This window comes from Actinokineospora diospyrosa (assembly GCF_024171925.1).
Taxonomy (GTDB): Bacteria; Actinomycetota; Actinomycetes; order Mycobacteriales; family Pseudonocardiaceae; genus Actinokineospora; species Actinokineospora diospyrosa.
This window is the reverse complement of record NZ_JAMTCO010000012.1, coordinates 170652-228322: the sequence shown is the minus strand read 5'-3', so window position 1 is coordinate 228322 and position 57671 is coordinate 170652. Positions and strand designations below refer to the sequence as shown.

50 protein-coding genes (2 of these 50 cut by a window edge) are annotated in these 57671 nt (G+C 69.6%); 26 read left to right on the top strand and 24 right to left on the bottom strand.

Features of this window, described 5'->3' with window-relative positions:
- Nucleotides 1–442, bottom strand: partial view of a helix-turn-helix domain-containing protein gene (locus LV75_RS24720; protein WP_253889375.1) — the 5' portion only. It extends 395 nt beyond the left edge of the window; the window shows 442 of its 837 coding nt (coding positions 1–442); its start codon is at nt 440–442; its stop codon lies off the left edge, out of view.
- Between the two features lie 222 nt (nt 443–664).
- Between LV75_RS24720 and LV75_RS24715 the strand changes: the two genes are divergently transcribed.
- From LV75_RS24715 to LV75_RS24700, 4 genes are all read left to right on the top strand, one after another.
- Complete coding sequence (locus tag LV75_RS24715; RefSeq protein ID WP_253889374.1) at nt 665–1648, top strand: malate dehydrogenase; 984 nt, start codon at nt 665–667, stop codon at nt 1646–1648.
- A 64-nt stretch (nt 1649–1712) separates the two neighbouring features.
- A complete protein-coding gene (locus LV75_RS24710) occupies nt 1713–2528 on the top strand; it encodes an inositol monophosphatase family protein (protein WP_253889373.1) in 816 nt (271 codons plus the stop codon).
- A gap of 220 nt (nt 2529–2748) precedes the next feature.
- Nucleotides 2749–3012, top strand: a complete 264-nt coding sequence (locus LV75_RS24705; protein ID WP_253889372.1) for a hypothetical protein — start codon at nt 2749–2751, stop codon at nt 3010–3012.
- A 413-nt stretch (nt 3013–3425) separates the two neighbouring features.
- Entirely contained in the window at nt 3426–3830 is a 405-nt protein-coding gene (locus tag LV75_RS24700; RefSeq protein WP_253889371.1) for an SsgA family sporulation/cell division regulator, read from the top strand.
- 119 nt (nt 3831–3949) lie between these two features.
- Here LV75_RS24700 and LV75_RS24695 read toward each other — a convergent pair whose 3' ends face one another.
- Nucleotides 3950–4318 (bottom strand): bacteriophage spanin2 family protein, encoded by a 369-nt coding sequence (locus LV75_RS24695; protein ID WP_253889370.1) that lies wholly within the window; start codon nt 4316–4318, stop codon nt 3950–3952.
- A 51-nt stretch (nt 4319–4369) separates the two neighbouring features.
- Entirely contained in the window at nt 4370–5770 is a 1401-nt protein-coding gene (locus LV75_RS24690; RefSeq protein WP_253889369.1) for a serine/threonine-protein kinase, read from the bottom strand.
- A 17-nt stretch (nt 5771–5787) separates the two neighbouring features.
- Between LV75_RS24690 and LV75_RS24685 the strand changes: the two genes are divergently transcribed.
- Nucleotides 5788–6471, top strand: coding sequence for a spermidine synthase family protein (locus LV75_RS24685; RefSeq protein ID WP_253889368.1), 684 nt, complete (start codon nt 5788–5790; stop codon nt 6469–6471).
- Here the strand turns inward: LV75_RS24685 and LV75_RS24680 are convergent.
- Nucleotides 6401–6976 (bottom strand): HhH-GPD-type base excision DNA repair protein, encoded by a 576-nt coding sequence (locus LV75_RS24680; RefSeq protein WP_253889367.1) that lies wholly within the window; start codon nt 6974–6976, stop codon nt 6401–6403. The two genes, LV75_RS24685 and LV75_RS24680, sit on opposite strands and share 71 nt — an antisense overlap.
- Nucleotides 6977–7119: 143 nt before the next feature.
- On the opposite strand from LV75_RS24680, the gene LV75_RS24675 reads away from it, so the two are divergent.
- Both LV75_RS24675 and LV75_RS24670 read left to right on the top strand, forming a co-directional pair.
- Nucleotides 7120–7368, top strand: coding sequence for a hypothetical protein (locus LV75_RS24675; RefSeq protein ID WP_253889366.1), 249 nt, complete (start codon nt 7120–7122; stop codon nt 7366–7368).
- A complete protein-coding gene (locus tag LV75_RS24670) occupies nt 7368–8129 on the top strand; it encodes a hypothetical protein (RefSeq protein WP_253889365.1) in 762 nt (253 codons plus the stop codon). The genes LV75_RS24675 and LV75_RS24670 overlap by 1 nt, the downstream gene beginning before the upstream one ends.
- Before the next feature lie 307 nt (nt 8130–8436).
- On the opposite strand, the gene LV75_RS24660 is transcribed toward LV75_RS24670, so the two are convergent.
- Nucleotides 8437–9342 (bottom strand): LysR family transcriptional regulator, encoded by a 906-nt coding sequence (locus LV75_RS24660; protein ID WP_253889364.1) that lies wholly within the window; start codon nt 9340–9342, stop codon nt 8437–8439.
- Between the two features lie 133 nt (nt 9343–9475).
- On the opposite strand from LV75_RS24660, the gene LV75_RS24655 reads away from it, so the two are divergent.
- Nucleotides 9476–10375: a DMT family transporter gene (locus LV75_RS24655; protein ID WP_253889363.1), complete on the top strand. Its 900-nt coding sequence runs from the start codon at nt 9476–9478 to the stop codon at nt 10373–10375.
- A 4-nt stretch (nt 10376–10379) separates the two neighbouring features.
- Here LV75_RS24655 and LV75_RS24650 read toward each other — a convergent pair whose 3' ends face one another.
- Together LV75_RS24650 and LV75_RS24645 are read right to left on the bottom strand one after the other, a co-directional pair.
- Nucleotides 10380–11042: a response regulator gene (locus tag LV75_RS24650; protein ID WP_301319701.1), complete on the bottom strand. Its 663-nt coding sequence runs from the start codon at nt 11040–11042 to the stop codon at nt 10380–10382.
- Nucleotides 11039–12325: a PspC domain-containing protein gene (locus tag LV75_RS24645; protein WP_372504226.1), complete on the bottom strand. Its 1287-nt coding sequence runs from the start codon at nt 12323–12325 to the stop codon at nt 11039–11041. The genes LV75_RS24650 and LV75_RS24645 overlap by 4 nt, the downstream gene beginning before the upstream one ends.
- Nucleotides 12326–12438: 113 nt before the next feature.
- Here LV75_RS24645 and LV75_RS24640 point away from each other — a divergent pair, with 113 nt between their 5' ends.
- Entirely contained in the window at nt 12439–13743 is a 1305-nt protein-coding gene (locus LV75_RS24640) for a PspC domain-containing protein (RefSeq protein ID WP_253889362.1), read from the top strand.
- Entirely contained in the window at nt 13736–13939 is a 204-nt protein-coding gene (locus tag LV75_RS24635) for a hypothetical protein (RefSeq protein WP_253889361.1), read from the top strand. The genes LV75_RS24640 and LV75_RS24635 overlap by 8 nt, the downstream gene beginning before the upstream one ends.
- 601 nt (nt 13940–14540) lie before the next feature.
- Here the strand turns inward: LV75_RS24635 and guaA are convergent.
- Entirely contained in the window at nt 14541–16100 is a 1560-nt protein-coding gene (gene guaA, locus LV75_RS24630) for a glutamine-hydrolyzing GMP synthase (protein ID WP_253889360.1), read from the bottom strand.
- 283 nt (nt 16101–16383) lie between these two features.
- Between guaA and LV75_RS24625 the strand changes: the two genes are divergently transcribed.
- The 3 genes from LV75_RS24625 to LV75_RS24615 all read left to right on the top strand — a co-directional run bounded on the left by LV75_RS24625 (nt 16384) and on the right by LV75_RS24615 (nt 19364).
- A complete protein-coding gene (locus LV75_RS24625) occupies nt 16384–17841 on the top strand; it encodes an aldehyde dehydrogenase family protein (RefSeq protein WP_253889359.1) in 1458 nt (485 codons plus the stop codon).
- 51 nt (nt 17842–17892) lie between these two features.
- On the top strand, nt 17893–18318 hold the full coding sequence (locus LV75_RS24620; protein ID WP_253889358.1) for a protein-tyrosine phosphatase family protein: 426 nt from the start codon (nt 17893–17895) through the stop codon (nt 18316–18318).
- 65 nt (nt 18319–18383) lie between these two features.
- A complete protein-coding gene (locus LV75_RS24615) occupies nt 18384–19364 on the top strand; it encodes a hypothetical protein (RefSeq protein WP_253889357.1) in 981 nt (326 codons plus the stop codon).
- A 12-nt stretch (nt 19365–19376) separates the two neighbouring features.
- Here the strand turns inward: LV75_RS24615 and LV75_RS24610 are convergent, their stop codons facing one another.
- The 3 genes from LV75_RS24610 to imuA' all read right to left on the bottom strand — a co-directional run bounded on the left by LV75_RS24610 (nt 19377) and on the right by imuA' (nt 26015).
- Nucleotides 19377–22670 (bottom strand): error-prone DNA polymerase, encoded by a 3294-nt coding sequence (locus LV75_RS24610; RefSeq protein WP_253889356.1) that lies wholly within the window; start codon nt 22668–22670, stop codon nt 19377–19379.
- A 1141-nt stretch (nt 22671–23811) separates the two neighbouring features.
- Nucleotides 23812–25344, bottom strand: a complete 1533-nt coding sequence (locus LV75_RS24605; protein ID WP_253889445.1) for a DNA polymerase Y family protein — start codon at nt 25342–25344, stop codon at nt 23812–23814.
- 5 nt (nt 25345–25349) lie between these two features.
- The gene (imuA', locus tag LV75_RS35620) at nt 25350–26015 is read right to left on the bottom strand and encodes a DnaE2-dependent mutagenesis accessory factor ImuA' (RefSeq protein ID WP_504923553.1); all 666 of its coding nucleotides are present in this window, start codon (nt 26013–26015) and stop codon (nt 25350–25352) included.
- Between the two features lie 435 nt (nt 26016–26450).
- Here imuA' and LV75_RS24595 point away from each other — a divergent pair, with 435 nt between their 5' ends.
- Nucleotides 26451–27230, top strand: a complete 780-nt coding sequence (locus LV75_RS24595) for an acyl-CoA thioesterase (RefSeq protein WP_253889355.1) — start codon at nt 26451–26453, stop codon at nt 27228–27230.
- A 202-nt stretch (nt 27231–27432) separates the two neighbouring features.
- On the opposite strand, the gene purH is transcribed toward LV75_RS24595, so the two are convergent.
- From purH to LV75_RS24555, 8 genes are all read right to left on the bottom strand, one after another.
- Entirely contained in the window at nt 27433–29010 is a 1578-nt protein-coding gene (gene purH, locus LV75_RS24590) for a bifunctional phosphoribosylaminoimidazolecarboxamide formyltransferase/IMP cyclohydrolase (protein WP_253889354.1), read from the bottom strand.
- A complete protein-coding gene (purN, locus tag LV75_RS24585; RefSeq protein ID WP_301319759.1) occupies nt 29007–29636 on the bottom strand; it encodes a phosphoribosylglycinamide formyltransferase in 630 nt (209 codons plus the stop codon). Before purN ends, purH begins: the two co-directional genes overlap by 4 nt.
- A gap of 120 nt (nt 29637–29756) precedes the next feature.
- Complete coding sequence (locus LV75_RS24580) at nt 29757–31184, bottom strand: cell division protein PerM (protein ID WP_253889352.1); 1428 nt, start codon at nt 31182–31184, stop codon at nt 29757–29759.
- 127 nt (nt 31185–31311) lie between these two features.
- Nucleotides 31312–31986 (bottom strand): DUF5336 domain-containing protein, encoded by a 675-nt coding sequence (locus tag LV75_RS24575; RefSeq protein WP_253889351.1) that lies wholly within the window; start codon nt 31984–31986, stop codon nt 31312–31314.
- Nucleotides 31987–32149: 163 nt separating this feature from the next.
- Nucleotides 32150–33040, bottom strand: coding sequence for a succinate--CoA ligase subunit alpha (sucD, locus tag LV75_RS24570; RefSeq protein ID WP_121389669.1), 891 nt, complete (start codon nt 33038–33040; stop codon nt 32150–32152).
- A 5-nt stretch (nt 33041–33045) separates the two neighbouring features.
- On the bottom strand, nt 33046–34215 hold the full coding sequence (gene sucC, locus LV75_RS24565; protein WP_253889350.1) for an ADP-forming succinate--CoA ligase subunit beta: 1170 nt from the start codon (nt 34213–34215) through the stop codon (nt 33046–33048).
- 160 nt (nt 34216–34375) lie between these two features.
- Nucleotides 34376–34630, bottom strand: coding sequence for a hypothetical protein (locus LV75_RS24560; protein ID WP_253889349.1), 255 nt, complete (start codon nt 34628–34630; stop codon nt 34376–34378).
- Nucleotides 34627–36309: a hypothetical protein gene (locus LV75_RS24555; protein ID WP_253889348.1), complete on the bottom strand. Its 1683-nt coding sequence runs from the start codon at nt 36307–36309 to the stop codon at nt 34627–34629. Before LV75_RS24555 ends, LV75_RS24560 begins: the two co-directional genes overlap by 4 nt.
- A gap of 897 nt (nt 36310–37206) precedes the next feature.
- On the opposite strand from LV75_RS24555, the gene LV75_RS24550 reads away from it, so the two are divergent.
- Both LV75_RS24550 and LV75_RS24545 read left to right on the top strand, forming a co-directional pair.
- A complete protein-coding gene (locus LV75_RS24550; protein ID WP_253889347.1) occupies nt 37207–38025 on the top strand; it encodes a M23 family metallopeptidase in 819 nt (272 codons plus the stop codon).
- 274 nt (nt 38026–38299) lie between these two features.
- Nucleotides 38300–39454, top strand: a complete 1155-nt coding sequence (locus LV75_RS24545; RefSeq protein WP_253889346.1) for a serine hydrolase domain-containing protein — start codon at nt 38300–38302, stop codon at nt 39452–39454.
- A gap of 154 nt (nt 39455–39608) precedes the next feature.
- Here the strand turns inward: LV75_RS24545 and pcrA are convergent, their stop codons facing one another.
- Complete coding sequence (gene pcrA, locus LV75_RS24540; RefSeq protein ID WP_253889345.1) at nt 39609–41984, bottom strand: DNA helicase PcrA; 2376 nt, start codon at nt 41982–41984, stop codon at nt 39609–39611.
- Nucleotides 41985–42276: 292 nt separating this feature from the next.
- On the opposite strand from pcrA, the gene LV75_RS24535 reads away from it, so the two are divergent.
- From LV75_RS24535 to LV75_RS24505, 7 genes are all read left to right on the top strand, one after another.
- The gene (locus LV75_RS24535; RefSeq protein ID WP_253889344.1) at nt 42277–42579 is read left to right on the top strand and encodes a chorismate mutase; all 303 of its coding nucleotides are present in this window, start codon (nt 42277–42279) and stop codon (nt 42577–42579) included.
- A 77-nt stretch (nt 42580–42656) separates the two neighbouring features.
- A complete protein-coding gene (locus LV75_RS24530) occupies nt 42657–42965 on the top strand; it encodes a hypothetical protein (protein WP_253889343.1) in 309 nt (102 codons plus the stop codon).
- 105 nt (nt 42966–43070) lie between these two features.
- Complete coding sequence (locus LV75_RS24525) at nt 43071–43802, top strand: PIG-L deacetylase family protein (protein ID WP_253889342.1); 732 nt, start codon at nt 43071–43073, stop codon at nt 43800–43802.
- A gap of 24 nt (nt 43803–43826) precedes the next feature.
- Nucleotides 43827–44915 carry a hypothetical protein gene (locus tag LV75_RS24520; protein WP_253889341.1) on the top strand — a complete coding sequence of 363 codons (1089 nt, stop codon included), beginning with the start codon at nt 43827–43829 and terminating at the stop codon, nt 44913–44915.
- A 277-nt stretch (nt 44916–45192) separates the two neighbouring features.
- A complete protein-coding gene (locus tag LV75_RS24515; protein WP_253889340.1) occupies nt 45193–46041 on the top strand; it encodes a hypothetical protein in 849 nt (282 codons plus the stop codon).
- Between the two features lie 243 nt (nt 46042–46284).
- On the top strand, nt 46285–47607 hold the full coding sequence (locus LV75_RS24510) for a serine/threonine-protein kinase (protein ID WP_253889339.1): 1323 nt from the start codon (nt 46285–46287) through the stop codon (nt 47605–47607).
- 17 nt (nt 47608–47624) lie between these two features.
- Nucleotides 47625–49229: a serine/threonine-protein kinase gene (locus LV75_RS24505; RefSeq protein WP_253889338.1), complete on the top strand. Its 1605-nt coding sequence runs from the start codon at nt 47625–47627 to the stop codon at nt 49227–49229.
- Here the strand turns inward: LV75_RS24505 and fxsT are convergent, their stop codons facing one another.
- Entirely contained in the window at nt 49230–51446 is a 2217-nt protein-coding gene (gene fxsT / locus LV75_RS24500; RefSeq protein ID WP_253889337.1) for an FxSxx-COOH system tetratricopeptide repeat protein, read from the bottom strand.
- A 134-nt stretch (nt 51447–51580) separates the two neighbouring features.
- On the opposite strand from fxsT, the gene LV75_RS24495 reads away from it, so the two are divergent.
- Nucleotides 51581–51841, top strand: a complete 261-nt coding sequence (locus LV75_RS24495; protein WP_253889336.1) for a metallothionein — start codon at nt 51581–51583, stop codon at nt 51839–51841.
- Nucleotides 51842–51889: 48 nt separating this feature from the next.
- On the opposite strand, the gene LV75_RS24490 is transcribed toward LV75_RS24495, so the two are convergent.
- Nucleotides 51890–54970 carry a fibronectin type III domain-containing protein gene (locus LV75_RS24490; RefSeq protein ID WP_308211034.1) on the bottom strand — a complete coding sequence of 1027 codons (3081 nt, stop codon included), beginning with the start codon at nt 54968–54970 and terminating at the stop codon, nt 51890–51892.
- A gap of 210 nt (nt 54971–55180) precedes the next feature.
- The gene (locus LV75_RS24480; RefSeq protein ID WP_253889335.1) at nt 55181–55993 is read right to left on the bottom strand and encodes a metal-dependent hydrolase; all 813 of its coding nucleotides are present in this window, start codon (nt 55991–55993) and stop codon (nt 55181–55183) included.
- 59 nt (nt 55994–56052) lie between these two features.
- On the opposite strand from LV75_RS24480, the gene LV75_RS24475 reads away from it, so the two are divergent.
- Nucleotides 56053–56652, top strand: coding sequence for a GNAT family N-acetyltransferase (locus tag LV75_RS24475; protein WP_253889334.1), 600 nt, complete (start codon nt 56053–56055; stop codon nt 56650–56652).
- Here LV75_RS24475 and LV75_RS24470 read toward each other — a convergent pair.
- Nucleotides 56602–56985 (bottom strand): hypothetical protein, encoded by a 384-nt coding sequence (locus tag LV75_RS24470; protein WP_253889443.1) that lies wholly within the window; start codon nt 56983–56985, stop codon nt 56602–56604. The two genes, LV75_RS24475 and LV75_RS24470, sit on opposite strands and share 51 nt — an antisense overlap.
- A gap of 132 nt (nt 56986–57117) precedes the next feature.
- Here LV75_RS24470 and LV75_RS24465 point away from each other — a divergent pair, with 132 nt between their 5' ends.
- Nucleotides 57118–57671, top strand: partial view of an NADP-dependent isocitrate dehydrogenase gene (locus LV75_RS24465; protein ID WP_253889333.1) — the beginning only. Its footprint extends 664 nt past the window's final position; only the first 554 of its 1218 coding nucleotides appear in the window; it begins with the start codon at nt 57118–57120; the stop codon falls past the right edge of the window.

Sequence of the window (57671 nt, the reverse complement as noted above, 5' to 3'; positions counted from 1 at the left end):
GCTCGGTCGTGCGGTCCTCTATGGCGGACTCCTCCACCATGTCGACCTCGCGCAGCACCGCTTGGGCGTACGGGACGGTTTGCAGCAGGGCGGGCACCAGCATCGCCTGGTAGTCGACCAGCATCTCGGCCTTGGACTCCAGCACGCGCAGCGTCGCCGACGGCCGTTGCTCCGGCCAGGCCGTCGGCTCGGTCGCGTCGCGGGCCAGCGCCACCAGGTCGTCGCGGCGGGCGTCGCGGACCCCGTAGATGGCCAGCAGCGCCGCCACGTCGTCGAGCTTGTGCGGTCGGCGCCCGTTCTCCAGCCTGCTCAGCTTGGACGTGCTGATCCCGGTCTTGGCGGTCACCTCGGCGAGACTCATCCCGGCGGTCTCGCGGTGTCGTCGAAGCTCCTCACCGAGTAGCTCTAGGCGGACGGTGGAGTCCGCGGTGTGCAGCGTCACCCGGCCATGATCCGGCCGCGCGGGGTCGCATACCCACAGGTAGGGGGCCTTGTCGGGACAAGTCCACCCGAAGGAGTCGAGACCCTGGTCACCGACGCGCTCGGCGGGGACCCCACCTTGGTAGCCTCCCGGTGCCGGGCGACGTCGCCGACAGGGCCCAACCGACTGCCGCGTGACCTCCCTGTGCTGACACATTCCGTCTGTCTCGGGAGGATCCGCCAAGTGGCATCCGTCAACGTCACCGTCACCGGCGCGGCAGGCCAGATCGGCTACGCCCTGCTGTTCCGCATCGCCTCCGGCCACCTGCTCGGCCCGGACACCAAGGTGAACCTGCGGCTGCTGGAGATCCCGCAGGCCGTCAAGGCCGCCGAGGGCACCGCGATGGAGCTCGACGACAGCGCCTTCCCGCTGCTCTCGGGCATCGAGGTCACCGACGACGCCAAGAAGGCGTTCGACGGTGCCAACGTGGCGCTGCTGGTGGGTGCCCGCCCGCGCACGAAGGGCATGGAGCGCGGCGACCTGCTCGAGGCCAACGGCGGCATCTTCAAGCCGCAGGGCGAGGCCATCAACGCCGGTGCCGCCTCCGACATCAAGGTGCTGGTGGTCGGCAACCCGGCCAACACCAACGCGCTCATCGCCCAGCAGCACGCCCCGGACGTCCCGGCCGCCCGGTTCACCGCGATGACCCGGCTCGACCACAACCGGGCCATCTCGCAGCTGGCGACCAAGCTCGGCGTGTCCGTCACCGAGATCAAGAAGCTGACGATCTGGGGCAACCACTCGGCCACCCAGTACCCGGACGTCTTCCACACCGACGTCAACGGCAAGTCCGCCGCCGAGCTGGTCAACGACGAGGCGTGGCTGGCCGACACCTTCATCCCGACCGTGGCCAAGCGCGGCGCGGCGATCATCGAGGCGCGCGGCGCGTCCTCGGCGGCGTCGGCGGCCAACGCGGCCATCGACCACATCCACGACTGGGTGCTCGGTACGCCCGCAGGCGACTGGACCTCGATGGCGGTGCCGTCGGACGGCTCTTACGGCGTCCCGGAGGGCATCATCTCGTCGTTCCCGGTCACCACCGCCAACGGTGAGTACCAGATCGTGCAGGGCCTGGAGATCAACGAGTTCTCCCGCGCCCGGATCGACGCCTCCGTGGCCGAGCTGGTCGAGGAGCGCGACGCGGTCAGGGCCCTGGGCCTCATCTGAGTTGCCCGCGGCGGCCCCCACTGTTTCCACGGTGGGGGCCGCCGCTGTGTTTTACGGTGCTGAGGTGACCTTCATCCCGTGGCCAGTCCCCGAGCCGTTGTTACCGGCGAGCGTTAGCCCTGCCTTGGCTGATGCCGCTCACGCGGCCGTCACCGCCTACCGGACCGCGCGTCGCCTGCACACCCGGCCCCAGCTGGCCGAAGAGGTCGCGATGGGCGCGGACGGCACGCCCACGATGTTCGTGGACTCCCTCGTCGAAGACGCCATCGCCGAGTCCGCGCAGAGCAACCGCGTCAACCTCTTGTCCGAAGAGGCCGGTTTCATCGACAACGGTTCTTCGACCACCCTCGTTGTCGACCCGCTCGACGGTTCTTCTAACGCCGCGTCGGGGGTGCCGCTGTCGTGCTTCTCCGGCGTACTCGCGCGGGACTCCATCGCCGTGGAGGCGATGACGGTGTGGTTGGACACAGGCCGGGTCTGGTGGGCCCGGGTAGGCCAGTCCACTTCGTACCGCACCTCGGGCCGCACGACGCTAGACGGCGCGGCGGTGTCGCTGCTGCGGCCGAAGCGCAACAACGGCGACTCCTGGCAGCGGGTCGCCTCCCGTGCCGGGCGGCTGCGCATCCTTGGCACTACCTGCCTGGAGACCGCCCTGGTCGCGGAGGGGTCGGTAGACGCTTTCGCCGACCCGGGGTCGGACACACTGCGGATCGTTGACCTCGCCGCCGCGCTGGTTCTCGTACCCGCCGCCGGTGGCGCTGTCATCGACGCCAACGGCAGGCCGCTGGACTTCGATCCCGACCTGACCCGCCGCTGGTCAGGCATCGCAGCGGCTACTTCGGCGTTGGCCGACCAAGTGGCGGAGGCGATTCTGGGCTGACATAGCTGGCTATGAGAGTCTGGAGCCGGTAGCGCTAACCGATGGGGGAGTACTAATGGCGGCTCGGGCAACTTGTGCCTTGCTGGGGGCTGTTTTCACCCTAGCCGCATGCACCACGCCTGAAGCCACTCCCTTACCTGGCGCATTAGACCCGTCTTCGACTTCCAACGCCTCTAGCGCGATGGGCGCTCCTGTGCCGTTTGTGCAGGTAGGGGAGTCAGTGCCGTACCGGCTTCTTACTCACTGCGGCATCAAGTACTTGACCTTCGCCGGCCAGAACTGGGTCGCTGAGCGTGAATGGCCAGATCCCGAGCGTGCCCCCGGCCCAGACGGCAAGGCCACAAACGACGGGTTCATCTCAGGACGCGTAGTTCTCCTCGATGACCGGACATTACGGTTCAAGGTAGAGCCGGCAACCATCATCGGAAAGCCGTCGGAGGTTATTTTCCACCCCACGGACGACGAGATCCCCATCTGCAAGTAGTTCCTGCCCCCTTGGGGCCACCGCACCTGGGCATGACCAACTTGGTCCTAGCTCGCTGCTCGCTGTTGACGTCACTTAGCCGCTCTATGTCCGTCTTACAGCTGTGGCCGAGGCAGCGAGTGCTCGGCGACCCTGTGGACAGTCCACTTGGTTGCCCGTTAGGTGGCCTGTGGAGTCTGGATGCGCGGGCCTGCTGAGGATGGAGCAGGAGGGAAAGTTCCACTAATGGGTTGCGGTGTCGCCCGGTTAACCGGAGACGAGCATCGAATGCGGGTCAAATCGTGGCCCGAACGAGGCTGTATGCCCCGATAGCGTGAACCTAAGCCGGTTGGCATCACGGGCTGCCGCCAGATGCGTTTCCCTGCTGAAGGTTCGCCAACCCGACGCGCGAACGCCAGGACAGGAGGCACGAGATGACCAACGACGCCGAGCACACCGAGCAGATCATCTCGCACTACGGCGGCAGCACTCCTGTCCGCTCGCGCTGGACCTACCGGGCCACCGAGCCCTACACCGTCATCGCCGCCTTCCAGGCCGACGCCGACCGCTGGGTCGAGTGGATCTTCGGCCGCGACCTGCTCGCCGAGGGCCTGGTCCGCGCCGCTGGCGACGGCGACGTCCGGTTGGCCCCGGTCACCAGCGGCGGCCGCGCCGTGCTGGCCCTGGAGATCGAGTCCCCCGACGGCCACGCCGTGCTCGAGCTCGACCACGCCGCGGTGCAGGCGTTCTTCGCCACCACCACCGCCATGGTCCCGCTGGGCGGCGAGGCGGACTTCTTCGACATCGACGCCCTCATCGAGGAGATCACCAACGTCTGATCCGCACTGCCAACCCTGACCGATGTGGACGGATCACTGAGGGGGTGGGCAGGTGGACTGCGTACCTATAGCGAAGCCGACGGCCGCCTGCGCACCAGGCGGCCGTCGGCTTTCTCGACTCAGGCGCAGGCCTGGGCCAAGGTGTTGAAGGCGTTCAGCTTCTGCTGGGCCCAACTGGTGACCGAGGTCGGGTCGAGGTTGGGCACGCTCAACGACTGGACCTGCTCGGCCATGCCGTTGATGGCGTCGCGCAGCGTCGTGTCCGCGGCGCGCTCGGCGAGGCCGGTGAGGTCTTCCGAGGTCTTCTTGGCGTCTGCGGCGGTCTGCTCGAGGTTCTGCGTGCTCGGGGTGAAGTTCGCCAGTCGGAGCGCCTCGAGGCAGATACTGGTCTTGTCCGCGGCGTTGCTGGCGTCCTGGACGGCTTGACACGCGGTGAGCGCGCCGAGAAGGGCCGCCGCGGTGAGCGCGGTGGTCAGCCGGTGTCGCACTGTGCCCCCTGGGGAGAGTGGGTGAGAGTCCAGGTTATCCGGTTTGCCGGGTTAGCCGGTCGTGAAGACGCTTCCCTTGGGCTCGCCGTCCTCTGGCCGGGCCAAACAGTACAGGTACGGGCGATCCGGGCTGCCCGTTTCGCTCGGCAAGATCTCGATCTGCCAGCCCGTGGTGGTCGCACCGGCGACGGTGCGGGCAGCCATCACCTCGGCCGTGCAGATGCCCTTGACCTCGGGCAACGCGGCGATGTCGGTGCCGGTCATGTCCGAGGCCTCTTTGGGGAGCCAGGTGCCCGCGAACGCCTGCCAGCTGTGGTCCTCGGCGCAGTCGGTCGGCCTCGCCTTGATGTCGACATCGGCGATGTTCACCAAGCCACCGAAGCACTTGTCGGCAACGCAGAAGCCGTTCTTCGCGCTGTCCGCGCAGGCAGCCATACCTGGCGGCACCGCGGCAGCCTGCGGAGCCTCGGATGTGGTCTGCGGCCCCCCTGACTGGGCCTGCGTGGTGTCCTGCTTCGTAAGAGAACGACCGAAGTACCCCGCCGCCAAGAGCACCGGCACGGCCAACACGGCTGCGGCGATCCTTACTGCTCGCGCACGGTTGCTCGACACTCGTGGAAGTGGCCGGATGGGCCTAAGACCATCAAGCTCGTCCCGTAGGTACGCGGCGTTGGTGGTGCGCCTGGACGAGTCGGCGGCAAGTGCGTTGAGCAGCGCTGCGTTGAGCGCAGGCGGTGCATCCGCGATTGGTGCTACCGGGGACCGTAAGGCCGCGATGAGCCCGTCCAGAGACTGCGCAGGCCAGGGGATATCGCGCGGCCGAGTACCTGCGGCGAGGGTGTAGAGGGTCGCTGCCAGCGAGTAGATGTCACCGGCCGCGCTAGGCGCCGCATGCGCGAAGACCTCAGGCGCGGCGTAGTAGGGACTAAGTGCGCCAACGGTCACTGTGCTCTCTGCATGCGCGTCGAGAATCGCCGCTAGGCCGAAATCCGCGAGCTTAACCGCGCCGAAAGCGTTGACCAGGATGTTCGCGGGCTTGATGTCCCGGTGCAGGATCCCCACGTGGTGCGCCTGCGCAAGAGCGTCAGCGAGCCGGGCGCCCATCTCGATAACCTCGTCAGTGGGCAGCCGCCCCCGCTGGGCCAGGACGTCGGCTAGGGAACCGCCGGTGCACAGCTCCATGACGATGTAAGGCCTGCCGTCGGCGGTCACACCAGCGTCGTACACGTTGACGACGTGCGGGTGCCCCGAGAGCCGGGCGGCCGCACGCGCCTCGCGGAGGAACCGGTCCCGATCGCGGTCCGTCTGCAGGACCCGGTTGTCGACCTTGACGGCGACATCGCGGTGCAGCCGGTCTTGGCGGGCCAAGAAGACGGTCCCGAACCCGCCTTGGCCGAGCGGGCCCGCGAGGGTCAGCCCGGGGATCGTCGGCGGGCGGGGAGTCACATGCACGGGAGGAATGTACTTCGATGGACTCACCCAGGATCATCGACAGTGTCACAGGAGCCTGCGGCGAGTTGGTCCTACGCCAAGCAGGCCGCCACTACGAGATCATCGCCGACGGCATGTTCCTGATGGACACGAGAGCGGGCGAGTCAGAACGCCTCTTAGTCCGCGCCGCCGCCAACAGGATGCCAGGCCCCCGCCTGCTCATCGGTGGCCTCGGAGTTGGCTTCTCCCTTCAGGAAGCGCTAACCCTCGGCCTCACCGACATCACCGTCGTAGAACGCGAACCAGCAGTGATCCGGTGGAACCACCAGCACCTCGGCAACCCCACCGCGGCCAGGTACTGCATCCAGGCGGACCTAGTTCCCTGGCTCCACAACACCCCCACCCTGTTCGACGCCATCTGCCTAGACATAGACAACGGCCCCGACTGGACCCTCTCCCCTGACAACGCGTCCCTCTACTCCCCGTCAGGCCTAACGCTGCTCCATTCCCGCCTAACCCCCGGCGGCACCTTAGCCATCTGGAGCGCATCCGCCAGCCCGGCCTTCGAAGCCGCTCTAAGAGCCCAGTTCACCACCGTAGAGACCCTCAAAACCCCAGTCCCCCGAGGCGAACCCGACGTCGTGTTCATAGCTAGCTCTTCGCTGCAGCCTTCGCGGCCTTCTTGTAGGCCCTCACCTCAGCAAGCGACTCAGCACTCGTGACGTCCGCAACCGACTTCCGACTCTTAGCCACCCCGTAGTCCCCCGCCGCCTTACGCCACCCCGTCGGCGTCACCCCGTACTGTTTCCCCAGCAACGCAAGGAAGATCTTCGCCTTCTGCTCCCCAAACCCAGGCAACGCTTTCAGCCTCTTAAGCACCTCAGCCCCGTTGGGCCCACCCACAGTCCAAATCCCAGCCACATCCCCGTCATAGTGCTCAACGATGTACTGACACAACACCTGCACCCGCTTCCCCATAGACCCCCCATACCGATGAATAGCAGGCGGCGTAACCGCCAACTCCACAAACGCATCGGTGTCGTACTCCGCGATCTGGTGCACATCGAGCTTGTTCCCCAGCCGCCCGTAGAGCTTGTACGGCCCCTTGAACGCGATCTCCATCTGGATCTGCTGATCAAGCAGCATCCCGATCAACAAGGCCAGCGGGTTCTCCGCCAAGAGCGCGTCCGCTTCCGGATCTTGGGCGATGCACAACGTCGGTGTCATGGGGCACATGGTGGCACGGTGGGCGTCTGTCGTGCTGGGGGTGTTGGGTGTTGTTGCTGGTCAGGGTCGCGCGTAGACCCCTTGACTATCTCTGGTACCAGGGTAGCCTTGGGTACCGGAGGTGCGTTATGGCTGGTGCTTCGATGCCGGTAAAGGTCGACCAGGAGACGCATGCGTTGCTCGCGCATGCGGCTACTGCACTACGCACAACCCAGAAAGATCTCCTTGAGGCGGCGGTACGTGAGTACCTGGCTGCCAGACGTGAGGAGATCGGGGCCGCGCTTCGGCGCACCATGCAGTTGATTGACGGGACTGATGTGAGCCGTGTGGCGGCGTTGACCGGACTGTCGCGGGAACGTCTGGACGAGCTCGGTGGGGTCGACGAGTCCTGATGTCAGTTCGTCCCACTCTGCGTTGCCTGCGCGATGAACTGGGTCTTGAGGTGCCGCCGGTTACCGTGCCACTGAACGAAGTCGACCATCCGTTGGTTCGGAAGGCGAATGGCCAGTTCTCGGCGCCCTCGGGCCCGCGAGAGCGGATCAGGGCCGTTGATGACACGGTAATGTTCAAGGTCAAGGTGCAGCGTTGGCGCGGTGCCCTGGTTGATGCGGGTGAGCCTAGTTGGCTGGTTGCCGCTGGTATCCGCGAAGATGGCAGCCGTGATGACTTCTACGCGGCACTCGCGGAGTCTCTGAACGCGGCGCGCATCCGGTACAACGCCGAACACGCCCAATCGTTGGCGACGCAGACCTACAGTGCCGGGCTGTTGCCCACTGTCGACGACAAGGACCGATACCGCGCGGAAGCGGGCGTTCGGCTACTTCGTGAGCTCCGAGCGGCTGTGCACAGCGTTGTCCATGCGTCGTTGCTGGACGGGCATGAGCACACCTCGGAGATCTCCGGGGCTGAACTCGGAGTTGTCGTGCGTGCGGCTGAGGACAACGCGACGTATGTGGCCCTGCGGATCGTGGGGTCGGTTCCCGACGACCTTGTGGCGGTAGTGCTGAGCCTTGTACCAGGGTGCGACCGCGACGGCTGGTACCCGGAGTTCGCAATGCCGGAGCGGCAGCTCCGGGCCAATGAACAGGCGTACTCCAACTTGATGGATCCCGTTGCGGCAGCGGAGTTGCTCGAAGCGCACGACGGCGCCTAGTCATACATCAGGACACCTGCTGGTCAAGCAGCATCCCGATCAACAGCGCCAGCGGGTTCTCCGCCAGGAGCGCGTCCGCTTCCGGCTCTTGGGCGATGCACAGCTTCAGGTTCATGGAGGTCATCGTGCATGCCGGTTCGCGGGGTGCGCTTGTAGCGGTTCCGCAGATCCGCTACGGCCTCGTCCAGTCCCTGGTAGATGCTCGGACGCCCAGCCATCGTCGACTCATACTTGTGCGGTTGGCGGCTTGGCAATTGAACCGAACAGAGTGTCGGCTGACCTGCGTGTTCGCGGTGCGATTGGCAGGTCACTTCCCCTGCACTGCGTGGTGGGCGGCGTCGCGGAGGGCGGAGAGGAGTTCGGCTAGTGGGGGGTTGTCGAGGGTGGATTCTCGGATGGCGGCGTGGATTTCCCGGATGGGTTCGGGGTTGCGGATGCGGCGGACGACTATGCCGGGGTGGGGGTTGGCCAGGCCCATGACGGGGATGAGGCTGATGCCGAGGCCCGCGGCGACGAAACCCTGGGCGTTCGTGTAGTCCTCGCTCTCGACCGTCACGTTCGGCGTGAAGCCCGCCGCCGCGCAGGCGTCCAGGATGATCTGCCAGCAGGGGCCGCCCATGGGCCACTCGCCCACCCACGGCTCCTCGGCGAGGTTGGCCAGGTCGATGACGCGCTTGGTCGCCAGGCGGTGGCCGCGGGGGAGGACCACGCGGTACGGGTCGTCGAGCAGGTGGGTCATGTGGACGCCGCGGGGGGCGGCTCGGGGGTGCACGACGATGGCCAGGTCGGCGTGGCCCTGCGCCACCTCGGGCAGCGGGTCGCCGGGGTCGACCAGCTTGAGGTCCACCTGGACGCCGGGGTGGGCGGTGCGCAGGCGGGCCAGGGCGGGCGGGACGAGGGCCGAGCCCGCCGTGGCGAAGTAGCGGATGGCGAGCCTGCCGGTGCGACCCGCGCGCAGGTCGGCCAGCGCGGTCTCGGCCTCGGCGACGTGCCGGGAGATGATCGCGGCGTGCTCGGTCAGCAGCCTGCCCGCCGCGGTCGGCTGGACGCCGCGGCCGACGCGCTCGAGCAGCGGGATGCCCGCCTCGCGCTCCAGGGTCGCTATCTGCTGGCTGATCGCTGACGGTGTGTAACCGAGGTTGGTGGCCGCGGCCGTCACCGACCCGCTGGTGACCACGGCGCGCAGCACCTGCATGCGACGGACATCAAGCATGTAGTCCAGCTTAACGATCCATCCAGGACATTTCACTTGTCCTGGACGAAGGTCTCCAGCACAGTTGCCGATGGGATGACCCGATGGAGGGGGAAAACGAGTGATCAGCGGCGGTCGGGGCACACTTGTCCGGATGGGCGTGCTCGCGCTGCTCTGGGGGTCCAGCTTCCTCTGGATCAAGCTGGCGCTGCACGGCCTGAACCCGGTCCAGATCACCATCGCCCGGTGCGCGCTGGGGGCGCTCGTGGTGGTGGTGCTCTGCTACTCAGCGCGACACAAGCTGCCCCGCGATCGCCGGGTCTGGGGTCACCTGGTCGTGGCTGCCGTCTTCGGCAACGTGCTGCCGTTCGCGCTGTTCGCCCTCGGCGAGCGGACCGTCGACTCCGGGGTCGCCGGTGTCCTCAACGCCACCACCCCGCTGTGGGCGCTGCTGATCGGCATCGTCATCGGCACCGAGCGCGCCCTCAAGCCCGTCCGGCTGACCGGCCTGCTGCTCGGCTTCCTGGGCACCCTGCTGATCTTCGCGCCCTGGCACCAGGCCGGGGTCGCCAGCTGGGGGTCGCTGATGATCCTCGCCGCCGCCGCGAGCTACGCCGTCAGCTACACCTACATCGGCAAGACCCTGTCCGGTCGCGGTGTCGCCCCGATCGCCCTGTCGGCCACCCAGCTCGTCACCGCTACCGGCTTGAGCATCTTCGCCCTCCCGATCGGCGGGTTCGCCACGGTCGACCTGACCCCCACGGTTCTTATCGCGATCGGTGTGCTCGGCGTCTTCGGCACCGGGTTCGCCTTCGCCATCAACTACCGTCTTATCGCGGACGAGGGCCCGACTAACGCCACCACAGTCGGCTACCTGCTGCCGGTCGTTTCCGTCCTCTTAGGAGCTGCGTTCCTCGGCGAGGGCATCAACTTGCGTGTCATCGCAGGCATGGTCGTAGTGCTCATCGGCGTCGGCATGACCCGTTGGCAGCGCAAGCCCCCGTCACCGGTCATCGCCGAGGACCCCACCGCCGTACTAGCCAAAGCCCCTTAGGCGCTTAGACGAGGCGACGGTCGGAGGCCCAGCGGGACAGCTCGTAGCGGTTGGACAGCTGGGTCTTGCGCAGGACGCTGGACACGTGGGTCTCGACCGTCTTCACCGAGATGAACAGCTCGGACGCGATCTCCTTGTACGCGTACCCCCTGGCCAGTAAACGCAGCACGTCGCGCTCGCGCGGGGTCAGCAGGTCCAGCTCCGGGTCGCTGATCGGCGCCGCGCCCGGCCGGTCGGCGAAGGCGTCCAGCACGAAACCCGCCAGCCGCGGCGAGAACACCGCGTCGCCCTCGGAGACGCGCAGGACCGCGGTCACCAGCTCCTGGCTGGAGATCGTCTTCGTCACGTACCCCCGCGCGCCCGCCCGGATCACCGCGATGACGTCCTCGGCGGCGTCGGACACCGACAGCGCGAGGAACACCACCTCCGGGTACGCCTTGCGCGACTGCCGCAGCACCTCGGCGCCGCCGCCGTCGGGCATGTGCACGTCGAGCAGGACCACGTCCGGGCGCAGGTGCCCGATGCCAGCGACGGCCTCGCCGACGGTGCCCGCCTCGCCGACCACCTCGATGTCGTCGGTGAGCGTGTCCAGCTCGGCGCGCACGCCCGCGCGGAACATGCTGTGGTCGTCGACCAGGAAGACCCGGACCAAGCGCTTCTCACTCATGTGGTCACCTTCGCACGCGGCATGTGCAGCTGTACCTCTGTCCCGTCCCCGGGGGCGGTGCGCAGGGTGATCTCACCGCCGTTGCGCTCGATTCTCCCCCGGATCGAGTCGGCGAGCCCGTGCCGGTCGTCGGGGACCGCCTCCGGGTCGAAGCCCTTGCCCCGGTCGCGCACGAACACGGTGACCTTCTCCGGCTCGACCTCGGCGTACACCGACACCTCGGCGACCCCGGCGTGCTTGGCCGCGTTGACCATCGCCTCGCGCGCGGCCATGACCACCGCGAACAGCCGCTCGTCGAGCTCGCAGTCGCCGACAGCCACGTGCTGGACCTTGATCGCGAAGGTGTCCTCCACCTCGCCAGCGGCCCGCGCCAGCGCCTCGGCCAGCAGTCCGCCCGCCAGGCCCGCGCCGTCAGCGGCCCCGCGCCCGTACCCCGACGGCCCGTACAACCAGCTGCGCAGCTGCCGCTCCTGCCCGCGCGCCAACCGCAGCACCTCGCGCGGGGCGTCGGCCTGCTTCTGGATGAGCGCAAGCGTTTGCAGCACCGAGTCGTGCAGGTGCGCGGCGATCTCGGCGCGCTCCTCGGTGCGGATGCGGGCCCGCCGCTCGTCGCCCAGGTCGCGCACCAGCCGCAGCCACCAGGGGACCGTGATCACCGCGACCCCGACCAGCGCGGCGACCACCGCGAGCAGTGCGAACTGCACCTGGTCCAGGCCGATGCTGCTGATCAGGAAGATGATGATGCCCGCGGCGACCAGCGCGGCCCCGCTGAGCACCCGGATGATCGCCGAGCGGCCGCCACCGCCGAGCACCGCGCCGCGGACCCGGCGCCGCTGGCCCTGGTCGGCCTCCCGCCACACCAGCGCGGCACCGACGAGCGCGACGCTGGTCGACCCGGCGACCCAGCCGTTGACCGTCCCGGCCAGCGTGCCCGCCCCGATCGCCAGCCCCAGCCCCAGCGCGACCAGGCCGAACGCCTGCTGGCGCTCCTTGCCGGTGATCTCGCGCGCAGGCTCGTCCGAGGACACCTGCGGCACGAAGATCCACAGCAGCCCGTAGGCCACCACCCCGGCCCCGCCGAGCGCGGCGAGCAGGGTGAACGCCACCCGGGTGTAGAGCACGGGGATGCCCAGGTGGTCGGCGAGCCCACCGGCGACCCCGGCCATGGCGCGACCGGACCGGCGGCGGTACACCTTGGGGTGCTCAGGTGCCGCCGCGGCCCGCTCGATGCCCGCGACCGTTCGCTCGATGTCGGCCCCCTGCTCACGCAGTACAGCTGTCACGTCAAGAATGCTCACACGCGCGGCCGGGCGCCACATCGGGGTTGGACCCTGAAGGCAAAGTCAGGGTCGTTCCCGGATGCAGAACGCCCAGGTCGGGAGCCATTCTAGTCATCGTGAGTGGCACATCGAACCAGACGCGCCCCGGCGCAGCGAGCGTCGAGGAGACGCTCAAGGACTTCTGGGCGTCCCGACCGCGCAGGCCCAGGCTGGGCCGCAAGGTCGCGGGCGTCGCGGCTGCCGTGGGCAACCGCTACGGCATCGACCCGATCATCGTCCGGGTCGCCTTCGTCGTCGCCTCCTTCTACGGGGGCGCTGGCATCGTCTTCTACCTGCTCGGCTGGCTGCTGTTCCCCGAGTCCGACGACGAGACCTCGCCCGCCGAGGCGCTCATCGGCCGCGGCCGGTCCTCCAGCTCGACGCACTTCACCGTCGGCCTGCTCGTCGCGGTCATCGCCGCGATCAGCTTCTGGTTCGACTTCAACGGCTTCCTCGGCCTGGTCGTGGTGTCGGCGCTGGTGTTCCTGCTGCACCGCAGCCGCGGGCACCTCAACCGACCGGTGGCGCCAGAGCACGAGACCTACCCGCCCGTGACCACACCGCTTATGACCGTGCCGGTGGCAACGACGACCGAGGTGCCGACCCCGATGACGCAGCCGATCGCCGTACCGACGACCGGGGCGCCGCCGCCCCCGTACGGCTACACCCCCGACCAGCCCCCCGCGTGGGACCCGCTCGGCGCGGCGCCCTTCGCCTGGGACCTGCCCGAGCCGAGCACCCCGCTGCCGGACCCGGAGCCGCCAGCCCCGCGCAGGCGCTCCAAGATCGGCGCGGTCACCCTGGCCACCGCGTTCCTGTTCGTCGGCACCGCGGTGATCATCGAGCCCTACGCCGGGACCTGGTTCACCCCGTGGCACGTCGTGGGCGTCGTGCTCGGCCTGCTCGGCGCGGGCATGGTCGTCGGCGCGTTCGCCGGGGGCGGGCGCGGGCTGATCGGGCTCGCCGTGCCGCTGGCCGCGCTCGGCATCGCCGCGACGGTCGTCTGGCCGGACGGCTTCAAGGCCAACGGCGTCGGCGACGTGCAGGCGAACCCGACCACGATCGCCGACGTGCAACCCGTCTACACCCGCGACATCGGCTCCATCAACGTCGACCTGACCAGCCTGCCCACCAGCGGCTCGGTCACCACGGTCGCCGAGGTCGGCATCGGTGACGTCACCGTCACGGTGCCGGAGAACGCCGACGTCACCGTCTACTGCGACGCGGGCATCGGCGACGTCGACTGCCTCGGCGAGCAGCGCGGCGGCACCGACACCGCCGTGATGCGCACCGACCTGGGCCCGGACGGCGCGGGCGGCCTGAAGATCGAACTGCGAGCCGAGGTCAACGGCCCGGGAACTGTGAGCGTGCGGCGTGGCTGACGAGACCAAGACCCCCCGGCGGATCGACCCGCTGACCCTGATCGCGGGCCTGGCCACCCTGGCCGCCGCCGCCTTCGTCCTCACCGACGGCCGCATCTGGCTACCGTCGCTCGACCCCCGCTGGCTGCTCGCCGGCGTCGCCGTCCTGGTCGGCGTCCTCCTGCTCGGCGGCTCCCTGCGCGGCAAGCGCAAGTAGCCCGACCCGCCACTCACGCGAAGGGCCCGACCGGATCCCCGGTCGGGCCCTTCGGCGTCTTGTCCCGTTGTGCTCTTGCTCGCCGAGGTGTGGGCGGCGGTCGAACGGACCGGTGCACCACGTCCAGCGCGCGGGTAGGTGGGTATCACGTCGACCTGGGTGGAACCGCCGGGACGGCGTTGCTGATCACTGCTGGGTGGCGCCGCTGGATGCTGCTGGTGATCACCAGCGGATGTCGCAGGGGATCTCACCGGGCCGGGGGTGATCACCGCCGAGTACCGCAGGCAATCACCCCCCGGTGCCGCAGCGGATCACCGCCGGTGGCGCCGACCGCCCGGGAACCGCCGGGCCGACCGAGTTATCCACAACCCACCCAGCCATCCCCAGTTTTTCGCCGACCCCTCGCGACCCCCTCCCCACCGGTAGACTGGCACCGGGGCCGCCCCCCGGAGAGGGTGGGGGCTGGGGTCGCGCGGGTGCGCGCGAGGCGCTCCGAGCGGGGTCGGGACGGGCGGGTCGGGATGGGCCGGTCGGGACCGGTGGGAGCGGAAGGCGGGGTCGCGGCTGTTGCGGTCGCGCTAGGGCAACAGCCGTCCCAGGGCTACTCCCACTCGATGGTGCCCGGGGGCTTGCTGGTCACGTCCAGCACCACCCGGTTCACCTCCGCGACCTCGTTCGTGATCCGGGTCGAGATCCGCTCCAGCACGTCGTAGGGCAGCCGGGTCCAGTCGGCGGTCATCGCGTCCTCGCTGGACACCGGCCGCAGGACAACCGGGTGGCCGTAGGTGCGGCCGTCGCCCTGGACGCCGACGCTGCGGACGTCGGCCAGCAGGACGACCGGGCACTGCCAGATGTCGCGGTCGAGCCCGGCCGCGGTCAGCTCCTCGCGGGCGATCGAGTCGGCGGCCCGCAGGATCTCCAGGTTCACCGCGTTGACCTCGCCGATGATCCGGATCCCCAGGCCGGGCCCGGGGAACGGCTGCCGCTGCACGATCGTCTCGGGCAGGCCCAACTCCTGGCCGACGCGGCGCACCTCGTCCTTGAACAGCGCGCGCAGCGGCTCGACCAGGTCGAACTCCAGGTCCTCGGGCAGCCCGCCGACGTTGTGGTGGCTCTTGATGTTCGCCGCGCCCGTGCCGCCGCCGGACTCGACCACGTCCGGGTAGAGCGTGCCCTGCACCAGGAACCGGTACTTGTCGCCACCGGCCTCGGCCTGCAGGTCCAGCTCGGCCTGCTCGAACACCCGGATGAACTCGCGGCCGATGATCTTGCGCTTCTCCTCCGGGTCGGTCACCCCGGCCAGCGCGGCCAGGAACCGCTCGCGGGCGTCCACGGTGACCAGGCGCACCCCGGTCGCGCTGACGTAGTCGCGCTCGACCTGGGCCCGCTCACCGGCGCGCAGCAGCCCGTGGTCGACGAACACGCAGGTCAGCCGGTCGCCGATGGCCCGCTGCACCAGGGCGGCCGCCACCGCGGAGTCGACCCCGCCGGAGAGCCCGCAGATCGCCCTGCCGTCGCCGACCTGGGCGCGGATCCGCTCGACCTGCTCGTCCACGATCGACGCCGTGGTCCACTGCGGACGCACGCCCGCGATGTCGTGCAGGAACCGGCGCAGCACCTCCTGCCCGTGCGGCGAGTGGTGCACCTCCGGGTGGTACTGCACGCCCGCGAAGCGCCGCTCGGTGTCCTCGAACGCCGCGACCGGGGCGCCCTCGCTGCCCGCGGTGACGGTGAACCCCGCGGGGGCCCCGGTCACGCAGTCGCCGTGGCTCATCCACACCGGGTGCTTGCCGGGCAACCCGTCGTGCAGCACCCCGGCGCCGGCGGCGAGGTCGGTGCGGCCGTACTCGCGGGTGCCGGTGTGCTCGACGGTGCCGCCCAGCGCCAGGGCCATCGCCTGGAAGCCGTAGCAGATGCCGAACACCGGCACGCCCGCGTCGAACAGGGCCGGGTCGACCGCGGGGGCGCCCTCGGCGTACACGCTGGCCGGGCCGCCGGAGAGGATGATCGCCGCCGGGTCCTTGGCCAGCAGGTCGGCCACGGTCGCGGTGTGCGGCACGACCTCGGAGTAGACCTGCGCCTCGCGCACGCGGCGGGCGATCAGCTGCGCGTACTGGGCGCCGAAGTCCACCACGAGGACCGGGCGCTGACTGTCTGCCATGGGCAATGACCTTCCGTTGTCGCGGAAGCCGGAGCACCGGATGGGACCACCCCATCGGCGCACGGCGTCCTGCACCGTGCGCCGACCGGTCCCTCCCTGGGTTTCTCTCCCGGAGATGCCTGCCCGCGCACCAGTCGCGCGGGCTTTCCGTGACGCTCGAACCAGACCCGCGCCCAGTGCGGCGCGGCGGAACCCTAGTCACCACCGTCGGTCAGCCGCCGACATCCTAACCCGGGGCCTTCTCGGCCAAGCCGCGCGCCCGGTCGCGGCCTAACGTTGAGCCATGACCGACGAACAAGACGCCGTGGTGGCCAAGCCGCGCCCGTTCTGGGTGGCGGGCAGGCCGCAGAGCAGCGACGACACCCTCGAGGTGCGCCACCCCTACGACGGGACCGACGTGGCGACGGTGTCGGTGCCCACCCCGGAGCACGTGGAGGCGGCCATCGCCGCCGCGGCCGCGGCCGCCAAGCCGCTGCGCTCGGCGCCCGCGCACGTGCGGGCGAACGCGCTGGAGCACGTCTCGCGCACGCTGGCCGCGCGCACCGAGGAGATCGCCGAGACGATCACCGCGGAGAACGGCAAGCCGCTGAAGTGGTCGACCATCGAGGTGGCCAGGGCGGTGTCGGTGTTCAAGTTCGCCGCCGAGGAGGCCCGCAGGCACATCGGCGAGCTCCAGCGGCTGGACACCGACGCCAACGGCGAGCGCAGGCTCGGCCTGATCCGCCGCCGCCCGCGCGGCCCGGTGCTGGCGGTCGCGCCGTTCAACTTCCCGCTCAACCTGGTCGCGCACAAGGTCGCCCCGGCGCTGGCGGTCGGCGCCCCGGTGATCGTCAAGCCCGCGTCGGCCACCCCGCTGTCGTCGCTGCTGCTCGGCGAGATCCTGGCCGAGACGGACCTGCCGCCCGGGTCGTTCTCGGTGCTGCCGGTGCGCGGCTCGGCCATGTCGGCGCTGATCGAGGACCCCCGGCTGCCGGTCATCTCGTTCACCGGCTCCACCGGCGTCGGCCACGGCATCACCTCGGCCGCCCCGCGCAAGCACGTGGTCATGGAGCTGGGCAGCAACAGCGCCGCGATCCTGTGCCCGGACTGGACGGACCTGGACTTCGCCGCCCGCCGGATCGCCACCTTCGGCAACTACCAGGCAGGCCAGTCCTGCATCGCCGTGCAGCGGGTCGTGGTGCACCGGTCGCTGGCCGAGGAGTTCATCCCGCGGCTGGTCGCCGAGGTCGAGGCCCTGCACACCGGCGACCCGCACGACCCGACCGTGGACGTGGGCCCGCTGATCGACGAGCGCAACGCGGAGCGGGTCGAGACCTGGGTGTCGGAGGCGGTCGCGGCGGGGGCCACCCTGCTGACCGGCGGCACGCGGTCCGGGGCAACCGTGGCGCCGACGGTGCTTAGCGGGGTCCCGGCGTCGGAGAAGGTGTCCTGCGAGGAGGTCTTCGGTCCGGTCCTCGTGGTCACCGTGGTGGACACCCTCGAGGAGGCCTTCGAGGTTGCCAACGGCACGGACTACGGCCTGCAGGCGGGCGTGTTCACCCGAGACCTCCAGGTCGCCTTCCAAGCCTCCGCCGAACTAGAGGTCGGCGGCGTCGTAATCGGCGACGTACCGTCCTATCGCGCCGACCAGATGCCTTACGGCGGCGTGAAGGGCTCTGGTACCGGCCGAGAAGGGCTCCGGTCCGCGATGGACGACTTCACCGAGGAACAGGTGATGGTGCTGTCCGGGATCGACCTATAGCTGCCGGTACCGGTTTGTCGGGCTGGTCATCACGCTGGTACCTATAGCGAGATGACCAGCCCAACCCCGGTCTCCTTCCCCGACGGCACCAGCGTCCGCGCCCGAGGCCTCCGCAACGGCCCAGTCACCGACGCCCCCGACTACGGCCTCTACCTGGGCGGCTCGCGCTTGCGCCGCTACGAACCGACCCTCACTTGGCCGCACTCCTGGATCGACTGGCCAGACTTCTTGCTGCCGCGCGACCGCGGTGAGGCCATCCGGCTGATCCGGGACGCCTATAGGCGCGCCGCCTCGGGGGAGATCGTGGAGATCGCTTGCGGCGGCGGAATCGGCCGCACGGGCACGGTGTTGTCCTGCTTCGCCATCTTGAGCGGCGTGGCACCGACGGACGCGGTTGCCTGGACCCGGAAGCACTACCTACCCGGCGCCGTGGAGACCCCCTGGCAGAAGCGCTGGGTGGAGAAGTTCCTGATCTGACCTTGCAACGAGGGCGCAGAGCTTCTGTTGTCGCATCGAGTAAGCTGTGCAGCTCGCTCGATGTCATGGAGGTGCTGGTGGCTGAGTGGCCCGAGATTGCTATTCCCGTGGGTGAGCGTGAGGTCGAGCTCGCCACAACTGGTTTGCGCGCTTCGCAGAGCTGGACCTTCCTATTCACGTTGGCAGCATTGTCTGAAAATCTCCATGTCCTCTATCGCTCTGGGTGGTGCAATCAAGCCATAACTAGAGCGATTGTTTTCCGTCCTGATGGCACTCGATACGGGCAGCCCCCTTCCGGCGCAGATGAGGCGCGCAACCGTTGGGCCGCATGGCGTTCGCCGCCAGTTGTGGGGCACGAGCTCGGCATCGCGCTCGCTGCCCAGTTCGGTCGAGACAGCGAGCACACGATTCGTGATGATTGGGGCAACAAGACCATCCCGGTCGACCCGGTGCAGGTTTTTCGTGCCGCGCGGTGGATGCGCTTCAGTTGCGGTTGGTCAACTTTTGGTTCGCTCAAGTCCTTGGTGAAAGTTCTTACGCCGTGGTTCGTCGATGGTTGGTGCCCGGCTGCAATCGTCTGGGCGGTAGAGCATCGGCCAAACAAGGGTAAGTATTCAACTCCGCCGCAGAACATTGAGCAGATTAGCTCCCGATTGGCGGTGTGGGGGCCACAGCGCAAGGATCCGCCGATCGCGGGGGCTACCTGGGAACAGACAGTTGGGGCTCGCCGTGAGCGCGTAAGACGTGAGAACTCGGGTACGAGTGATGCGGTTGAGCGTTGGCGCCAGAACAAGTTGCTTCACGACGAACGTTGGAAATATCGCCGAACGGTCCATTCGAAGAGGGAGGAGGATTTGCGCATTCAGCAAGTGATGGAGGGTCTGTACCCAGATCCCCGCAGGCTGGTTGGACAGGACACGCAGGCGCCTTCCGTGAACTTCGACCTGTGCCCCTGTCGGCGGTACGAAAAGTTGCCGGGTCAGCAGCGCTGTGTCGCGTGTATCAATGAGAAGCGCACTGGCAGCCCCTACGGGCAGAAGAGATAGTCGGTAGCCCACTCATCTGAAGTCGCGGGACTTGGCCTCTATGCGCATGTGCAGGGTTTGCATGTGGTCCGCGTAGAGGCTGATCACACCTTCGGACTTCTCCACCACTCCTCGGATCAACAGGGCCGCGCTCGTGCGGGCGATCCGCCGGTAGCGCACCCACAGTCCTGGCGAGCACACCACGTTCACCATTCCCGTTTCGTCCTCGATGTTCATGAACGTCACCCCGCCCGCTGTCTGGGGGCGTTGACGGTGGGTTACCGCGCCCCCCAGTAGGATTCGGGTTCCGTTGTCTACTGAGGACAGACCGGACACCGGTAGTGCGCCGATCCGGTCGAGGTAGGGGCGGATGAACTGGGTTGGGAAGCTGTCGGGGGAGATGCCGGTTGCCCATACGTCTGCGACGGCTTGGTCCAGGGTGTCCATGCCGGGGAGGGTGGGGGCGGTAGTGCCAACGGCAGTGCCGGGCAGGTGGCCTTTCCCTTCGGAGACAACGGCACCTGCGGTCCATAGAGCTTCCCGCCGGTGTGGGGTGAAGCAGCTGAAAGCGCCTGCGGTGGCTAGAGCCTCTATCTGGGGACGGGTCAGTTCGACTCGACGGGCGAGGTCGGTCATGTTGGTGAACGGGCTTTCGCGGCGGGCATCGATGATGCGGGTGGCTAGTTTCTCGCCGATGTTGCGGGTGGTGCTTAGGCCAAGACGGATGGCGGGGCGTTCGCCTGATGGTTCGAGGGTGGGGTAAGAGAGGCTGGCGTTGATGTCCGGCCCTAGAACGGTTACCCCGTGGCGGCGTGCGTCGGCTACCAGGGACTGGGGCGAGTAGAAGCCCATGGGTTGGGCGCGCAAGAGGGCCGCGCAGAAGGCTTCTGGGTAATAGAGCTTGAACCAGGCGCTGGCGAAGACGAGGTAGGCGAAGCTAAGGGCGTGACTTTCCGGGAAGCCGAAGTTCGCGAACGCCAGCAGCTTCGCGTAGATGCGGCCCGCCAACTCCTCGTCGATCCCGTGCGTGGCGGCACCGGCGTAGAACCGCTCCCGCAACCGCTCCATGCGCCGGGTGGACCGCTTAGCGCCCATGGCCCGGCGCAGCTCGTCGGCCTCGGCGGGGGTGAAGTCGGCGATGTCGACGGCCATCTGCATGAGCTGTTCCTGGAACAGCGGCACGCCCTTGGTCTTGTGCAGGGCCTTCTCCAGCAGCGGGTGGTCGTAGACGACCTCCTCGGCCCCGTTCTTTCGCCGGATGTAGGGGTGCACCGACCCGCCCTGGATGGGGCCGGGCCGGATCAGCGCCACCTCCACCACCAGGTCGTAGAACTCCCGCGGCTTCAACCGGGGCAGCGTCGCCATCTGCGCCCGGCTCTCCACTTGGAACACCCCGACCGTGTCCGCGGCGCACAGCATGTCGTACACCCGCGCGTCGGCCAGGTCGAGCTCGCCGAGTTCGACGTCCACGCCGTGGTGCTCGCGCACCATCTCCACCATGTACCGCAACGCGGAGAGCATCCCCAGCCCGAGCAGGTCGAACTTCACCAACCCGACGGCGGCGCAGTCGTCCTTGTCCCACTGCAGCACGGTCCGGTCGGCCATCCGCGCGGGCTCCACCGGGCACACCTCGCTGACCGGCCGGTCGCAGATCACCATGCCGCCGGAGTGGATGCCCAGGTGCCGGGGGAAGTCCTCGAGCTGCCCGGCCAGCTCGAGCACCGCGGCGGGCACGTCGAGGTGGTTGTCGCCGACGGTGCTGGTCAGCGGACCCCAGCGGTCGATCTGCTTGCTCCACGCGTCCTGCTGCCCCGGCGAGTACCCCAGCGCCCGCGCCATGTCCCGCACGGTCGACTTGGCCCGGTAGGTGATCACGTTCGCCACCTGCGCCGCGTGCCGCCTGCCGTGCTTGGCGTAGACGTACTGGATGGCCTCCTCCCGCCGGTCCGACTCGATGTCCAGGTCGATGTCCGGCGGCCCGTCCCGCGCCGGGGCCAGGAACCGCTCGAACAGCAACTCCCACCGCACCGCGTCGACGTTGGTGATCCCCAACGCGTAGCACACCGCCGAGTTCGCCGCCGATCCCCGGCCCTGGCAGAAGATCCCGTTCGCCTTGCAGAACCGCACGATGTCCCAGACGATCAGGAAGTACCCGGGGAACCCCAACTCCTCGATCACCGCCAACTCGTGCGCGATCTGCTCCCGAGCCCCCGGAGCGTCCGCCCCGTACCTGGTCGCCGCACCCGCCCACACCAACTCACGCAGGTAGGTCGCCTCGCTGTGCCCTTCGGGAACATCGAACGGCGGCAACTTCGGCGCCACCACATCCAGGTCGAACGACAGCGCCACCCCCAGTACCGCGGCCCGCTGCACCGCCCCCGGGAACCGCGCGAACCGGTCCGCCATCTCCCTCCCACTCCGAAGATGCGCCGTTGCCGCCGGCGGCAACCACCCCTCTAGCTCATCCAGGCTCCGCCGCGCTCTTACCGCCGCCATCGCCGCCGCCAACCGCCCTCGCCCCGGATGCGCGTAGTGCACAGCGTTCGTAGCCACGGTCGGTAGACCCAACTCGGTCGCCATCTTCGCCAACAGGTCGTTGCGCTTGGAGTCCTCCGGGTAGCCGTGGTCCACCAACTCCACGAACACCCGATCCTTGCCATAAGCGACCGCCAACAACCGCAACTGCTCAAACCCAGCGGCAGGCCCACCTTCCCCCAACGCCCGCCGAACCGCCCCCTTGCGACACCCAGTAAGCACCACACAGTGCTCCCGCGTCTCTTCGACTACCTCGCGAAGGTCGTAAAGAGGCTTCCCTTTCTCCTCACCGTCAAGATGCCCAGTAGTCAACACCCGACACAACCGGTGATACCCGTCTTGCCCAGCGGCCAGCAGCAGGAGATGCTCCCCCTCAGGATCAGCCACCCCACTCTGCGGCGCTGTTAGGCCAAGGCTGAGCTCGGTACCAAAGACAGTCCTAACACCAACTTCCCTCGCTGCCTCCGCGAACCGAACCACCCCGTACATCCCGTCATGGTCGGTGATCGCGATGGCATCAAGCCCGAGGAGCGCGGCCGCCTCAACCAACTCCTCGGGGTGGCTGGCACCATCGAGAAAGCTGAAGTTGCTGTGACAGTGCAACTCGGCATACGGAACCCGCCCATCCCCATCCGTCTGGTCGGTGACCGCCCGCGAACCAGCAGGCGACACATACCGCTCCCGACGATGAGTCCAAGCCGGACTGTCGCCCCCATCCCCAACCTGCGGCGGGCGACCGGACAGAATCCGCTCCAACTCCGACCACCGCACCGGCGGGTTGCTCCACCCCATCTTCCGCTCCTATAGGTGATTGCTGAGCTGATTTACCGCAGTGCAGTCACTGGCCCCCAGGAAGCTGCGGCACCACCCTGGTCGCCCACCCCGACAGCCCAGACCGATCACCGGCCACTCGAACCCGGCCCTGGCCCCTCGGATGCAGCGGTGCCAGCCGGGCTCCCGTCAGGTCCGCCCCAACCCACCCAGCCACTGGACACTCGGACCAGTCGGTGCCAACCCAGCTGCCGCCGGGGCCGCCCAGCCCACCTGCTCAGCCCGCGCTCCTTGGAGCTGCCGGTGCCAGGCCAACTCCCGTCAGGTCCGCCCCAGCCCACCTGCTCAGCGCCTGGACACTCGGAACGGCCGGTGCCAACCCAGCCCGCTCTCGTCAGCCCACTTTCCCAGCTCCGCGCTCCTCGGAGTCGCTGGTGCCAGGCTGGCTCGATGGGGCGGACTTGTTTTGCGTGGGGGGACAACACCCGTAGCGTCGTCAGCGGCAGGGCCTGCTTTTGGGCCCCTGCTTTGCGGTTCTGCCACGGGTGTTGTAGGGGCCCCGCGCAAAACAAGTTCGCCCCATCGAGCTCTTCGCATTGTCGCGGATCTCCGCCGATGTTGCCGCCAGGCGACGAGGCGTCCAACGGAGCCGAAGGCGGAGGCCCGAATCCCTTGCCCCGCACCCCCAACCACGGCCTACGCCAAGATCAACCTGATCGAAAGCCCCCAAATACACAGCCTACCGCGCAGCGCCGACAAACCGGGACCGGCAACCAACGCCCTGTGGACAACCAGAACCGTTGTGGACAACCAGCCGCCACCGAGCACGCCCGCAAGATCATCTGCACCAAGACCCCCCGATATACAGCCTACCGACGGGTGCCGACAAAACGAGAGCAGCAAATGAACCTTGTGGACAGTCAGTCCCGTTGTGGACAACCCACTCGCAGCAGCCAACCCTCCTGGACAGCACACCAACCGCCCCAAGACAGAGGCGACCAGTCGGCAACCGGCAGCAGCGAAAGTCGCAACCAGCAGCAACCAACGGCTACCGGCTACCCCTCCACCACCGGATCTTCCGGCGACCGCCGCTGTTCCGGTATCAACTCCGCCAGATCGAAGAGATCCAGCCACTCGTCCAGAATCGGGTCACCCGGCAACATCAGTCGTATACCCCTTCCACGGACCACTTCTCGTTCTCCCGCACCAGCAGCAACGCGTCCTGGTTCTCCACTTCGGACTGTTCTGCCAGCAAGACCTGCAACCGCGCCCGTCGGCGTCCGTTGTCCTTCTCCCACCACCGCTCGTCAGCGGGCCACGGTCCGGCCCAGGCGATCACCCGTCGGGACGTCCCGTCGACCGCTACCTCGTCGGGTTGGCCGGTCAGGGTGAACCTTCCGGTGACGCCCACTTCTCCGCCGTCGCGGTCGAGGACCGTCGCTGGTTTCCGCTGGGTTGGGATCGTTGCGGGGGCGGGTGACGGTAATCGGCCGGGCCAGGGGTGGTCTGGGGGGCTTTCGGGGGTTTGTTCGTCTCCCCAGGGGGTTAGCGTCACCTGGTCGGCGGGGCCTCGGCCGCCGCTGAGGGTTGGGGTTAGGACGCCTTCTTGGCCTAAGAGGCCCTGGACGTGGACCATTGCTCTGGCGGCTCGGGAGGTTTGTTCGCCGCCTTGCCATAGCTCCAGTTGGAGGGCGTGGCCGTCTACGGTCTCTTCGGGTTCTAGGCGTAGCAGGGTGATTCCGGCTGAGGGGCGGTTGGAACCGCGTAACCACCCGTCTAGTTGCCAGCGGACTCGGTCGGAGATACCGGACGGGGTAAGAGGGTCTGCGCAGCGCCAGAGGCGGACCAGGTCTTCGCCGTTGGCGGTGCTGGCGTGGATGGCCAGGCGGGTGCAGGCAAGGCCGTGGGCTGCAAGGACACTGTGCAGCCGTTCGCCGAGGGTTCGGGAGGCGAAGGCGGCAGCGTCAACTCGGTCGATGGGGGGATCGGGGATGTGGGTGACAGACAGGTCTACCGGGGGGCGGCGCCGCGATGGGGGCCGTTGTTCCAGGCCGCTCGCTAGGCGGTGGGCGTGTCCTGCGTCGGCGCCGAAGCGGGAGGTCACGTCTGTGTGGGGGAGGGCCGCGAACGCGCCCAAGGTGGGGATCCCCAGGCGGCGCAAGAGGTCCACCAAGTCCGGGCGGTCCGGTAGTTCGCGCACGTCCAGCGGGGCGAGGAAAGCCGCGCTCCCGTCGGGCGGCACGATCAGGCCGCGGTGGGCCGCCAGTGTCGCGGCGAACAGGCCGTCCGCCACGCCCACCTGGGCCTCGGCGCCGGTGCGGATCGCCACCTGATCGATCAGCCGCTCGGCGGCGGCCTCCTCCGAGCCGTAGTAACCGGACGGGCCGCGGGCGGGGACGGCGACCACCCCCGGGGCGACCACCTCCACGCCCACCGCCAGCTCCTCCACCGCGGCGGCCACCGGCTCGAACAACCGGGCGTCGCGGTCGACATCGGCCTGCAGCACGGCGATGTCCGGGCACCGGCCCTGCGCCTCCCGGCGGCGCAGCCCCGGCCGCACCCCGTCCCGGCGCGCCTGGGCGTTCGCGACGACCACCTGGTTCGCCGAGACCACCACCGCGGGCGCGTCGACCGCCAGGCCCGCCGCCGTGCCCGCGGCGACGACCGGCCAATCCGGGCACCAGAGGACGAGCAGGCGGGTCACGGTTCGCTCCTGACAGCAGGGGTGTTGGCGTCGAACATATGTTCGAACGAGGAGGGCGTCAAGGGTGTTCCACCCCGCAGGGTGAACGTGGTTCGCCGAGGTCGGGCGGCCGCGCCCCGCCCCCTGGCGCGCACCTCGACCCGGTGGCTGGTGAGGTGGCCGTGACCGACCCCCAGGCCGGACCAGCGGCCGCGGGCCACGCTCAACTCGACCTCGGCGCCCGGCCACGGGCCGACCGCGATCAGCGCGGCGCCCCGGTTGCGGGCGCGCGCGGACAGCTTGCGGGCCAATGGGTCGCCGATCCGGTTGGCGGCCACGGCCACCAGGTCGAAGCCGTCCAGCAGTGCCGCGACGACGGCGGCGAGCTCGCCGCCGGGGTGGGGTACCAGCGCGGTGCGCTTGACGGCCATGCCCGCTTCGGCGGCGGCCAACACCCCGAGGTCTGGCATGCCGACCACGGCAGTCCAAGACCCCCGCGAACTGGCTTCTGCGAGCAGGGCGAGTAAGAGCCCGGAAGATCCCTGCACCGAAACGGTGCCACCACACCTGAGGCCGCCCCAGGGGAAGAGGCCCGCAAGCTCCGGGTGGACGGGAAGGACGCGTGGACCGGTAAGGGTGCCCGGTTCGACGCGAAGGTGATGTGGGCTCGAATGCGCCGACATGTTCAGCCGCCGCGAGGTAAGGCAAGCGCGCCTCGGGCGCGTTGAGGGTTTCGTGGTGGATGGCCCGCGGGGCGGGCTGTTCAGGTGCCGCAGGGATGACCCGCGCACGCGTGCCCGGTGCGGCACGCTTGCCGAGGGGGACAGTAAAAAGTGGCCGCTACCCGCTCCCGGGTACTTCCCCGCGTCGGGAGCGGATAGCGACCACACCGCAGTACCTCCACAGATCGGCACGAGCGCCGCTCAAGTCGCGCGCGCTTCACCGTGGGGAGACGGCGGTTCCGGGTGGTTGGCCTCGACTCCGACCGCCCGGATTCGAACGTGTGTTCGACATCGGAAGGATACCCCAGACCGGCGCCCTGTCAAACCTGTGCACAGAGGACCGCCCGGCATGACGTAGATCTCCGCGCACCACCCCCGACCTCGGACTATCGTCAGTTGCACAAAACCACTGACCTGGGGGCGCAGATGACCGTGCTGGCCGACGTCGAGCGCGTCGACGAGAGTTGGCGTTCGTGGACCGGGGCCCACGGCGGCCTCTTGGCGGGCATCGCCCTAGAGCACGCCGGTAGGCGCGTCTCAGGACTCCCGGCCCGCGCGCTGCACGTGTCCTTCCTCGCGGCCGTCAGGTCCGACGAGGTACGCGTATCGGCCGACCTGATCAAGGCTGGCCGCAGCAGTTCCACCGTCACTGCGCGCCTAGAAGCGGGCGAAAAGCTCGCCTTGCTCGCCACGGCCACCTTCGGTGGTGGGGATGCCGGTCCGCAGAGCCCTGCCCTGCCTCTATCGGACATCCCCGATGTCGAAGACCTGGAGCCGTTCACGCTGCCGCCGGGCCTGGTGCCCTTCGCGCAGCACATCGAGTTCCGGCCTGTGGGCGGCGTCCCGCTCAGCGGCGGCGATAGCCCTGTCCTGACCTCATGGGTTCGCCTCGTCAACCCGCCTGCCCGGCCAGAGTCAGCGGCAACGGTGTTGCTGGACGTGCTGGCGCCAGCGCTCTATGCCACGCGCACAACCCCGGTCCCCATTCCCACCGTTGAACTTGCCGTGCACTTCACCGAGGCGGCGCACACCTTCAACGCGGGTGAGTGGGCTTTCGCGCGCATCCACACCGAGCACGCGAGCGCGGGCTGGTGTGTTGACGGCAGCGAGGTGTGGAACCGAAACGGCGACCTGGTCGCCACCGGCAGGCAGACCCGCCGCATCCTGGAAGCCTGACTAGGCGCTGTCCTGCAAGTCGGGCACGCGCTATCCGCGCCCGCGCGGCCCCTGGCCGCACGGGCGGAAAGCCCAAGTACAACCCGGTACGTGCGGCTTCCCGCCCGCGCACCCAGCAACCACGCGGATCACTGATCCCACGCACCAGACCTGCAGGACAGCGCCTAGAGGGGGCGAGATCCATCTCGCCCCCTCTTACACGTCAGTGCGCGAAGTGACGGGTGCCAGTCAGGTACACCGACACCCCGGCAGCCTCAGCGGCCGCGATGACCTCCGCGTCTCGCACCGAGCCACCCGGTTGCACGATCGCCTTGATCCCAGCCTCGACGAGAACCTCAAGACCGTCCGGGAACGGGAAGAACGCGTCCGACGCGGCAACCGCGCCCACCGTGCGATCCCCGGCGCGCGACACCGCGAGACGAGCGGCATCGACCCGGTTGACCTGCCCCATGCCCGCGCCGACAGTGGCGCCATCCTTCGCGATAAGGATCGCGTTCGACTTCACCGCGCGGCAGGCTCGCCACACGAAGGCAAGGTCAGCGAGAGTGGCGTCGTCTACCGAGGCACCGGTCGCCAGCGTCCACTTGGCCGGGTCGTCGCCCTCAGCCTCGATGGTGTCGATGGTCTGCACGAGCAGCCCACCCGACACCGGCCGCAGCTCGGCACCCGCCCGGCGCGGCGGCTCGGCCACGAGGACGCGGATGTTCTTCTTGCGCGTCAACACCTCGACCGCTCCATCGGCGTAGGCGGGGGCGACGATGACCTCGGTGAAGATCTCCGCGACCTGCTCCGCCATGGCCACGCTGACCTCGCGGTTGGCCGCGATCACGCCGCCGAACGCGCTGGTCGGGTCGCAGGCGTGCGCGTTGCGGTGCGCCTGCGCGATGTCCACGTCGGAGACCGCGATGCCGCACGGGTTGGCGTGCTTGATGATCGCGACACACGCCGAAGCGTGGTCGTGCGCGGCGCGCCACGCAGCGTCAGCGTCGACGTAGTTGTTGTACGACATCTGCTTGCCGTGCAGCTGCGTCGCAGTCGCCAGCCCGGAGGACCCATCGCCCTGCACGTATAGAGCCGCGCTCTGGTGCGGGTTCTCCCCATAGCGCAAGACATCCTTGCGTTCCCAGGTAGCGCCAACCCAGCCCGGGAAGCCCGACCCCTCATCGTCAGGGGCGAGGACGTTGCCGATCCACGATGCCACAGCGACGTCGTACGACGCGGTGTGCCGGTAGGCAGCAGCAGCCAAGGACTGCCTGTCGGCCAAGGTAAAGCCACCTGCGGCGACCTGCTCCAAGAGCCACGAATAGCGCGTGGGGTCGACGACGACGGCGACGCTGGCGTGGTTCTTCGCCGCCGCGCGCACCATCGCCGGACCACCGATGTCGATCTGCTCGACGCACTCCTCCGGTGACGCACCCGAGGCCACCGTCTTGACGAACGGGTACAGGTTCACCACCAGCAGGTCGAACGGCGCGATCTCCAGCTGGTCCAGCTGCGCCACGTGCGCCGGGTCGCGCATGTCGGCCAGCAGCCCGGCGTGCACCCGCGGGTGCAGCGTCTTGACCCGGCCGCCCAGCGACTCGGGGAACCCGGTCACCTCCTCGACCGGCGTCACCGGGACCCCGGCGTCGGCGATGGTCTTCGCGGTGCCGCCGGTGGAGACGATCTCCACCCCGGCCGCGTGCAGGCCGGTCGCCAGCTCCAGCAGGCCAGCCTTGTCCGACACGCCGATCAGCGCGCGGCGGATCTGTCGCCGCTGGGCCGCCTCGGTAACGCTCACGGGATGCTCACCTTTCGTCCGTCCACGGTGTAGCCCTCGGCGGCCAGCCGGGCGACCACGTCAACCAGCAGCCGCCGCTCCACCGCCTTGATGCGCTCGTGCAGCCCCGCCTCGTCGTCGCCGACCTCGACCCGCACCGGCTCCTGACCGAGCAGCGGCCCCGAGTCGACGCCGTCGTCGACCAGGTGCACGGTCGCCCCGGTGACCAGGGCGCCGTGCTCGAGCGCGTCGCGCACCGGGTGCGCGCCGGGGAACGCGGGCAGCAGCGCCGGGTGCGTGTTGATCGTCCGGCCGCCGAAGCGGGCCATGAACGCGGGGCCGACGATCTTCATGAACCCCGCCGAGACCACCAGGTCCGGCTCGTGCTCGGCGACCGCCGCGGTCAGCGCCGCGTCCCAGGCGCCGCGGTCGGCGTGGTCGCGCAGCCGCACGGAGAACGTCGGCACCCCGGCGCGCTCGGCCCGCGCCAAGCCCTCGATCCCGGTCCGGTCGGCGCCGACGGCGACCACCTCGGCCGGGTAGTCCGACCGCGCGCTCGCGTCGAGCAGGGCTTGCAACAGGGTGCCGGACCCGGAGACCAGGACGACGACCCTGGCGGGGGAGGCGGGCGGGTACTGGGCGCTCAGGGTGCTCTCCTGCGACGGCCGAACGGGGGCACGCCCAGCGTAGGCCCTCGCCTGCCCACCCGAGATTTTGGCTGGTGGTTGCGTTGTGAGGGGACGGTAGCGGGGGGTGGTCTTGCGTGGTCAGGCGTCCCCCGCGGGCCGGTTCGGTGGCGGGTCGCCCTCGTCCAGGGCGTCGGGGGTGTCAGCGGTGTCGAGGTCGTCTTGGGCGTCGCCGTCGTTTTGAGTGCCGCTGTCCTGGGTGTCGGTGTCCTCAGACTCCACGGACTCCGCGTCGTCCTGCGACTCGTCCTCGGGCTCGGTTTCGCCACCGTCGCCGTCATCGGGGGCATCCGGGTCATCGGAATCGCTGGTTTCGTCGAACTCCTCGTCCAGCGGCTCCGGCTCGACCACCACCGGCTGCGGGCCCGAAGTCCAGGCGACCAGACCGCCGGGGATCGCGATCCAGGCCACCAAGGCCAGCGACAGCCAGGCCGCGCGCAGGTCGAGGGGGTGGAACGGGCCGCCGCCCAGGGCGCCGCCCGAAGCGCCACCCATCACCGCGAACGCCATCGCCACCACCACGGAGGCCACGGCTACCGCGCGCAACCGCATCCGGGGTGACTCGTCCACCTCACGCAGCACCCACCCGACCAACGTCCCGACTGCGCCGGGCAACGCGAACAGCACCAACCACCACGGTTGACCGTGCTCGGGCAAGGCTCCAAGTAGCGGCAGCGGCGGCACTGCTCCGCCCGAGAAGTCCATAGGGGACACGACAACCGACCCCAGCGAGAACCCCGGTCCCGCCGCGAACCCCGTTGCCGCTACCACCGCGTTCGGCAGATACCCCAGCGACAGCAACAACATGCCGACCCCGCCACCGAAGTCCTCGACGGCGAACAGACCCTTGACCGTCGAGAAAGACAGTGCCAACGCCAACGTCAACACAAGCGCGCCTGCAGCGAGCAATGCCGCTATGGCAAGCAGACCGGCTCGCAGCCCTCTTAGCGCCACCGCGTCCATCCGCTCGGACAGCACGTGTGACACCCCAGCGCGCGGAACAACCCCCGCCACGGCAGCGATACCGGACAGCAAGGCCGGGTAGTACAACCCGGCCAAGGGGTCGATCGTGACCGTTCCACCCGAACACAACAACGCCAGCGTTAGCCCTACCGCAGCGTGCGCGCCGACAATGGCCCCCACCACGTGCCCGGCTTCACGGGGCGTCGCCACGGCCAACCGCTCCGCCGCTGCAGCAGCGGTCCGCCACACCAGCACCAACACCAGCAGCGTCGGCAGCAGCGGCAGCGCGCCCAGTTCGTGCCCCTCGACCCGCACCGGCACCTGGTAGGCGGCGAGCCAACCCGGCACCGCAGCGGCCAGCACACCGGGCGTGGTGAACAGCGCCCGCGCCGCGATCGCGGTGACCAGCGCCAACACCGCGGCCACCGCCGCGTACCCGGTCAGCAGCGGCCCCACCGCGGCGACCGCGAGCACCCGCCCGCGCAGCGACCGGGCGATCACGACCCGGTCGGTCTCCTCGGCCTCCAGCAGGTCGGTGTGCGGCATGGCCCCCACTCTGACACCCGCGCCGGACCGATCGGGTCAGGCACGCCGCCGCCCACCGATCCGGTGAACGCCGAACGGGCGGGGTCCCGGTCGCCCGGTGACCCCGCCCGTTCGGCGAGAAAGTGCGTCAGCCCTGCTGCGGGTACCCGCCGGGCGGCGTGCCCGGGGCGTGCGGCGGCTGGCCGAACTGGCCCTGCTGCGGGGCGAACGTGGTCTGCGCGCCCGGCTGCGGCTGCTGCACCGGCGGCTGGCCGTAGGGCTGCTGGAACTGCCCGGACGGCGGGTTGTAGCCACCCGGCTGTCCGAAGTGGCCGTGGTGCTGCGCGGGCGCGGGCGGCTTGAGGATGCCCGCCTCGAACAGGAACGCCGCGACGGCGCCACCGGCCTGCAGCAGACCGAAGATCAGCACCATGACGCCACCGGCCTTGAGCTCACCCTCGCTGGCGAACACGCTGAACAGGAACGCCAGCGTCACGCCGAGCACCACGGCGACCGAGGACACACCGACCTTCTTGTCCCCGGTGAGCACCGCGGGCAGCGCCAGCAGGCCACCGGCGAACAGCAGACCGGGCACCCAGCCGAAGCCGCTCTCGTAGAAGCTGAATCCCGTGGCGAGCGGCGCGAACCCGAGGAACAGGTTCAGCGCGCCGAGCCCGATGACGACCAGGTGCAGCGTCTGCGCCAGGGTGAACCTGCTGCCCGAGGCCACCGGCGGCGGGCCGAAACCCGGCTGGGGCTGCGGTGGCTGCTGCTGCGGTTGTCCCGGTCCCGGGTATCCGCCCGGCGCACCTGGGTAGGTCATCGCGTGCTCTCCTCAGCGACGAAGAAACATCAAGAGCCAACGAAAACGCTAGCCCATCCCTGCCCGTTGGACGTCACCCGGCCGTGTCCGGTTCCCGAACGGATGAACGAGCGTGGGGCCGGACGCTACCAGCGCCCGGCCCCACCGTCGTGCTCAACACTCCCTAGCCGCGCGCGGTGAACAGCTCCCTGGCCAGCGCCGCGGTCTCCGACGGCGTCTTGCCGACCTTGACCCCGGCGGCCTCGAGGGCCTCCTTCTTCGCCTGCGCGGTGCCCGCCGAGCCGGAGACGATGGCACCCGCGTGGCCCATCGTCTTGCCCTCAGGGGCGGTGAAGCCCGCGACGTAGCCGACGACCGGCTTGGTCACGTGCTCCTTGATGTAGGCCGCGGCCCGCTCCTCGGCGTCGCCGCCGATCTCGCCGATCATCACGATCAGCTCGGTCTCCGGGTCGGCCTCGAACGCGGCGAGCGCGTCGATGTGGGTGGTCCCGATGATCGGGTCGCCGCCGATGCCGACCGCGGAGGAGAAGCCGATGTCGCGCAGCTCGTACATCATCTGGTAGGTCAGCGTGCCCGACTTGGACACCAGGCCGATCTTGCCGGGGCCGGTGATGTCCGCCGGGATGATGCCCGCGTTGGACTTCCCGGGGCTGATCAGGCCGGGGCAGTTCGGGCCGATGATCCGGGTCTTGTGCCCGGTCGCGACCGCGTGCGCCCAGAAGTAGGCGGAGTCGTGCACCGGGATGCCCTCGGTGATGACGACCGCGAGGCCGATCTCGGCGTCGATCGCCTCCAGGACGGCGTCCTTGGCGAACTTCGGCGGCACGAAGATGACCGACACGTCCGCGCCGGTCTCGGCGATCGCCTCGGCGACGGTGGCGAACACCGGGAGCGACTGGCCCTCGATCTCGACCTTGGTGCCCGCCTTGCGCGGGTTCACCCCGCCTACGACGTTGGTGCCGGACTTAAGCATCCGCGCGGTGTGCTTAGTGCCCTCGGAGCCGGTGATGCCCTGGACGATGACCTTGCTGTTCTCGGTCAGGAAGATTGCCATCTGGGTCAGACCCCCGCAGCCGCGAGCTCGGCGGCCTTGTCAGCCGCGTTGTCCATAGTGTCGACCACGGTCACCAACGGGTGGTTGGCCTCGGCCAGAATCCGCCGACCCTCGTCGACGTTGTTGCCGTCCAGGCGCACGACCAGCGGCTTGGTGGCCTCGTCGCCCAGGATCTGCAGCGCCGCGACGATGCCGTTGGCGACCGCGTCGCAAGCGGTGATCCCGCCGAAGACGTTGACGAAGACGGACTTCACGTCCGGGTCGCCCAGGATGATGTGCAGCCCGTTGGCCATCACCTCGGCCGAGGCGCCGCCACCGATGTCGAGGAAGTTCGCGGGCTTGACGCCCTTGTGCTTCTCACCGGCGTACGCGACGACGTCCAGAGTGGACATGACCAGGCCCGCGCCGTTGCCGATGATGCCGACCTGGCCGTCGAGCTTGACGTAGTTGAGGTCCTTGGCCTTGGCCGCGGCCTCCAGCGGGTCCTCGGCGTCCTTGTCGACCAGCGCGGCGTGGCCGGGCTGGCGGAAGGCGGCGTTCTCGTCCAGGGTGACCTTGCCGTCGAGGGCGATCACCTTGTCCTGCGGGTCGCGCACCAGCGGGTTGACCTCGACGAGGGTCGCGTCCTCGCTGACGAAGGTCTCCCACAGCTTGACGATGACCTCGGCGGCCTGCTCCAGCACCGCGGCCGGGATCTTCGCCTGGGTCGCGATGTCGCGCGCGGTCGCCAGGTCGACGCCCTTGATGGCGTCCACCGGGACCTTGGCCAGCGCGTCCGGGCGCTCGACGGCGAGCTGCTCGATCTCCATGCCGCCCTCGGCCGAGGCCATCGCCAGGAAGGTGCGGTTAGCGCGGTCGAGCAGGAACGAGAAGTAGTACTCCTCGGCGATGTCGGAGGCGACGGTCACCAGCACCTTGCGGGTGATGTGGCCCTTGATGTCGAGCCCGAGGATCGCCTCGGCCTTCTCCTGGGCGCCGTCTGCGGTGTCGGAGAGCTTGACGCCCCCCGCCTTGCCGCGGCCGCCGGTCTTGACCTGGGCCTTGATGACGACGGTCTGCCCGAGCCGCTCCGCGATCGCGCGGGCTTCCTCGGGGGTGCTTGCCACGTCGCCCGGCAGGACCGGGACCCCGTGGGCGGCGAAGAGATCCTTCGCCTGGTACTCGTACAGGTCCACTCGACAGTCTCCTGACTTACGGTGTCGACGTGCTGCTGCTTGGGGGCGGCAGGCTTGCCTGACTGCGCGCTGCCGCCGCGACACGGGAACCCTAGCGACGTGGGATGGGGCTTGACACTTCGCACCCGGTGAGGTCCGTCACGACCGGTGGTGAGTTCACTCACCGGCCGTGTTGACGGACCCAGGTGGTGATCGAGTCCACGCCGACCACGGCGATGTCGGTAGCGCCATTGTCGGCCAGCAGCCGGGTGATCGCCGCCAGGGCCCCCGGCGCGGCCACCGCTGCGGCGTCCTCCTGCAGGGCCGTGCGGACCAGCGCGGCGGGGTCGGCCTCGGCGAGGTAGACCACCTCGACCCCCAGGTCGCGCAGCGCTGCGGCCACCGCGGTGTCCGGGCTGACCAGCACGACCCTCACCGGCGGCTCAGCACCATCAGCGCGGCGACGACCAGGGCGCCCGCGCACGCCAGCGACAGCCACAGGCCCGGGCCGGGCACCGAGCCGAGCGCGCGGGCCGAGGTCAGCGGGTACTCGAGGGCGCGGACGCCGACCAGGCCAGCGCAGCCGAGCAGCAGCGCGCCCGCCCGGTTCGGTCGCGACACCGGCGTCAGCGCGACGGCGACCACGACGGTGAGCACGGCGAGCAGGAGGCCGAGGGAGGCGAGCCGGAACTCCGCCCAGATCCCCGGCGGCACCAGCCCGCGGGCCTTGACGACCGGGAGGCCGAAGGCGCCGATGGCCAGCAACCCGGCCACCGCCAGCGGCGCGACCAGCACGAGGTCGAGCGGCCGCTCCTGCGGCTCCGCGCGCTCCGCGTTGCCCGCGAAGAGGCCGGTGATCGTCGCCCCACCCGCGAAGACCAAGGCGGCCGCGGTGAACCAGACTGCCGCCCCGGTGCTGATCGGAGCGCCGACCCCGGTCGCGGTGACCACCGCGTCCAAAGTGGACATCCCGGCCAGTGCGATCGCGGCGAGCGAGACCGCGAACGCGGGCCGCATCGCTGCGGCGGTCCTGGGGAACAACAGCGGGATGGCGAGCGCCACGACGAGGATCCCGGCCGGGAGGAAGAGGCGGTTGGAGAAGGTCTCCTGCTCGACGCCCTCGACCGCCAAGACCGTGGTGGTCGCCGCGCCGATCGCGGCCACCCCGGACAGGACCCCGAGCACCCCCGCGACCCGGTGCGCCGTCGCGACCGGGTCGCTCTCGCGCCGGGGCCGGGTCGTCACCCACACGGACACCGCCAGCCCCACCACCCCGAGCAAAGCCAGGTAAGGCCCCGGCGCCGCCCCCAACAACCCGACCCACAACCCGGCCCCGACCTGCGGAACAGCGATCGCGGCCACCCCCAGAACCGCCCCGACCGCCACCCCCCGCGCCGTCGCCGTCCCCACCAGTGCCGCGCCGACCACCCCGGCCCCGGCCGCCAGCAGCGCGAACCGCAACAACCACGGGCTGTCGATCAGCCCCTCGGCGAGCAGGAAAGCGTTCCCAGAGGTGAACGGCGCCAACTGCAGCCCGAAGGCGGCCACCACAGCCGCCACCAACCCCACCGCCGACCGCTGCCGCCCGTCGTCGTGCAACTCAGCGGCGTACGGGGTCCCGTAGGGCGCCCCCGCCCGGTTCGCCGCCATGACACCGGCGGTGATCGCGAGGACGTGACCCGCGAGGAGCAGCCACAGCCCCAGGCCCGCGTGCAGGGGGGCGAGGCTGGTCGGAACCATGATCTCCGGCCTGGACACCACCAGCGGGTCGACCAGGAACTGCAGGTCACCGAGCAGCCGTCCCGGCCCGAGCAAGGCCGCACCGACCAGCACCCCGGCCCCCATGAGCGGCCGCCTGCCCACCGCCAGCCCCGCCGCCACGACCGGCGGGAGGACGGCGAGGACCAGGAGGAGGGGGAAGGACCGGAAAGCAGCAGGCGGCCCACCGTCCACCACCCCCACGGCGACGCCCGTGACCTGGGCAACCGCACCAAGAGCGGCGAGGGCGAAGGCGAGCCGCAGCTGAACCGGGCTCTCCGCCCACCCGATCCGCGACCCAACACTGTCGTCGGCGGGCGAGTCGGCGGGGGACGGGGTGGTGATCCGCGAAGTCATCGCAGGCAACGCTAGCAAGCACCGCCCACCCCCGCGGCCCGGCGTGTTGCCGCACGTAAACAGAACAGAGCGACGGGATGATCTGGCCCGCCCGGATGATCCCTTTTGGTGCGGCAGGACTACACCCGGGGTCGGAGCCGAGGCCGAGCCTCCAGGCATCCAGTAGCCGACGCCGCCCGCCGGGTATGAGGTGTGGGTTGTGCTGGCACCGCCACTTCCCGGGACCACTGGCCACTCGGAACAGCCGGTGCCATCCCACCCTCCGTCAGGTCTGCCCAGCCCACCTGCCCAGCCCGTGGTCACTCGGACGCCGAGGTGTCAGCCCCGCTGTCGTCAGGTCCACCCCATCGAGCACAGCTCGAAAATCGCGCCCGGGTGCAATGCCGAAGGCGAGTCGTTTCCCGGAGCCGAAGGCGGAGGCCCGAAGTTCATGCCTCGCATCCCCAACCCCGGCCTACGCCCTCAAGCGCTGTGACCACAGGCGCGCATGTGGGTGAACCCCTGCATCACCGCCCGCAGTGTCCGGGCCGTGACCTGCGAACCCCCGCGCACGACCCGTCCAGTAATTGGGTTGCCACCCGGATGGTCGATTGTTGAGAGACCCAGCTCACACTATAGGTGTGACTTCGCCTTAACTTTGTGTAGTACCCGCTGCGTGGCGTCCTCTGGCCGTATGGCGTCCGGTGAGATCTGGGTGAGCACTGTTGCTTGCGGCGCTGCCGCCCCGTTACTGTCCCCGGGTCCGTTGTCACGGTCTGGTCACGAACAGGACGGGGTAGGAATCCAGCTCGGATGACTGCCCAACCGGGTCCCCCGCCCGGTGTCCGACACCGAACGAGCTCGTCCCCCGCGAGCTGGTGGTTGTGGTCCGACTCCCCGAAGGCGGAAGGCTAGGTCTTGTCTCGACATCGCTCCACCGGCGGCGAACACGAGTTCGCCGCGCTCGACGAAGCGCTTGAACGCGGCTCCCGCCGTGCGAAGGGTGCCCATCGGATCGCTCCGCCGTCCTCGGCGTTGCGTGGTCGCGTGGTCGTCGCCGCTGTCGCGGTCGGCGCGTTCGCGGCCGCTGCCGCTGGGCAGACCCTGCAGTCCGCGGCCGCGGGCGGTGGTTCCGCCGGCGACGAGGTCGTCCCACTCGCCGGGACCCGTCAGGCGTCCGCCGCGATGGGCATGGGCGGTGACGCGCCTGCCACGCCGGAGCTGCTCGCCCTGACCAACCAGGCCGACGGCACCGTCGAGGCCCAGAAGATGGCCACCACGGAGCGGCTGACCCAGGCCAAGGCCGAGCGCGTCGCCGCGATCAAGGCCAAAGAGGAAGAGGCGGCGCGGCCCAAGTTCGTCCGCCCGGCCGTCGGGACCTTCACCTCCGGCTTCGGCGCCCGCTGGGGCGTCACCCACTACGGCGTCGACATCGCCAACCGCATCGGCACCCCGATCCTCTCGGTCGCCGACGGCGTCGTGATCGAGGCGGGCACGGCCAGCGGCTTCGGCCTCTGGGTCCGCGTCCAGCACGCCGACGGCTCCGTCTCGGTCTACGGCCACGTCAACGACTACGTCGTGCGCGAGGGCCAGAAGGTCAAGGCGGGCGAGATGATCGCCCACATGGGCAACCGCGGCCAGTCCACCGGCCCGCACCTGCACTTCGAGATCTGGGACGCCGACGGTCGCAAGATGAACCCGACCCCGTGGCTGGCCTCTCGGGGTATCGCCCTCTAACCCCGCCGCTGTTCAGTTGTCCCACGCGGTAGTCCGACCCCGCTCTGGAGTGCCCCCGATCACCCCGGCTCAAACCACCGTCACCTGGTGGTGGGTGGACCGGCCCTGGCGGGGCGTGGGTTCCAGCGGGTCGCGAACATCGTCGTCGCTATCTTGCGCGGCGGCGAAACGGCAGGTAGGACGCGGGATACGGGTCGGCTCTCGGTCATGTGAGTAGTGAACCGCAGGGGTACGACAATTTCTCGAACCCGTGTGCGAGGCTAGGTTGGCCCGCATGGATCAGGTGAGGCTCACCCGGCACCGCGACGTCATGGCGCGCCACGTCGACAGCGGGGCCGTCCCCGGCGTCGTGTCCCTGCTCGACCACGGCGGCGAGGCGCACGTGCTGGTCCTCGGCGACCTCCCGGCGGGCGCCGACACGATCTTCCGCATCTCCTCGATGACCAAGCCCGTGGTGACCGCCGCCGCGCTGACCCTCGTCGAGGAGTGCCTCCTGCGCCTCGACGACCCCATCGGCGACCTCATCCCGGAGCTCGCCAGTCCGCGCGTCCTCAAGGCCGTCGACGGCCCGGTCGACGACACCGTCCCGGCCGCCCGTCCCATCACGGTGCGTCACCTGATGAACTCCACCTTCGGGCAAGGCGTGATCATGGCGGCGCCCGGTACCCACCCCGTCCAGGCCGCCATCGCCGCGGCCGGGCTCGAACCGGGGCCGCCCACTCCGCAGTCCACACCGGACTCCGCGAAGCTCATGAGTCTACTTGGGACGCTCCCACTCTTGAGCCACCCCGGCGAGAAGTGGTGGTACAACACCGCTTACGACGTCCTTGGTGTCCTCATCGAACGCGCCACTGGGCAGTCGCTGGACGTCGTCCTCAACGAACGGATCTTCGCCCCGCTCGGCATGCGCGACACCGGATTCCACGTCCCCGCCGACAAGATCGACCGGCTCGCCACCGCTTACTCGACCACGGACAGTGGCGAGCGTGTCGTCTACGACCCGCCGCAGGGCCAGTGGAGCACCCCGGCCGCCTTCTTCTCCGGCGCGGGCGGCCTCGTCTCCACCGCCACCGACTACCGGGCCTTCCTGGCCGCGCTGCGCAGTGGCGGCGGCCCCATCTTGTCCCGCCCGTCGGTGCTGACCATGACCTCCGACCAGCTCACCGCCGCGCAGAAAGCGGGCGGGGGTCTCGTCGAGGGCTTCTTCGACACCACCACCTGGGGCTTCGGCCTCAGCGTGGTCACCGCCCGCGACGACCTGCACAAGACGCCCGGGCGCTTCGGCTGGGAGGGCGGCCTCGGCACGTCCGGGCAGGTCGACCCGGCCGAGGACCTGATCACCATCCTGCTCACCCAGCAGGCGTGGACGTCCCCGGCCGGTCCGAAGGTGTACTCCGATTTCTTGACCTCGGCCTACCAGGCGCTTTAGCGCCGCGAAACCAGCACAGTGCTTTAGCGCCGCGATTCACCACAGTGCTGTAGCGCCGCGAAACCAGCACAGCGCTTAGCGCCGCGAATCAGCACAGCGCTTGAGCACAGCGAAACCAGCGCAGGGCTTAAGCGCCGTGCCTCAGCGCAGCGCTCTAGAGCTTCACCATCGGGACGCTGCCGATCAGCATCAGCCGGATGGTGCCCGACGACCCGAAGTCGATCGTCGCGGTCGACCGCGGCCCCTGGCCGTCGGCGGCGACCACGGTGCCCAGGCCGTACTTGTCGTGGTTGACCCGGTCGCCGACCGACAGCGACAGCGACGGGCCGTCCTTCCAGCCGCTGGTCGGCGAGGCCCGCTGCCTGCTCGCCTGCACCGACTCGCTCGAGCGGCCACCCCAGGTGGTCGCCCGGGTCGGGGCCGAGCGCTCGGGGCCGACCCGGCGCCAGTCCAGCAGGTCCGGCGGGATCTCGTCGAAGAACCGCGACGCCGGGTTGGTCATCGGTTGGCCCCACGCCGAGCGCACGATCGCCCGCGACAGGTACAGCCGCTCCCTGGCCCGGGTGATCCCCACGTACGCCAGCCTGCGCTCCTCGGCCAGCTCGACCGGGTCGCTCAGCGCGCGCATGTGCGGGAAGATCCCGTCCTCCCAGCCGGTGCTGAACACGACCGGGTACTCCAGGCCCTTCGCGGTGTGCAGGGTCATCAGCGTCACCACGCCACCGGAGTCCTCGGCGTCGGGGATGGAGTCCGCGTCGGCCACCAGCGACACCCGTTCGAGGAACGCGGCGAGCGACCCGGCGGCGGGCCCGGTCTGCTCGACCGGCGCGATCCCCTCCGGCGCGTTGTCCGGCGCCATGACCTCCGGCGCCTCGGTGAACTCCCTGGCGACGGTGACCAGCTCGTTGAGGTTCTCCAGCCGGGACGCGTCCTGCGGGTCGTCGCTGGCCTCCAGCTCCGCGCGGTAGCCGGTCTGGTCGAGCACCGCGTCGAGCACCTCGGCCACGTCCTGGCCGTCGTCGACGAACCGGCGCAGCCCATCGATCAGCTCGACGAACCCGGACACGGCCCGCTGCGAGCGCGGGTTGAGCAGCGGGACCTTGCCCTCGGTCGCCGCGCGCAACGCCGCGGCGAAGGTGATCCGCTCCCGGTCGGCGTAGGTGGACACGCACGCCTCGGCCCGCTCGCCGATGCCGCGCTTGGGCACGTTGAGCACCCGGCGCAGGCTGACCGTGTCGTCCGGGTTCGCCAACACCCGCAGGTACGCAAGGGCGTCGCGGATCTCCCGGCGCTCGTAGAACCGGACGCCGCCGACCACCCGGTAGGGCAGCCCCAACCGGATGAAGATCTCCTCGAAGACCCGGGACTGGTTGTTGGTCCGGTAGAACACCGCGACGTCGCTGTTGTTCGCCACCCCGGAGTCGACCAACCGGTCGATCTCGTTGGCGACGAAGCTGGCCTCGTCGTGCTCGTTGTCGCCGACGTAGCCGACGATCTTCTCGCCGTCGCCCTCGGCCGTCCACAGCCGCTTGTCGCGCCGGTTCGCGTTGCGCGAGATGACCGCGTTCGCCGCCGTGAGGATGTTCTGCGTGGACCGGTAGTTCTGCTCGAGCAGCACGGTGGTCGCGTTCGGGTAGTCCCGTTCGAACTCGACGATGTTGCGGATCGTCGCGCCGCGGAACGCGTAGATGGACTGGTCCGCGTCACCGACGACGCACAGCTCCGCCGGGGGCAGTCCGTCGTCGCCCTTGCCGACCAGCTTCCGCACCAGGGTGTACTGCGCGTGGTTGGTGTCCTGGTACTCGTCGACCAGCACGTGCCGGAACCGCCGGTGGTAGTACTCGGCGACGTCCGGGAACGCCTGCAGCACCTCGACCGTGCGCATGATCAGGTCGTCGAAGTCCATCGCGTTCGCCTGGGCGAGCCTGCGCTGGTACTCCGCGTACACCTCGGCGACCCGGCGCTCCAGGTCGTTGCTCGCGTTCTGCGCCGCGGTCTCGGCGTCGACGAGCTCGTTCTTCAGGTTCGAGATGTGCACCGACAGGGTGCGCGCCGGGTACCGCTTCGGGTCCAGGTCCAGGTCGCGGGCCACCAGGGTGAGCAGCCTGCGCGAGTCGTCGGCGTCGTAGATGGAGAAGCTGGACCCCATCCCGAGCGACTTGGCCTCGCGGCGCAGCACCCGCACGCACATGGAGTGGAACGTCGACACCCACATCGCGTTCGCCCGGCGCCCGACCAGGTCGGCCACCCGCTCCTTCATCTCCGCGGCGGCCTTGTTGGTGAAGGTGATCGCCATCACCTGGCCGGGGTGCACGTGCCGCTCGGCGAGCAGGTACGCGATGCGCCTGGTCAGCACCCGGGTCTTGCCCGAGCCCGCGCCCGCCACCACCAGCAGCGGGGTACCGGCGTGCTCGACGGCACGGCGTTGGTGGTCGTTGAGGTCGTCGAGCAGTGCGGCCACCCGCGCCGGGAGCCGCTGCTCGGGAGCCGGGCCGGGGTCGGGTGCGGGGAGGTCGAAGAGAGCTTCCATCGTGGCGACCACCGTACCGGTGGCCCCCGACAACCGGGCCACGCCACCGGTGCGCCGCGATCCACATCCCGGACCGACCCCTGTAATTCACCCAACTGCTCGCCCAGCGCCGCCGCCGTGTGCCAAACTCGTGGGGTGCTGACCTGCTACGAGTTTTTCTACGGGACCCGGACTCCGGCTCCCGTAGTGGCGTAGGCACCACAAACCCACCGCGAAGCCCCGAGTCCACGGACCCGGGGCTTCCGTTGCTTCGGGAACGTGACCTGGTGCGATCCAACACCGAGGGAAGATGATGAGCCCGATCACCGAGAACAAGCCCGAGTCCGAGAAGCCCAGCGTCGAGCTGCCCGCCCCCGAGGAGGTCGCCGAGCTGCGCAAGGAGATCGACGTCCTCGACCAGGAGATCCTGCGCCTGGTCAAGCGCCGCGCGGAGGTGTCCAGGGCGATCGGGGCGTCCCGGATGGCCGCCGGTGGCCCGCGGATAGTGGTCAACCGCGAGATGGACGTGATGGCCCGCTACCGCGAGCTCGGCCCGGCCGGGCGCACGCTGGCCATGGCGCTGCTGGACCTGAGCCGGGGCAAGCTCGGCCGCTGAGCCCGCCGGGCGCAACCAGGGTCGACTAGGGGAGATTCCCCCATCTACCGGTGCCCGGGGTGGGGCAGACTGGGACCATGTTGGATCTCATCGCGGTCCTCGTCGCCATCGTGGCCCTGGTCGCCGCCCTCGGTCTCACCGGTTACCTCGCGCTGCTGAACTCGGCGGCGCGCAAACGCGGGGTGAGCGGGAACTCGGTCGCCACGTACGTCCGCAGTCGGTGGCCCGTCGCCGGGTTCACCACCGCCGGGGCGCTGCTCGCCTGGTTGCTGACCAGCGGGGGTGGCTTCCTCGACGTGGTGGCGATCCTCATCGCGGCGGGCTCCGGCGCGGCCGCGGGCAAGGCGCTCACCGCCACCATGGACCGCTACCGCACCGACAAGTGAACCCAGCGGGGAATCCGCGGCCGCGTTTCACGCGAACGTGTGGCGCGGTCCGGGCGACAGCGGCGCAGGCGAAACAACGGAGAGTGACCGCTTAGTCTTCTCCGCGTGATCGGAGCTACCCCACGCGAGGACGTGCGCCGGGCCCTGGTGGTCTGCGCGCACCCCGACGACGTCGACTTCGGCGCCGCGGGCACCGTCGCGAGCTGGACCTCGGCCGGGGTCGCGGTGACCTACTGCCTGGTCACCAGGGGCGAGTCGGGCGGTGACGGCACCCGCCCGCGCGCCGAGACCGGTGCCGTGCGCCAGGCCGAGCAGCTGCACGCCGCCGACCTGCTCGGCGTCGCCGAGGTCGTCTTCCTCGACCACCCGGACGGCGCCGTCGAACCCACCCAGGCGCTGCGCCGCGACCTCACGCGCGTGATCCGCCGGGTCCGCCCGCACCGGGTGCTCACCTGGTCACCCGAGATCAACTGGGACCACCTGCCCACCGCGCACCCCGACCACCGGGCGACCGGCACCGCCACCCTGGCCGCGGTCTACCCCGACGCGCGCAACCCCAACGCCTTCCCCGAGCTGCACGCCGAGGAGGGCCTCGAGCCGTGGGCGGTAGCCGAGCTGTGGCTCGCCGACGCGCCCCGGCAGCTGCGCAACCACTGCGTGGACACCACCGACTTCTTCGAGCGCCGGATGGCCGCGTTGCGCTGCCACGTCTCCCAGGTGGGCGCCGACGCGGAGTTGGCGGACCGGCTGCTCGCGCACTTCACCGACACCGCGGCCAGGTACGGACTGCCCAGGGGGCGGCTGGCCGAGGAGTTCCAGGTCGTCAACACCGGCTGAACGCGAAGAGGAGTCCCCAGCACGATGGCCCCAAGCGACGGCCAGGCCAACGCCCCCGACAGCGTCAACAACCCCGAAGACCCCGCTGCCTACGACTTCGACGTCGTCGACTACGACGATGACGACCGCGCCGACATAGACGACGGCGACAGCGTCAACTGTCCAGACGACTCGGACGGCTCGGAGGTCGAGCCGGGTAAGCACCGCGCCTGCGGTACCCGGGCTCGGCGGGTGCGCGGTGTGGGAGCGCACTCGCGTACCAGCGCTGCCCGCGCCGCGGACGACACCGACGTGCTGCCGGTCGTTGGCGCTACCGTCCGCGTCGACCGTCCCGCCACCGGGCTGGCCAAGTTCGACTTGGGCAGCATCCCGGCTTCGGTGACCCCGCCGCGCTCGTGGCGGCACGCGGCGTGGTTCGCGGTGACCTCGGCCATGTTGGTCGTCCTCGGCCTGACCTACGCGGCGGTGACGCTGATGACCGGTCCGCGCCGCCCGGACGTGGTCGAGGCGCTCCCCGGCCTGCCCAGCCAGTTCCCGCGACCGATGACCGACGCCCCGTCCGGGCTCACCGCCACACCGGACCGCAGCCAGTCGGCGGTCCCGTCCACCACGACGGCGGGCTCACCCACGCCCGGCTCGGCCGCGCCGCCCCCCGAACCGCCGCCCGCCCCACCCAGCAGCCCCGGCTCGGCCGCGATCGGACCGTCCACCACCGACAGCGGGCCGGGCGCGTTCTTCGAACCGGAGCAGCCGACCGGCGCCGCTAAGCGCAGCACCGTGGTCACCCCGATGTTGGTGGTCCCCGCGAACGACCCGGACACCATGGGCGACCGCACCGAGGCCTACTACCGGGACGTGGTCGCCGACCCGGACGCGGCGTTCGCGATGACCAGCGGGCAGCTGCGCCGCCAGGGCCAAGAGCAGATCCAGCGCCGCTACGCGGGCGTCACCAGGGTCCAGGTCGAGCGGATCGTCATCGACCCGACCCGGGCGCGCACCCGGTCGGTGCTGCGGGTGTTCCGCGAGGACGGGTCGGTCAGCACCGAGCAGCGCGAGCTGACCTTCTCCTACGGCGACGACCCGCTCATCACCGCCGACAAGACCGCGGCATGACCGACCGGATCCGCGCTCGGTTCACCTCTTCGCGCTGGTGGGGCATGATGGGCGGGGTGGGGTCGCGGTGATGGACCGCGCGGCCCCCGGCACTGGTCCGATCGCACCCGACCCAGCGGGATCCGGCCGGAGCGGTGTGTCACCACTGCTCCTTTCGAGTGAATCTGGCGGCCAGGTATCGCCTCGATCGGGTGATACGCCGAGAAAGACTGGTGTGAGCAGAAGGCAGCACGGTACGAGTTGCCCCGACGAGCGAGTCAGGCGGAGGAAAGCGGCAGTGGATCGTCCGACGACCGGCAGGCGCCGGGTGCGCTCCGGGTCGGTTCGCGTCGCCGAGTTGATCGAGCGCAGGCCCGGCACCGGTGGCGATCCGGTCGACCCCGACCCCGTGTTCACCCCGGCGGTGGACCCCCAGCCGGTGCCCGCGCCCGAACGACCGGCGCCGCCCGCGGCCGCGGCCCACCCGGACTCGCGCACCGCGCGGCTGGCCAAGCTCACCGGCCTCGGCGTGGCCGTGGTCACCCTCTGCGGCGCGGTCGCCGCGGCCACCGTCATCGCCCGCGACCGGGACGCCACCAGGGGCGCCGTCGCCGCGGCAGGCCAGATCACCGGCGAGCGCGCGCTGCTGCCGCACCAGATCGGCCGGGCGGTCACCGGCGAGGAGTACGAGGTCGACGCCCGGCTCGCCCCGCAGTCCACCGGCGCCGCCTCGGGCAGCATCAGCCCGCCGCCGACTACCACCAGCCGCGTGGTCGCGGCGAGCACCGGCCAGCGCAGGGGCGACACCAGCCCGGCGCGCTCGGAGCGGGGCTACCGCGCGATCACCTCCAGCCGCGAGCTGGTGCTGGAGTACTACCGGCTGATCGAGATCAACCCGCGCTCGGCGTTCGAGCTCATCGCGGGCGATGTGCTGGGCACCACGCTCGGGGAATTCCTCGGCTCGTGGACCGACGTCAGCCGGATCGAGGTGCTCGACGTGGTAGAGCGGCGCGACGGGGTGCTCGCTGTGCTGCGCATCGACTTGCGCGACGGTGTGCACCTGCGGGTACAGCAGCTACTGACGGTCACCAAGACCGCGCCGCAGCGCATCATCGGCGCCGAGTTGGTGTCCGCGCAGCTGGACTGAAGTCCGGTGTTGCGCCCCCGTTCGGGGCATGCCTGTGACAATATGTAGCCGTCGCCGGTGGCGTCCCCGCGGTGGTGGGACTGCGTTCGTGCGCGCTGCGTGAACGCCTAGCCTGGAACGGTCGGCCACCCCTGGTTGGCGAACCGGCGACGCCGGTGTCGGGGGTGTGCCCGGCGGCGCGCACCCGCGCCGTAGACGAACAGCCCGCGAGGCGCTTCGCGGGTAAGGGAGGTTCCGGTCGGGATGAGCGACGAGGGCCGGCTGGTCGCCGGGCGCTACCGGCTGGAGCGACGCATCGGCAGCGGCGCCATGGGCGTGGTGTGGCAGGGCGTCGACGAGCGGTTGAACCGGACCGTCGCGGTCAAGAAGCTGCTGCTGCCGCCCGGGCTGCCCGAGGACGAGGCCGAGGAGGCGGTGGCCCGCTGCAAGCGCGAGGGCCGCATCGCCGCGCGGCTGCACCACCCGAACGCGATCGCGGTGTTCGACGTCGTCGACGAGGACGGCGCCCCCTGCCTGATCATGGAGTACCTGCCCTCGGTCAGCCTGGCGATCGCGCTCACCGAGCGCGGCCCGCTCGACCCGGTCGAGGTCGCCGCGATCGGCGTGCAGGTCGCCGCCGCCCTGGCCGCCGCGCACGCGGCCGGGATCGTGCACCGCGACATCAAGCCGGGCAACATCCTGCTCGGCGACGACGGCTCGGTGAAGATCACCGACTTCGGCATCTCCCGCGCCTCCGACGACGTCACCGTCACCAAGACCGGCCTGATCGCCGGTACCCCCGCCTACCTGGCCCCCGAGGTCGCCGTCGGCCGCGACCCGTCGGCCGCCTCCGACGTGTTCTCCCTCGGCTCGACGCTCTACGCGGCCACCGAGGGCGAGCCGCCGTTCGGGCTCTCGGAGAACACCCTCGGCCTGCTGCACGCGGTCGCCTCCGGCAAGATCAACCCGCCGTCCCGCTCCGGCCCGCTGACCGACGTGCTGATCGCGCTGCTGGCCTCCGACGTCGAGGTCCGGCCGAGCGCGGCCAGGGCCCGCGACATGCTCGGCGCGGTCGCCAGGGGCGACGAGCCGGACTTGCCGCCGGTGCTGACCGCGGCCGACTCGCGCACCCGCCTGGTCGCCGCGGCCGACCCGACCGCGCTCACCCCGAGGACCGGTCGGGCGCGGCCGGTCGGCGCGCCGCCGCCGCTGCCGCCGCGCTCGCGGATGCCGCTGGTAGTCGCCGGGGTGGGGCTGGCCGCGATCCTGGCTGTGGGAACGTTCTTCATCATCAACCGCGAGACCGGGGCCGAGCCCGCCAACCAGCCCGGCCCGGTCGACAACCCGACCAGCGCGGTCGTCGTGCCCACCACCAGCGACCGGCCTTCGGAGACCGGGCGGCCGACCAAGGTCGTCGTCCCGACCACGAACGCCCCGCGGCAGACGAGCACCGCGGTCACCACCACGACCCCGTCGGCGGCCACGACCACCACGACCCCGTCGACGCCGACGACCACCACGACCACGGCACCGCCGACCTCGACCGACGTCAACACCTCGAGCGTGACCCCGACCACCACCCAGTGAGCCAGGAGCGGCAGCACATGACCAGCGAGCAGACCTTGGTGGCCGGGCGCTACCGGCTCGGCGCGCGCATCGGCAGCGGCGCCATGGGTGTGGTCTGGCAGGCGCGCGACGAGCGGCTGCACCGCACCGTCGCGGTCAAGCAACTGCTCTCGCAGCCGGGGTTGTCCGCAGACCAGGCCGAGGAGGCCAGGCAGCGCGCCATGCGCGAGGGCCGGATCGCGGCCAGGCTCGCGCACCCCAACGCGATCACCGTCTACGACGTCGCCGAGCACGACAACGAGCCCTGGCTGATCATGGAGTACCTGCCGTCGAAGAGCCTGGCGACGGCGCTGACCGAGAGCGAGGTCCTCGCCCCGGTCGAAGCGGCGCGGATCGGTACCCAGATCGCGGCAGCTCTGGTCGCCGCGCACGCGGCCGGGATCGTGCACCGCGACGTGAAGCCCGCCAACGTCCTGCTCGGCGAGGACGGCACCGTCAAGATCACCGACTTCGGCATCTCCCGCGCGACCGGCGACATCACCGTTACCGCTACCGGGATGCTGGCGGGTACGCCTGCCTACTTGGCGCCTGAGGTCGCTAAAGGCGAGGCCCCGACGCCCGCGGCGGACGTGTTCTCGCTCGGCTCGACGCTGTACACGGCGGTAGAGGGCCACTCGCCGTTCGGCCTATCGGAGAACACGCTGGCGCTGCTGTACGCGGTCGCCGCAGGCAAGGTGACGCCGCCGCGCCAGGCTGGGCCTCTTACGGCCCTGCTGATGCAGCTGCTGCGCGCGGACCCGACCGAAAGACCCACCATGACCGCGGCGAAGGAAGCCCTCGCTGCTGTCGCTGCCGGGAAGCCCCTGCCGGGCGTCGCCATGCTGAACCAGCGCACGGTGCCAGCCCCCCGTCCAACGACCATGCCCCCCGTCAGCGGCACCCGCCTGGACGTCAACCCCTTCTCGGAGCCCACCCCGTCCGGGCCGCTCCGCCAGCAGCCCCCGCCGCGCAACTACACGCCGCCGCCCCCGCCGCCCCGCACGCCGCCGGGCGGGGTCCGTCAGCCCCCGGCACCGGAGCGCAAGAAGAAGCACGACGTCCGGTCGGTGCTGTTGACGGTGTTGGCGATCGTTGCCGCTGCCTTGATCGGCATCCTCGTGGCGAGCGTGTTCACCAAGACCACCCCCCAGGCCACGGGCCCAGGCCCCACCACAACAACGGCGCCCGTGACGACCACGAAGTCCACCACCGCGCCCCGCCCAACGACCACAACCGCCCGCCCCACCACGACCACGCCGCCGCCCTCCACCACCACAGCGGCGCCGGGCCCCTCGGCGGCGGAGTTGGAAGGCGCGCTGCGCGACTACTACGCCCTGCTGCCCGCCAACCCGCAGGCGGCGTGGGAACTCCTGACGGACAAGGCACGCGTGAAGTCCAAGGGCTTCGAAGCCTTCTCCGGCTTCTACGGCGACATGGAGTCGGTAGAACTCCTCAACCCCAAAGCCGACGGCGACAAGGTGACGGCCCAGATCAAGTTCGTCACGAAGAAGGGCAAGTCGAGCCAGGAGCCCTACGTCTACGCCTTCGCCCAGCAGGACGGCAAACTCAAAATCGACAACTTCACCCAAGCCCGCAACGGCTGATCACCGGCGCCACCACCACCTCCGGGCTGCCCTTTCCGCTATGGCCAGGTTGTGTTGACTGACCAGGGTGTCTGGGTGATCTTCGCCTAGCGTTCGGCACCGCGCTTCGAGTGCGGTGCGGTGCAGTTCGGCTGCTTCGGAGTGATGGCCGAGAATGTCCAGGGTAATGGCAAGGTTGTTCTGGCTGATAAGAGTTTGCGGGTGGTCGCCGCCAAGTATGCGGTGACGCTTTTCTAGCGTGGACCGATGTAGGTCGATTGCTTCATGGTGGCGGCCTAGGCTGCTCAAGGCGTTTGCACAATTGTTCTGGCTGGCCAAGGTATCTGGGTGATCTTCGCCCAGTATTCGGCGGCGCGCCTCTAATGTAATGTGGTGTAGTTCGGTAGCTTCGTTGTGTTGTTCGAGGTTGACCAGGGCTGCGGCGAGGTTGTTCTGACTGTTGAGGGTGCGCAGGTCGTTGTCGCCTAGTATTCGGCGGCGAGTCTCTAGCGTGGCGCGGTGCAACTCGGCGGCCTCGTTGTGTTGGCCGAGATTCTGTAGGGATTTGGCGAGGTTGTTTTGGCTGGCCAGGGTGTCTGCGTGATCGGCTCCTAGTATTCGACGACGGGCGTCTAGTGTGACCCGATGCAGGTTGATCGCTTCGCTATAGCGGCCCAGAGCGCCTAAGGCGTTGGCGAAGTTACTTTGACTGGTTAGCGCTTGAGTGTGAGAATCTCCTAGGTGGGCTAGGTCAGTCTGAAGAATCCGTTGTCGCAAGGCGGCCGTTGTAGCGGCGTTGCCTGCGGTGGAAAGTTCAGAAGCTGCGACGGTGAGAACATCGCGGGCATCGGTGAACGTTTCGACGTCGTCCAAGGCGGTGAGGGCTATTAGGTGTGGCGCCAAGAGGTGCAGTGTGGGCCAGCCAGGACGGCCTTCGGCTGCGGTGGTGGTTGTGAAGTTCATCAGCGCAGCATCGACAGTGGGCTGGAGGCTGTTGTCCAGGAGTTGGTTGGTTTCGCGGACCAAGGGGTGCAGCACGACTGCGGGAGTCGGGTCGGTGCGGGTGTCGATCAGGCCGTAGCGGTGTAGTTGGGCTAGTGCCGCGTCTACCTCGGGCTGGGTGCCTTCCGACAGAAGGGCTGGGGTGATAAGGGCGATGGGGATAGGTGCCTCGGCCAAGAGGGACAGGGCTCGTAGGAGTGGGCGGGCTAGCGGGTGGCCTTCGTCGGTGATGTCGTCTAGGGAGAGTTCCCAGGTGTAGCCGACTAGTTTGCGGGCAGTCTCGCGGTCGGAGGCGTCTGGGCGTGGCGGCAGCACAGCGGCCGACTTGTCGGTCAGGGCGGCGAAGGTGCGTAGGCGTGCGGTGGGTGACGCTAGCGCTGTGCCTGCTGCGTGTAGGGCTAGTGGCAGTCCACCTAGGCGGGCGGAGAGGGCCTCGGCGTCCTCGACCGGGCCGGCTTGTGGGGCTAGGTCGCACAGGATGCGGCCGCCTTGGGGTGGGGATAGTGGCGAGAGATCTACTAGGTCGGCATCGCGTCCCCAGGTTTCGGGGGAGCGGTCGCGACTGGTCACCAGCACTAGACCGGTATCGGAGGGGCGAATCCAGCTGCGGTAGGTGGAGAGCGGCTCGGCGGGGCTAACAGCGGTGGGGTCGTCGATGTTGTCCAGCACCAGGGTCCATCGGCGCACTGAAGCCAAGTGGCGCCATACCAGGTCGGGGATGCTTGCCCCGGACTTCTGGGCTGCGTCCACCGAAGCTGTGGGCAGGCCCAACGTGCAGGCCACCTCGATCATCAGCGCCGTCAACGTTTCCGGGTCCTGCCAGCGGATCCAGAACACCGTCTGCCCAGACCGCTCCGCGGCGACCGCGGCGGCGAGGGTCGTCTTCCCCATGCCGCCGGGACCGCAGATCACCACCAAGCCGGTCTTGGCCCCTGCTCGGGCCAGCTCAGACTCCCGGCCCCGCAACACCACCGCGCCCACCGACGGTGGCCGCAACGACCGGGGCGCGGCCGGACCCGGTGCCAGCTCAACGCTGTCGGCCTGCCGGGGCCAGAGGATCATCAGTTCGATCAGTACCGCCACCAGCACCAGCACTGCCAGCGACAGCCCCACCCGCCACGGGTCCTTGAAGAACTCCGGAGCGTTCTCCGTGGCGTAGTTGGTCACCGCGGCCGCGAGGGCGAGAACCACCCCCGCGGCGACGGTCAGCAGGGGGACCAGGATGTGCCGCCTCATACCGTGAAGATCTCATCCCGGGGCCGTGGCGTTGCAGGATCACTCGATCGTGCGGGTTGGGCGCGGGGGCGGCGTTCCGGGTTGCCGGGGGCGGGGCTGGGGCGCAGGGTGCGGGGTGGACGAGAGGAGCCCCGATGGCGATCTGCGACACCTGCGGCAATGACTACTGGATGGCGTTCGAGGTGCGGACGGTCAGCGGGCAGATCTACACCTTCGACTGCTTCGAGTGCGCGGCGACCAAGTTGGCGCCGGTGTGCGAGCACTGCTCGTGCCGGATCCTGGGGCACGGGGTGGAGGTCGAGGGCCGCTTCTACTGCTGTGCGCACTGCGCGCGCACGGCCGACGAGCGGTTGGGGGAGCGGATTCGGGACGCGGTGGGGGCGCATCCCGTGTGAGGCAGGCCCGGCCCCATCCGCGCGGGGCGGTGGGGCCGGGTCGCCAGATCAGCGTCGGGCTTTGAGGGTGATGTCGAGGGTGTTGCCCGGTCCGGCGACGAGACCGCTGAGCAGCGGGGTCAGCGGACCGCAGCCCTGCAGCGCGGGCAGCGTGTAGGTCCCGGAGAGCTTGCCGCCCTGGATGGGGTCGAAGCCGGGCTTGGACTTGAGCGGGATCTGGGCGGGGGTCTTGGTCTGGCAGCCGGGGTTGGCGTTGATCGGGAAGCCGAGCAGGCTCACCTTCGGCAGCTTCACGATCACGTTCGACGTGGTGCTTAGCGCGCCCGCGGACAGGGTGCCGGTGGTGCTACCGACCTGCTCGAACCGCACCTGCGCGGTGACCGGCAGCAGTCCCCACAACCGGAACCGCCCAGTCGTCGGGTTGAGCGTCAACTTCGCGTCGACGGCACCGGTGGTGAGCACGACCTGGGCCTCGATCCCGCCGGTGAGCGGGAGGGTGCCGTCGAGCGCGCGCAGCTTCCCGGACCCGGTGAGGTCGTAGCCGTACTTGATCACCGGTGGTCCGGTGGTCGGCTTGGTCCGCACCTTGACCACCCCACTCGCCGCCGAGACGTTGCCTGCCGCGTCCTTCGCCTTGACGGTGAACGAGTACTCGGTGTCAGCGGTCAGACCTGACACAGTGGCCGTGGTGCCCACGACACTCGCGGCGAGACTGGCCCCGCGATAGAGGTCGTACCCAGTGACGCCGACGTTGTCATTGGCGGCGTCCCAGGCTAGTGCTACCGAGGTGTCGGTGGCTCCTGTTGAGCGTAGGTTGCCTGGCGCACTTGGGGCTGTGGTGTCCGGTGTGGACTGAGTGCGCACCTTGAGCGCCGCGCTTGCGGCAGAGATGTTGCCTGCGGCGTCTTTGGCCTTGACGGCGTAAGTGTGCTCGGTGTCGGGTGTTAGGCCGTTGATGGTCGCCGTGGTCCCGGTGGCCGTGGCGACGGAGGTGGTGCCTTCGAAGACCTCGTAGCCGGTGACGCCCACGTTGTCGGTGGCGGCGTCCCAGGTCAGCGTTACCGAGGTTTGGGTAGCACCGGTCGAACGGAGGTTGCCAGGAGCACTAGGCGCGGCTGTGTCCGGGGAGGGCTGAGTGCGCACCTTAAGTGCCGAACTTGCTGGGGACACATTGCCTGCGGCGTCGCGGGCTTTGACGGTGTAGGTGTGTTCGGTATCCGGAGACAGACCGTTGATGGTTGCCGCGGTCCCGGTGGCCGTGGCGACCGACGTGGTGCCTTCGAAGACTTCGTAGCTTGTGACGCCGACGTTGTCGGTGGCGGCATCCCAAGCCAGCGTCACCGAGGTTTGGGTGCTGCCGGTCGCGCGGAAGTTGGTGGGGGTACTGGGGGCTGCGGTGTCTGGTGTGGGTTGGGTGCGTACCTTCAGTGCCGTGCTTGCGGCAGACACATTGCCCGCAGCGTCGCGGGCTTTGACGGTGAAGGTGTACTCGGTATCGGGGGTCAAGGCGTCGATGGTCGCTGTGGTGGCGGCGACCGACTTGGTAAGCGCCGCGTCCTGGTAGACGTCGTAGCCGGTGATGCCGACGTTGTCGGTGGCGGCGGTCCACTCAAGGGTGACGCTGGATTGAGTGGTGGCCGTGACGGTGAGAGCGGTTGGGGCGCTTGGTGCTTGGGTGTCCGGGGCGGCTGAGGTACGTGCGGTCAACGCCTGGCTGGCTGCGGACGCGTTGCCTGCGGCGTCTCGTGCTTTGACGGTGAATGTGTATGCCGTGTCCGCAGTCAACCCGTCAACGGTCGCCGTGGGCTCGGTGACCGACTTGGCCAGGGTGGAGCCCCGGTAGACGTCGTAGCTGGTGACGCCGACGTTGTCGGTTGAGGGATCCCAGGCCAGGCCGATGCTGGACTGCGAGGCCCCGGTTGAACGCAGGCCCGTGGGTGCGCTTGGTGCCGCTGTGTCCGGCGCGGCTGCCGTGCGTGCGATCAGCACCGGGCTGGCTGCGGACGCGTTGCCCGCTGCGTCTCGGGCCTTGACGGTGAAGGTGTAGTCGGTGTCCGCAGCTAACCCATCGACAGTCGCCGTAGTGCCGGTGACCGACTTGGCCAGAGTGGAGCCTTGGTAGACGTCGTAGCTGGTGACGCCGACGTTGTCCGAGGCCGCGTCCCACGCAAGGGCGACGCTCGTCTGGGTGGTGCCGGTCGCGCGCAGGTTGCCCGGAGTGGAGGGTGCCGCCGTGTCGGGTGCGGCTGAAGTGCGGGCCGTCAGTGCTGGACTAGCTGCGGATGCGTTGCCCGCTGCGTCTCGGGCTTTGACGGTGAACGTGTATGCCGTGTCCGCAGTCAACCCATCGACGGTCGCGGTGGTACCGGTGACCGACTTCGCCAGTGTCGCGCCTTGGTACACGTCGTAGCCCGTGACGCCCTTGTTGTCGGTTGAGGCGTCCCACGCGAGGGTGACACTGGTTTGGGTGGTGTCGGTCGCGCGCAGGTTGCCTGGGGCGGTTGGCGCCTCGGTGTCCTGGGCCTCGGTGATCGCGATCTCGGCGAACAGGTTGTTCTGCCCGGCCACCTGCGCGCACGCCGAGTCGAACGTGCCCAGCGGCGCGGTCCCGTCCGGCTTCTTCGGGGTCAGCCGCAGCAGCAGGTCCTTGATGAAGATCCGCACGGTGCCGACCTGCGGGGCCGTGATCGACGGCGCCCGCCCGGTCGCGGTGACGATGAAGTCCTGCCCGGTCGGCGGGACCGGCTGCAGCGGCACCGTGGCGGGCACCTCGAGCGGCAGCGTCAACCCGGGCATCACCAGTTCGGTGTTGGCGACCGCGCTGCCTTCGATTGTCACCGCGCCGATCAGGTTCATGCCCTGGGTGGCGGTCGGCCCCGCGTTGGACACGGTGTCGATCACGAACTCCGGCGACGGCGTGCCGAGCGGCAGCTCCGCCGGGATGTCGCCCTTGACCGTCACCTTGACCTGCTGGGTGCCGATCAGCGGGAACGGGCAGGTGTAGTTGAGCGTGACCTCCTGCGGCGCCGCGGTCCCGGTGCCGGAGCCGACCAGCACCCCGGCGGCCACCAGACCGGCGGCCGCGCCGACGGCGGTGGCCAGTCTTCGTCCTCTGCTTCCGAACTCCACGCCTGTTTCCTCTCTCCACGCCCCACGCACCCGGAAAACGGCACGGTGAAACAACCGCTCCGTTGTGGCGGGTGTGTTACAGGCAAGCCAAGGGAAAGACAAATGAAACAGCCGGCGCGCACTCCGGGCAATACCGGAGCTGAATTCGGAAATAATTTGTCATCGGCCGACAAATTCGGCGGCGGTGCTTATCCGGGGTGATTCACGCGGCTACCCGGCCCACGGCGCGAGCGGCACCCCGTCGAGCATCGGCAGCACCCCGGTCCGCTGCAGCGCGATCGCCGACATCCACACCGCGACCACGGTCAGCGCGGGCCCGACCAGGGCCATCTCCACCCGCCCACCGGTGCGCATCCGGAAGATCTTCGGCGGCGCGATCGGGTACCAGGTCTTCCAGGCGATCGGCACCGGCCACAGGATCGGGCAGCCCTGCTCGGTGATCGCGTCGCCGAGGTAGTGCGCGATGCAGCCGATGCCGACGGCGACCCCGCAGGCCGCGGCGTCGGCGGTGGTCTGGTCGGTCCACTTCAGGCACGCGTAGGTGAGCAGCAGGGCGGTGCCGGTGATCCACAGCGCGTCGTTGCGCGGGCACCACTTGTGCATGATCCCGCGCACCGCGAGCCCGCTGAAGAAGAACATCAGCACCGGCAGCGCCCACGACCGGCTGGTCTGGATGATCGCGGTGGTCACCACGGTCGCGATCAGCGCGAACACCAGCGTGTGGGTGAGGCCGCGGTGCCCGCCCTCGCGCTTGGAGTCCCGCTTGGTCCTGGTCACCTGGTAGACGCCGCGGCTGAGCGTGTTGAACACCTTCGACGCGGCCTGGGTGACCGGTCCGAAGGTCGAGGAGACGGTCGACTCGGGGTGGTCGAGGTCGGGTAACAGCGCCGCCCCGGTGGCCAGGATCGCCCCGACCAGCCAGCCCTTGGCGGAGAGGCTGCCGATGGCGGTGCCCTCGGCGAGCGCGGTGACCGCGGCCCACGCGGCGAGCCCGCTCATGGCGTGCGTAGGACCGGTCGACACCGGTGAACCCCCAGGAAACTCGAAAGCCGACAAACGCCGCTCACTCTAGGATCCGCGAGGTGCCGCTCCCGCCGTTTCCGATCAAGACCCGCCGACTCGTTTTGCGCCCCTACGCCGCGGAAGACGCTGACCAGCTCTATCGCGCCCAGTCGCGGGAAGACGTGACGCAGTACCTCTACTGGGGGCCGCGCACTCGCGAAGAGGCTGAGGTGGCTCTGGCCGACCGGATGACGCGGACAGCCCTGACTGTCGAAGGCGACCGTGTCATCCTCGCGGTAGACCTAGCTGACACGGGGGAGCTGCTGGGCGAGGTGCACCTGGCCTGGATCAGCGAGGAACACCGAACGGTGGAGATCGGCTACATCTTCCACCCCGACTACGCGGGCTACGGTTACGCCACCGAGGCCGCTGCGCAGCTCGTGCGGATAGCGTTCGACGACCTGGACATGCACCGGGTCATCGCGCGTCTCGACGCCGACAACGCTGCCTCGACGCGGCTGCTCGAACGGCTGGGGATGCGTAAGGAGGCCCACTTCGTGCGTAACGAGTTCGTCCGCGGTCGGTGGGCTGATGAGGCTGTCTTCGCGATGCTCGACAGCGAGTGGCCGTCAGCTCGGGTCGCGGAACCGTTCGTGCGCGGCCTGCCTGGTCACGCCTAACGCCTGGCCCACCTCGGTCCACGACGCCCCGGAGGTGCGGGCGGCGGCGACCGCGCGCTGGGTCAGCGGTCGGTGCCACGCCTCGATCTCGTGCAGCAGCTTGAGCGCGACCTCGGGACGGCTCTTGATCAGCTCCTCGACCTGTTCGCGCAGCACGTCCGACTTGACCAGCAACCAGCCGGGCGGCTCGGCCTCGACCGCGGGCAGGGCGTGCGCGCGGAACCAGTGCGCGGTCGCCTCTTCGCGGTCGCGGAAGTGCCGGTCGGCCGCCCAGCCGCAGTCGCAGTGCGGGCGCAGGTCGGTGATGCCACCCCGGTGTCCGGGCAGGTCCATGTCGTACACATCTGTCAGGATACCTTGACGGCATACCATCCCGGGTGACTGTGCCCACAGGCATCGTCCGCCCGAATAGCAGTACGCTTGTACCGTTTGAAGGCGTAGCAGGCGAGAGGAGCACCGCGGCTCATGGCCAAGATCAAGGTCCAGGGGAAGGTCGTCGAACTCGACGGCGACGAGATGACCCGGATCATCTGGCAGTTCATCAAGGACAAGCTGATCCACCCCTACCTGGACGTGGACCTGGAGTACTACGACCTGGGCATCGAGCACCGCGACGCCACCGACGACCAGGTGACCATCGACGCCGCCAACGCCATCAAGCAGCACGGGGTCGGCGTCAAGTGCGCCACCATCACCCCGGACGAGGCGCGGGTCGAGGAGTTCGGCCTGAAGAAGATGTGGGTCTCGCCCAACGGCACGATCCGCAACATCCTCGGCGGGGTCGTCTTCCGCGAGCCGATCATCATCTCCAACATCCCGCGGCTGGTGCCCGGCTGGACCAAGCCGATCATCATCGGCCGCCACGCCCACGGCGACCAGTACAAGGCGACCAACTTCAAGGTCGCGGGCGCCGGTGAGCTGACCATCACCTTCACGCCCGAGGACGGCTCCGAGCCGATCAAGCACGTCGTGGCCAACTACGGCCCCGACGGCGGCGTCGCGATGGGCATGTACAACTT

Bases quoted from the DNA above. Each gene is read 5' to 3' on its own strand.
- LV75_RS24650 (WP_301319701.1), bottom strand. From the start codon at position 11,042: ATGAGTGAGAAGCGCTTGGTCCGGGTCTTCCTGGTCGACGACCACAGC.
- LV75_RS24495 (WP_253889336.1), top strand. From the start codon at position 51,581: ATGGCGATCTGCGACACCTGCGGCAATGACTACTGGATGGCGTTCGAG.
- LV75_RS24660 (WP_253889364.1), bottom strand. From the start codon at position 9,342: ATGCTTGATGTCCGTCGCATGCAGGTGCTGCGCGCCGTGGTCACCAGC.
- LV75_RS24555 (WP_253889348.1), bottom strand. From the start codon at position 36,309: ATGACTTCGCGGATCACCACCCCGTCCCCCGCCGACTCGCCCGCCGAC.
- LV75_RS24575 (WP_253889351.1), bottom strand. From the start codon at position 31,986: ATGACCTACCCAGGTGCGCCGGGCGGATACCCGGGACCGGGACAACCG.
- guaA (WP_253889360.1), bottom strand. From the start codon at position 16,100: ATGGCAGACAGTCAGCGCCCGGTCCTCGTGGTGGACTTCGGCGCCCAG.
- LV75_RS24530 (WP_253889343.1), top strand. From the start codon at position 42,657: ATGTTGGATCTCATCGCGGTCCTCGTCGCCATCGTGGCCCTGGTCGCC.
- LV75_RS24670 (WP_253889365.1), top strand. From the start codon at position 7,368: ATGTCAGTTCGTCCCACTCTGCGTTGCCTGCGCGATGAACTGGGTCTT.
- LV75_RS24505 (WP_253889338.1), top strand. From the start codon at position 47,625: ATGACCAGCGAGCAGACCTTGGTGGCCGGGCGCTACCGGCTCGGCGCG.
- LV75_RS24685 (WP_253889368.1), top strand. From the start codon at position 5,788: ATGGACTCACCCAGGATCATCGACAGTGTCACAGGAGCCTGCGGCGAG.
- LV75_RS24675 (WP_253889366.1), top strand. From the start codon at position 7,120: ATGCCGGTAAAGGTCGACCAGGAGACGCATGCGTTGCTCGCGCATGCG.
- imuA' (WP_504923553.1), bottom strand. From the start codon at position 26,015: ATGTCGGCGCATTCGAGCCCACATCACCTTCGCGTCGAACCGGGCACC.
- LV75_RS24700 (WP_253889371.1), top strand. From the start codon at position 3,426: ATGACCAACGACGCCGAGCACACCGAGCAGATCATCTCGCACTACGGC.
- LV75_RS24620 (WP_253889358.1), top strand. From the start codon at position 17,893: ATGACCAGCCCAACCCCGGTCTCCTTCCCCGACGGCACCAGCGTCCGC.
- LV75_RS24470 (WP_253889443.1), bottom strand. From the start codon at position 56,985: ATGGACCTGCCCGGACACCGGGGTGGCATCACCGACCTGCGCCCGCAC.
- fxsT (WP_253889337.1), bottom strand. From the start codon at position 51,446: ATGAGGCGGCACATCCTGGTCCCCCTGCTGACCGTCGCCGCGGGGGTG.
- LV75_RS24535 (WP_253889344.1), top strand. From the start codon at position 42,277: ATGAGCCCGATCACCGAGAACAAGCCCGAGTCCGAGAAGCCCAGCGTC.
- LV75_RS24655 (WP_253889363.1), top strand. From the start codon at position 9,476: ATGGGCGTGCTCGCGCTGCTCTGGGGGTCCAGCTTCCTCTGGATCAAG.
- LV75_RS24510 (WP_253889339.1), top strand. From the start codon at position 46,285: ATGAGCGACGAGGGCCGGCTGGTCGCCGGGCGCTACCGGCTGGAGCGA.
- LV75_RS24625 (WP_253889359.1), top strand. From the start codon at position 16,384: ATGACCGACGAACAAGACGCCGTGGTGGCCAAGCCGCGCCCGTTCTGG.
- LV75_RS24615 (WP_253889357.1), top strand. From the start codon at position 18,384: ATGGAGGTGCTGGTGGCTGAGTGGCCCGAGATTGCTATTCCCGTGGGT.
- LV75_RS24520 (WP_253889341.1), top strand. From the start codon at position 43,827: ATGGCCCCAAGCGACGGCCAGGCCAACGCCCCCGACAGCGTCAACAAC.
- LV75_RS24680 (WP_253889367.1), bottom strand. From the start codon at position 6,976: ATGACACCGACGTTGTGCATCGCCCAAGATCCGGAAGCGGACGCGCTC.
- pcrA (WP_253889345.1), bottom strand. From the start codon at position 41,984: ATGGAAGCTCTCTTCGACCTCCCCGCACCCGACCCCGGCCCGGCTCCC.
- LV75_RS24545 (WP_253889346.1), top strand. From the start codon at position 38,300: ATGGATCAGGTGAGGCTCACCCGGCACCGCGACGTCATGGCGCGCCAC.
- LV75_RS24610 (WP_253889356.1), bottom strand. From the start codon at position 22,670: ATGGGGTGGAGCAACCCGCCGGTGCGGTGGTCGGAGTTGGAGCGGATT.
- sucD (WP_121389669.1), bottom strand. From the start codon at position 33,040: ATGGCAATCTTCCTGACCGAGAACAGCAAGGTCATCGTCCAGGGCATC.
- LV75_RS24580 (WP_253889352.1), bottom strand. From the start codon at position 31,184: ATGCCGCACACCGACCTGCTGGAGGCCGAGGAGACCGACCGGGTCGTG.